This window comes from Amycolatopsis sp. NPDC059021, from assembly GCF_042739895.1.
GTDB lineage: Bacteria > Actinomycetota > Actinomycetes > Mycobacteriales > Pseudonocardiaceae > Amycolatopsis.
Map to the genome: position 1 here is coordinate 98,961 of NZ_JBHYIQ010000007.1, position 45,571 is coordinate 144,531.

General features: G+C 69.2%; 56 protein-coding genes (1 of these 56 running past the window's edge). 22 read left to right on the forward strand and 34 right to left on the reverse strand.

Annotation, left to right across the window (positions count from 1 at the left end):
* The 3 genes from ACFWX1_RS05985 to ACFWX1_RS05995 all read right to left on the reverse strand — a co-directional run.
* Nucleotides 1-1,208: the 5' portion of a class I adenylate-forming enzyme family protein gene (locus tag ACFWX1_RS05985; protein WP_378384307.1), read on the reverse strand. It extends 271 nt beyond the left edge of the window; only the first 1,208 of its 1,479 coding nucleotides appear in the window; its start codon is at nucleotides 1,206-1,208; its stop codon lies beyond the left edge, outside the window.
* 113 nt (nucleotides 1,209-1,321) lie between these two features.
* Nucleotides 1,322-2,836: an AMP-binding protein gene (locus ACFWX1_RS05990; protein WP_378384309.1), complete on the reverse strand. Its 1,515-nt coding sequence runs from the start codon at nucleotides 2,834-2,836 to the stop codon at nucleotides 1,322-1,324.
* A gap of 136 nt (nucleotides 2,837-2,972) precedes the next feature.
* Entirely contained in the window at nucleotides 2,973-3,788 is an 816-nt protein-coding gene (locus ACFWX1_RS05995) for an LLM class F420-dependent oxidoreductase (RefSeq protein WP_378384311.1), read from the reverse strand.
* 116 nt (nucleotides 3,789-3,904) lie between these two features.
* Here ACFWX1_RS05995 and ACFWX1_RS06000 point away from each other — a divergent pair, with 116 nt between their 5' ends.
* From ACFWX1_RS06000 to ACFWX1_RS06020, 5 genes are all read left to right on the forward strand, one after another.
* Nucleotides 3,905-4,819, forward strand: a complete 915-nt coding sequence (locus ACFWX1_RS06000) for an SDR family oxidoreductase (protein ID WP_378384313.1) — start codon at nucleotides 3,905-3,907, stop codon at nucleotides 4,817-4,819.
* Between the two features lie 153 nt (nucleotides 4,820-4,972).
* Nucleotides 4,973-5,446 (forward strand): pyridoxamine 5'-phosphate oxidase family protein, encoded by a 474-nt coding sequence (locus tag ACFWX1_RS06005; protein WP_378384315.1) that lies wholly within the window; start codon nucleotides 4,973-4,975, stop codon nucleotides 5,444-5,446.
* A 108-nt stretch (nucleotides 5,447-5,554) separates the two neighbouring features.
* Nucleotides 5,555-7,027 carry a flavin-containing monooxygenase gene (locus tag ACFWX1_RS06010; RefSeq protein WP_378384317.1) on the forward strand — a complete coding sequence of 491 codons (1,473 nt, stop codon included), beginning with the start codon at nucleotides 5,555-5,557 and terminating at the stop codon, nucleotides 7,025-7,027.
* The gene (locus ACFWX1_RS06015; RefSeq protein ID WP_378384319.1) at nucleotides 7,024-7,941 is read left to right on the forward strand and encodes a metal-dependent hydrolase; all 918 of its coding nucleotides are present in this window, start codon (nucleotides 7,024-7,026) and stop codon (nucleotides 7,939-7,941) included. Before ACFWX1_RS06010 ends, ACFWX1_RS06015 begins: the two co-directional genes overlap by 4 nt.
* On the forward strand, nucleotides 7,938-8,936 hold the full coding sequence (locus tag ACFWX1_RS06020) for a PDR/VanB family oxidoreductase (RefSeq protein ID WP_378384321.1): 999 nt from the start codon (nucleotides 7,938-7,940) through the stop codon (nucleotides 8,934-8,936). Before ACFWX1_RS06015 ends, ACFWX1_RS06020 begins: the two co-directional genes overlap by 4 nt.
* Nucleotides 8,937-8,958: 22 nt before the next feature.
* Here the strand turns inward: ACFWX1_RS06020 and ACFWX1_RS06025 are convergent, their stop codons facing one another.
* Nucleotides 8,959-9,243, reverse strand: a complete 285-nt coding sequence (locus ACFWX1_RS06025; RefSeq protein ID WP_378384323.1) for a YciI family protein — start codon at nucleotides 9,241-9,243, stop codon at nucleotides 8,959-8,961.
* 226 nt (nucleotides 9,244-9,469) lie between these two features.
* Here ACFWX1_RS06025 and ACFWX1_RS06030 point away from each other — a divergent pair, with 226 nt between their 5' ends.
* From ACFWX1_RS06030 to ACFWX1_RS06045, 4 genes are all read left to right on the forward strand, one after another.
* On the forward strand, nucleotides 9,470-10,045 hold the full coding sequence (locus ACFWX1_RS06030) for a SigE family RNA polymerase sigma factor (RefSeq protein ID WP_378326238.1): 576 nt from the start codon (nucleotides 9,470-9,472) through the stop codon (nucleotides 10,043-10,045).
* A 92-nt stretch (nucleotides 10,046-10,137) separates the two neighbouring features.
* A complete protein-coding gene (gene nagA / locus ACFWX1_RS06035; protein ID WP_378384477.1) occupies nucleotides 10,138-11,289 on the forward strand; it encodes an N-acetylglucosamine-6-phosphate deacetylase in 1,152 nt (383 codons plus the stop codon).
* 32 nt (nucleotides 11,290-11,321) lie between these two features.
* Complete coding sequence (locus tag ACFWX1_RS06040; RefSeq protein WP_378384325.1) at nucleotides 11,322-11,783, forward strand: hypothetical protein; 462 nt, start codon at nucleotides 11,322-11,324, stop codon at nucleotides 11,781-11,783.
* A gap of 64 nt (nucleotides 11,784-11,847) precedes the next feature.
* Complete coding sequence (locus ACFWX1_RS06045) at nucleotides 11,848-12,558, forward strand: DedA family protein (protein ID WP_378384327.1); 711 nt, start codon at nucleotides 11,848-11,850, stop codon at nucleotides 12,556-12,558.
* 31 nt (nucleotides 12,559-12,589) lie between these two features.
* Here the strand turns inward: ACFWX1_RS06045 and ACFWX1_RS06050 are convergent, their stop codons facing one another.
* Nucleotides 12,590-13,981 (reverse strand): FAD-binding oxidoreductase, encoded by a 1,392-nt coding sequence (locus ACFWX1_RS06050; RefSeq protein WP_378384329.1) that lies wholly within the window; start codon nucleotides 13,979-13,981, stop codon nucleotides 12,590-12,592.
* Between the two features lie 4 nt (nucleotides 13,982-13,985).
* The gene (locus tag ACFWX1_RS06055; RefSeq protein ID WP_378384331.1) at nucleotides 13,986-15,485 is read right to left on the reverse strand and encodes an MFS transporter; all 1,500 of its coding nucleotides are present in this window, start codon (nucleotides 15,483-15,485) and stop codon (nucleotides 13,986-13,988) included.
* A gap of 87 nt (nucleotides 15,486-15,572) precedes the next feature.
* Between ACFWX1_RS06055 and ACFWX1_RS06060 the strand changes: the two genes are divergently transcribed.
* The gene (locus ACFWX1_RS06060; protein ID WP_378384333.1) at nucleotides 15,573-16,103 is read left to right on the forward strand and encodes a TetR/AcrR family transcriptional regulator; all 531 of its coding nucleotides are present in this window, start codon (nucleotides 15,573-15,575) and stop codon (nucleotides 16,101-16,103) included.
* A 105-nt stretch (nucleotides 16,104-16,208) separates the two neighbouring features.
* On the opposite strand, the gene ACFWX1_RS06065 is transcribed toward ACFWX1_RS06060, so the two are convergent.
* Together ACFWX1_RS06065 and ACFWX1_RS06070 are read right to left on the reverse strand one after the other, a co-directional pair.
* Nucleotides 16,209-16,628, reverse strand: coding sequence for a PPOX class F420-dependent oxidoreductase (locus tag ACFWX1_RS06065; RefSeq protein ID WP_378384335.1), 420 nt, complete (start codon nucleotides 16,626-16,628; stop codon nucleotides 16,209-16,211).
* Nucleotides 16,629-16,635: 7 nt separating this feature from the next.
* The gene (locus ACFWX1_RS06070) at nucleotides 16,636-17,085 is read right to left on the reverse strand and encodes a DUF6653 family protein (protein ID WP_378384337.1); all 450 of its coding nucleotides are present in this window, start codon (nucleotides 17,083-17,085) and stop codon (nucleotides 16,636-16,638) included.
* Between the two features lie 241 nt (nucleotides 17,086-17,326).
* Between ACFWX1_RS06070 and ACFWX1_RS06075 the strand changes: the two genes are divergently transcribed.
* The 4 genes from ACFWX1_RS06075 (at nucleotide 17,327) to ACFWX1_RS06090 (ending at nucleotide 22,131) form a co-directional block, all read left to right on the forward strand.
* Nucleotides 17,327-17,836, forward strand: a complete 510-nt coding sequence (locus tag ACFWX1_RS06075; RefSeq protein ID WP_378384339.1) for a MarR family winged helix-turn-helix transcriptional regulator — start codon at nucleotides 17,327-17,329, stop codon at nucleotides 17,834-17,836.
* A 12-nt stretch (nucleotides 17,837-17,848) separates the two neighbouring features.
* On the forward strand, nucleotides 17,849-20,434 hold the full coding sequence (locus ACFWX1_RS06080) for an MFS transporter (RefSeq protein ID WP_378384341.1): 2,586 nt from the start codon (nucleotides 17,849-17,851) through the stop codon (nucleotides 20,432-20,434).
* A complete protein-coding gene (locus tag ACFWX1_RS06085) occupies nucleotides 20,431-21,252 on the forward strand; it encodes a YceI family protein (RefSeq protein ID WP_378384343.1) in 822 nt (273 codons plus the stop codon). The genes ACFWX1_RS06080 and ACFWX1_RS06085 overlap by 4 nt, the downstream gene beginning before the upstream one ends.
* Before the next feature lie 198 nt (nucleotides 21,253-21,450).
* The gene (locus tag ACFWX1_RS06090; RefSeq protein ID WP_378384345.1) at nucleotides 21,451-22,131 is read left to right on the forward strand and encodes a DedA family protein; all 681 of its coding nucleotides are present in this window, start codon (nucleotides 21,451-21,453) and stop codon (nucleotides 22,129-22,131) included.
* Nucleotides 22,132-22,140: 9 nt separating this feature from the next.
* On the opposite strand, the gene ACFWX1_RS06095 is transcribed toward ACFWX1_RS06090, so the two are convergent.
* From ACFWX1_RS06095 to ACFWX1_RS06105, 3 genes are all read right to left on the reverse strand, one after another.
* The gene (locus ACFWX1_RS06095) at nucleotides 22,141-22,554 is read right to left on the reverse strand and encodes a VOC family protein (protein WP_378326250.1); all 414 of its coding nucleotides are present in this window, start codon (nucleotides 22,552-22,554) and stop codon (nucleotides 22,141-22,143) included.
* Nucleotides 22,555-22,891: 337 nt separating this feature from the next.
* Nucleotides 22,892-23,125: a DUF397 domain-containing protein gene (locus ACFWX1_RS06100; protein WP_378384347.1), complete on the reverse strand. Its 234-nt coding sequence runs from the start codon at nucleotides 23,123-23,125 to the stop codon at nucleotides 22,892-22,894.
* Nucleotides 23,126-23,152: 27 nt separating this feature from the next.
* The gene (locus ACFWX1_RS06105) at nucleotides 23,153-24,040 is read right to left on the reverse strand and encodes a helix-turn-helix domain-containing protein (RefSeq protein ID WP_378384349.1); all 888 of its coding nucleotides are present in this window, start codon (nucleotides 24,038-24,040) and stop codon (nucleotides 23,153-23,155) included.
* A gap of 154 nt (nucleotides 24,041-24,194) precedes the next feature.
* On the opposite strand from ACFWX1_RS06105, the gene ACFWX1_RS06110 reads away from it, so the two are divergent.
* Nucleotides 24,195-24,581 (forward strand): hypothetical protein, encoded by a 387-nt coding sequence (locus ACFWX1_RS06110; protein ID WP_378384351.1) that lies wholly within the window; start codon nucleotides 24,195-24,197, stop codon nucleotides 24,579-24,581.
* 3 nt (nucleotides 24,582-24,584) lie between these two features.
* Here the strand turns inward: ACFWX1_RS06110 and ACFWX1_RS06115 are convergent, their stop codons facing one another.
* The 6 genes from ACFWX1_RS06115 to ACFWX1_RS06140 are packed head-to-tail and all read right to left on the reverse strand — an operon-like array spanning nucleotide 24,585 to nucleotide 29,671.
* Nucleotides 24,585-25,331: an SDR family oxidoreductase gene (locus ACFWX1_RS06115; protein ID WP_378384353.1), complete on the reverse strand. Its 747-nt coding sequence runs from the start codon at nucleotides 25,329-25,331 to the stop codon at nucleotides 24,585-24,587.
* Between the two features lie 39 nt (nucleotides 25,332-25,370).
* A complete protein-coding gene (locus tag ACFWX1_RS06120; protein WP_378326252.1) occupies nucleotides 25,371-26,006 on the reverse strand; it encodes a nucleoside/nucleotide kinase family protein in 636 nt (211 codons plus the stop codon).
* Nucleotides 26,003-26,863, reverse strand: a complete 861-nt coding sequence (locus ACFWX1_RS06125; RefSeq protein ID WP_378384355.1) for a PfkB family carbohydrate kinase — start codon at nucleotides 26,861-26,863, stop codon at nucleotides 26,003-26,005. Before ACFWX1_RS06125 ends, ACFWX1_RS06120 begins: the two co-directional genes overlap by 4 nt.
* On the reverse strand, nucleotides 26,863-27,675 hold the full coding sequence (locus ACFWX1_RS06130) for an ATP-binding cassette domain-containing protein (RefSeq protein WP_378384357.1): 813 nt from the start codon (nucleotides 27,673-27,675) through the stop codon (nucleotides 26,863-26,865). The genes ACFWX1_RS06125 and ACFWX1_RS06130 overlap by 1 nt, the downstream gene beginning before the upstream one ends.
* A complete protein-coding gene (locus ACFWX1_RS06135) occupies nucleotides 27,672-28,661 on the reverse strand; it encodes an ABC transporter permease (protein ID WP_378384359.1) in 990 nt (329 codons plus the stop codon). The genes ACFWX1_RS06130 and ACFWX1_RS06135 overlap by 4 nt, the downstream gene beginning before the upstream one ends.
* Complete coding sequence (locus tag ACFWX1_RS06140; protein ID WP_378384361.1) at nucleotides 28,658-29,671, reverse strand: substrate-binding domain-containing protein; 1,014 nt, start codon at nucleotides 29,669-29,671, stop codon at nucleotides 28,658-28,660. The genes ACFWX1_RS06135 and ACFWX1_RS06140 overlap by 4 nt, the downstream gene beginning before the upstream one ends.
* Nucleotides 29,672-29,792: 121 nt before the next feature.
* Between ACFWX1_RS06140 and ACFWX1_RS06145 the strand changes: the two genes are divergently transcribed.
* From ACFWX1_RS06145 to ACFWX1_RS06160, 4 genes are all read left to right on the forward strand, one after another.
* Complete coding sequence (locus ACFWX1_RS06145) at nucleotides 29,793-30,827, forward strand: LacI family DNA-binding transcriptional regulator (protein WP_378326259.1); 1,035 nt, start codon at nucleotides 29,793-29,795, stop codon at nucleotides 30,825-30,827.
* Between the two features lie 118 nt (nucleotides 30,828-30,945).
* Nucleotides 30,946-31,812 carry a LacI family DNA-binding transcriptional regulator gene (locus ACFWX1_RS06150; protein WP_378384363.1) on the forward strand — a complete coding sequence of 289 codons (867 nt, stop codon included), beginning with the start codon at nucleotides 30,946-30,948 and terminating at the stop codon, nucleotides 31,810-31,812.
* A gap of 37 nt (nucleotides 31,813-31,849) precedes the next feature.
* Nucleotides 31,850-32,716 carry an ADP-ribosylglycohydrolase family protein gene (locus tag ACFWX1_RS06155; protein WP_378384365.1) on the forward strand — a complete coding sequence of 289 codons (867 nt, stop codon included), beginning with the start codon at nucleotides 31,850-31,852 and terminating at the stop codon, nucleotides 32,714-32,716.
* Entirely contained in the window at nucleotides 32,713-33,240 is a 528-nt protein-coding gene (locus tag ACFWX1_RS06160) for a GNAT family N-acetyltransferase (protein WP_378384367.1), read from the forward strand. The genes ACFWX1_RS06155 and ACFWX1_RS06160 overlap by 4 nt, the downstream gene beginning before the upstream one ends.
* A 12-nt stretch (nucleotides 33,241-33,252) precedes the next feature.
* On the opposite strand, the gene ACFWX1_RS06165 is transcribed toward ACFWX1_RS06160, so the two are convergent.
* The 4 genes from ACFWX1_RS06165 to ACFWX1_RS06180 all read right to left on the reverse strand — a co-directional run bounded on the left by ACFWX1_RS06165 (nucleotide 33,253) and on the right by ACFWX1_RS06180 (nucleotide 35,920).
* Nucleotides 33,253-33,666 (reverse strand): VOC family protein, encoded by a 414-nt coding sequence (locus ACFWX1_RS06165; RefSeq protein ID WP_378384369.1) that lies wholly within the window; start codon nucleotides 33,664-33,666, stop codon nucleotides 33,253-33,255.
* A 77-nt stretch (nucleotides 33,667-33,743) separates the two neighbouring features.
* On the reverse strand, nucleotides 33,744-34,142 hold the full coding sequence (locus tag ACFWX1_RS06170; protein WP_378384371.1) for a helix-turn-helix domain-containing protein: 399 nt from the start codon (nucleotides 34,140-34,142) through the stop codon (nucleotides 33,744-33,746).
* A 61-nt stretch (nucleotides 34,143-34,203) separates the two neighbouring features.
* A complete protein-coding gene (locus ACFWX1_RS06175) occupies nucleotides 34,204-34,833 on the reverse strand; it encodes an SMI1/KNR4 family protein (RefSeq protein WP_378384373.1) in 630 nt (209 codons plus the stop codon).
* A gap of 70 nt (nucleotides 34,834-34,903) precedes the next feature.
* Nucleotides 34,904-35,920 carry a glycoside hydrolase family 76 protein gene (locus ACFWX1_RS06180; RefSeq protein ID WP_378384375.1) on the reverse strand — a complete coding sequence of 339 codons (1,017 nt, stop codon included), beginning with the start codon at nucleotides 35,918-35,920 and terminating at the stop codon, nucleotides 34,904-34,906.
* A gap of 74 nt (nucleotides 35,921-35,994) precedes the next feature.
* Between ACFWX1_RS06180 and ACFWX1_RS06185 the strand changes: the two genes are divergently transcribed.
* Together ACFWX1_RS06185 and ACFWX1_RS06190 are read left to right on the forward strand one after the other, a co-directional pair.
* Nucleotides 35,995-38,136: a molybdopterin-dependent oxidoreductase gene (locus tag ACFWX1_RS06185; protein ID WP_378384377.1), complete on the forward strand. Its 2,142-nt coding sequence runs from the start codon at nucleotides 35,995-35,997 to the stop codon at nucleotides 38,134-38,136.
* A gap of 192 nt (nucleotides 38,137-38,328) precedes the next feature.
* Nucleotides 38,329-38,577, forward strand: coding sequence for a hypothetical protein (locus ACFWX1_RS06190; RefSeq protein ID WP_378384379.1), 249 nt, complete (start codon nucleotides 38,329-38,331; stop codon nucleotides 38,575-38,577).
* 196 nt (nucleotides 38,578-38,773) lie between these two features.
* On the opposite strand, the gene ACFWX1_RS06195 is transcribed toward ACFWX1_RS06190, so the two are convergent.
* The 13 genes from ACFWX1_RS06195 to ACFWX1_RS06255 form a co-directional block, all read right to left on the reverse strand.
* Nucleotides 38,774-38,983: a hypothetical protein gene (locus ACFWX1_RS06195; protein ID WP_378384381.1), complete on the reverse strand. Its 210-nt coding sequence runs from the start codon at nucleotides 38,981-38,983 to the stop codon at nucleotides 38,774-38,776.
* A 192-nt stretch (nucleotides 38,984-39,175) separates the two neighbouring features.
* The gene (locus ACFWX1_RS06200) at nucleotides 39,176-39,559 is read right to left on the reverse strand and encodes a nuclear transport factor 2 family protein (protein WP_378384383.1); all 384 of its coding nucleotides are present in this window, start codon (nucleotides 39,557-39,559) and stop codon (nucleotides 39,176-39,178) included.
* 10 nt (nucleotides 39,560-39,569) lie between these two features.
* Entirely contained in the window at nucleotides 39,570-40,229 is a 660-nt protein-coding gene (locus ACFWX1_RS06205; RefSeq protein ID WP_378384385.1) for a TrmH family RNA methyltransferase, read from the reverse strand.
* Between the two features lie 40 nt (nucleotides 40,230-40,269).
* Nucleotides 40,270-40,659, reverse strand: a complete 390-nt coding sequence (locus ACFWX1_RS06210) for a DUF2784 domain-containing protein (protein ID WP_378384479.1) — start codon at nucleotides 40,657-40,659, stop codon at nucleotides 40,270-40,272.
* A 363-nt stretch (nucleotides 40,660-41,022) separates the two neighbouring features.
* On the reverse strand, nucleotides 41,023-41,598 hold the full coding sequence (amaP, locus tag ACFWX1_RS06215; RefSeq protein ID WP_378384387.1) for an alkaline shock response membrane anchor protein AmaP: 576 nt from the start codon (nucleotides 41,596-41,598) through the stop codon (nucleotides 41,023-41,025).
* Nucleotides 41,595-42,134, reverse strand: coding sequence for a DUF6286 domain-containing protein (locus tag ACFWX1_RS06220; RefSeq protein WP_378384389.1), 540 nt, complete (start codon nucleotides 42,132-42,134; stop codon nucleotides 41,595-41,597). Before ACFWX1_RS06220 ends, amaP begins: the two co-directional genes overlap by 4 nt.
* On the reverse strand, nucleotides 42,131-42,478 hold the full coding sequence (locus ACFWX1_RS06225; protein ID WP_378384391.1) for an Asp23/Gls24 family envelope stress response protein: 348 nt from the start codon (nucleotides 42,476-42,478) through the stop codon (nucleotides 42,131-42,133). The genes ACFWX1_RS06220 and ACFWX1_RS06225 overlap by 4 nt, the downstream gene beginning before the upstream one ends.
* Nucleotides 42,479-42,481: 3 nt before the next feature.
* Nucleotides 42,482-42,664, reverse strand: coding sequence for a hypothetical protein (locus ACFWX1_RS06230; RefSeq protein WP_378384393.1), 183 nt, complete (start codon nucleotides 42,662-42,664; stop codon nucleotides 42,482-42,484).
* A 1-nt stretch (nucleotide 42,665) separates the two neighbouring features.
* Nucleotides 42,666-43,148 carry an Asp23/Gls24 family envelope stress response protein gene (locus tag ACFWX1_RS06235; protein WP_378384395.1) on the reverse strand — a complete coding sequence of 161 codons (483 nt, stop codon included), beginning with the start codon at nucleotides 43,146-43,148 and terminating at the stop codon, nucleotides 42,666-42,668.
* An 81-nt stretch (nucleotides 43,149-43,229) separates the two neighbouring features.
* Nucleotides 43,230-43,562: a hypothetical protein gene (locus tag ACFWX1_RS06240; RefSeq protein ID WP_378384397.1), complete on the reverse strand. Its 333-nt coding sequence runs from the start codon at nucleotides 43,560-43,562 to the stop codon at nucleotides 43,230-43,232.
* The gene (locus tag ACFWX1_RS06245; protein ID WP_378384399.1) at nucleotides 43,562-43,960 is read right to left on the reverse strand and encodes an Asp23/Gls24 family envelope stress response protein; all 399 of its coding nucleotides are present in this window, start codon (nucleotides 43,958-43,960) and stop codon (nucleotides 43,562-43,564) included. The genes ACFWX1_RS06240 and ACFWX1_RS06245 overlap by 1 nt, the downstream gene beginning before the upstream one ends.
* Entirely contained in the window at nucleotides 43,957-44,550 is a 594-nt protein-coding gene (locus tag ACFWX1_RS06250) for an Asp23/Gls24 family envelope stress response protein (RefSeq protein WP_378384401.1), read from the reverse strand. The genes ACFWX1_RS06245 and ACFWX1_RS06250 overlap by 4 nt, the downstream gene beginning before the upstream one ends.
* Complete coding sequence (locus tag ACFWX1_RS06255; RefSeq protein ID WP_378326281.1) at nucleotides 44,541-45,107, reverse strand: RNA polymerase sigma factor; 567 nt, start codon at nucleotides 45,105-45,107, stop codon at nucleotides 44,541-44,543. Before ACFWX1_RS06255 ends, ACFWX1_RS06250 begins: the two co-directional genes overlap by 10 nt.
* Nucleotides 45,108-45,271: 164 nt before the next feature.
* On the opposite strand from ACFWX1_RS06255, the gene ACFWX1_RS06260 reads away from it, so the two are divergent.
* Nucleotides 45,272-45,466 carry a CsbD family protein gene (locus ACFWX1_RS06260; protein WP_378384403.1) on the forward strand — a complete coding sequence of 65 codons (195 nt, stop codon included), beginning with the start codon at nucleotides 45,272-45,274 and terminating at the stop codon, nucleotides 45,464-45,466.
* Nucleotides 45,467-45,571: the final 105 nt, after the last annotated feature.

The following is a 45,571-nucleotide window of genomic DNA, read 5'->3' on the forward strand; positions in this document are numbered from 1 at the left end:
TACGCGTGCCCGCCGACCACGATGATCATGTCCTTGATCCGCCCGCTCAGATGCAGATAGCCCTCCTCGTCCAGGAAGCCGACGTCGCCGGTGTGCACCCAGCCGTCGCGGAACACCTGGGCGGTCAGCTCGGGATTGCGCCAGTAGTGCGTCGCGCTGGACGCGGACTTCACGCAGACCTCGCCGCGCTCACCGGCGGGGAGATCCCGGTCCCGCTCGTCCCGGATCGCCACCTCGATACCGGGCAGGGGTCGTCCCGCGGTTTCGAGCAGCTCGGGCCGTTGGTGTTCCTCCGGGCTCAACAGCGCGATGCCGCCCGCCTCGTTGGTCCCGTAGGCCTGGGCCAGCACCGGCCCGAACCGCTGCATCGCGGTCTTGATCCGCTCCGGTGAGGCGGGGCAACCGCCGTAGTTGATCTGCCGCAGGCTGGACAGGTCGTGCTCGTCGATCGCCGGGTGGTCCATCAGCGCGTAGAGCAGCGGTGGCAGCACGATCAGGTCGGTGGCCCGATACCGCTCGATCGCCTCGAGCACCTTGCCCGCGTCGAACCGGGAGAGCAGCACGAGCCGACCACCGGCCAGGATGATCGCGTCGGCGCTCTGCCCGGCGATGTGCGCGAGCGTGGTGCAGACGAGCTGGACGGTGTCGGGGCTGATGTAGGTGCTCATGAACTCGACGATTCCGGCGTGCGTGCGGAAACTCCACGGGATCCCCTTGGGGTGCCCGGTGGTGCCGCCGGTGTGCCGGATGCAGAACACGTCCTCCTCGCCGACCGGATGCGGCGCCACCGGTGTCGCGTCCGCGCCTGAGGCGAGCAGGTCGTCGAACGTGAGCTCCATCGCCGGGTGCTCGCCGAGTTCCTTGGCGCGGACGGCGAGATCCGGGTCGACGAGCAGCACATCAGTGTCCACATCGGACACAATGGCGGTCTGGACCGACGGCGCGATCCCCTCGTACAGGTTGACGACGCGGGCGCCGAGCAGGCTGACGGCGTACCGCGCGGCGAGCATTTCGACCCGGTTGGCGGACAACGTCGTCACGGTCGAGCCCGGTCCGACGCCGTGCGCGGCCAGCCCGCGCGCCATCCGGTGGACGAGCGCGGCCAGCTCGCCCCGGCGCACCTCGGTGCCGTCGGGCCGGACACACACCACGGTGTCCGGCTCGACGGCGAGGGCGGCGAGGATCGAGGCGACGTAGTTACCGGTCATGGGTTCCTCCCTGGTTCAAGATCACGAACCAGGGTGGACCTTCAAGTAAACTTGAACTCAAGGAATTCGCCGCCATACGACGGAAAATTCCGCCAAGGCCGCCCGAAAGGACGTTATCCCGCTTTCGCGCGCAGGAGTTTCAGGTCGGGTTTGCCCGCGTCGGTGAGCGGGATCTCCTCGACCACGTGGACCTCGTGGGGCGCGTACATCGCCCCCAGCCGCTCGGTGACGAACTCGCGCAGCTCACCGAGTTCGGCGGTTTGCCCCGGTTTGGGCACGATCGCCGCGTGGACCCGTTCCGTGCGGTCCGCGTCGGCGACGCCGTACACCGCCACCGCGCCGACCGCGGGATGGCCGAGGAGGACCTCCTCCAGTTCCACCGGGTACACGTGCCCGCCGACCACGATGATGATGTCCTTGATCCGCCCGGCCAGGTGCAGATAGCCCTCCTCGTCGAAGAAGCCCACGTCGCCGGTGTGCACCCAGCCGTCCCGCCACACCCGCGCGGTGGCCTCGGGATCGCGCCAGTACCCGAGCCCGCCCAGCGGTGACCGGACGCAGATCTCGCCGGGCTCGCCGGCCGGCAGATCACGGCCTTCCGGGTCGCGGATGGCGATCGTGGTGGCCGGATGCGGTTTTCCCACGGTGGCGAGCAATTCGGGGCGGGCGTGTTCCTCGGGGCCGAGGAAGGCGATGCCCCCGGCCTCGGTGGCGCCGTACACCTGCAGGAGAACCGGGCCGAACCTGTCGACGGCTTCGGCGAGCCGACCGGGGGAAGCCGGGCATCCGCCGTAGCCGATCTGCCGAAGACTGGACAGGTCGTGCTTGTCGACCGCCGGGTGGTCCATCAGCGCGTAGAGGTGCGGTGGCAGCACGAGGAGATCGGTGACGCGGTACCGCTCGACCGCCGCCAGCACGGCGGCCGCGTCGAACCCTTGCCGCAGCACGAGTTCACCGCCACTGACGAAGACGGCGTCGACGATGGAGCCCGCCATGTGCCCGAGCGGCGTGAAGACCAGCTGGACCTTGCCGGACTCGGGCGACACCGACCTCGCGAAGTCGACCAGCGCCAGCGGGGACCGGAACGGCAGCACGATTCCCTTGGGATGTCCCGTGGTCCCGCCGGTGTGGCGGATACTGAAGATGTCATCCGGGGAGACCGGATACGGCTCCAGCACGGTGGAGGCCGCCGCCTCGGCGAGAGCGAGCAGATCGGCACCTGGCGAACCGGGCCCGAAGCCGAGCACCGCCTTGACCGGCGCCGTCGCCAGGATTTCGGTGACGGTGGCGGACAACGCGGGATCGGCCACGAGCAGGTCGGTGTCCACATCGGACACTATGACGGCCTGGGTCGCCGCGGCGATGCCCTCGTAGAGCGACACGACACGGGCGCCGAGCAGCCCGGCGGCGTAGCGCGCGGCGAGGACTTCGGCGCGATTCGGCGACAACAGCGTGACGGTGGCGCCCGGACGGACACCGTGCTCGGCGAACACGCGGGCGAAGCGGTAGATCAGCACGGCGAATTCACCACGCGTGAAAGTTTCGCCGCCGTCCTGACGGCTGACCACGCGATCCGGATCGGTGGCGAGCGCGGCGAGGATCGGTTCGACGTAGTTGTCGGTGGACAAGATCGCAGCCTCCCAGTCTGGTCCTGCCCACCAGTCTGCTCTGGCCGCGTCCCCCGCCGCCAAACCGTTTCCCGTCAAGGTCCGTGGGGGCCTCCTCAAGGGACGCAGACTCCCTCGAGGAGGCCCCCACGGAACGTCAGAGCAGGACTTCGGCCAGGGCGCGGTAGCCCGGCAGCGGGTCCTCGCCGAGCACCTGGACCGTCACGTGGTCGGCGCCCGCGTCGAGGTGCGCGCGGATTCCGGCGGCGATCGTCCCGGCGTCGCCGTGCAGGGCGAGCGCGTCGACCAGCCGGTCGCTGCCCTCCCCGGCGAGATCCTCGTCGGTGAAGCCGAGCTTGCGCAGATTGGCGGTGTAGTTGGCGAGGCCGAGGTAGAACTTCACGGTCGCACGCCCGATTTCACGGCCCTTGACCGGATCGGTCTCCAGCACGACCTTGTGTTCCGGCGCCAGCAGCGGACCTTCGCCGAGGATTTCCCGCGCCTGCCGGGTGTGTTCCGGCGTCGTCAGGTACGGGTGCGCGCCCGCGGAACGATCTCCGGCCAGCTTGACCACCTTCGGGCCGAGTGCCGCCAATGCCCGCGCCTCGACCGGGACGCCGCCCTTGTCCAGCACGTCGAGATAGTCGACCAGCGCGGCGTAGGGCTTGGTGAACTCCTGCGTGTGCTCGCGGTGTCCCGCGCCGATGCCGAGCAGGAAGCGGTCCGGGTGCTTGGCGGCGATCCGCCGATAGGACGCCGAGACCGTTTCGGCGTCGTCCTTCCAGATGTTGACGATGCCGGTCGCCAGCACGATCCGTTCGGTCGCGTCGAGCAGCCGTTCGACCGCTTCCAGGTCTCCCGAGGGGGACGCGCCGACCCAGAGCGCGCCGTAACCCAGTTTCTCCAGTTCGACGGCGAGTTCGGGAGTGAACTCGTGCCGCCAGATGCCGATCCTGCCCAGTTCGATACCCATGCTCGTGGCCAACACCGGAGAAGCCGGTTTTCTGCCCGGGTCGGCTAACTTACTTTCTAGTAGCTTACTCGGGGTAGGTTGCGGTACGGTGCCGCCACAGGAACCGAGGAGGCATCGTGGCCAATCCCTTTTCGCTGCTCACCGGCCCGAAAAAGGTCGAAGGCAAGGTCGTCCTGATCACCGGGGCCGCCCGCGGCATCGGCGCCGGACTCGCGGAACGGCTCGCCGCGCGCGGGGCGAAGGTCGCGCTCGTCGGGCTCGAAGCCGCCGAACAGCAGAAGGTCGCCGACCGGATCGGGCCCCACGCGCACTCGTGGGAAGCCGACGTCACCGACTGGGCCGCGCTGGAGAAGGCCACCGCCGGGGTCGTCGAGCGCTTCGGCGGGATCGACATCGTCATCGCCAACGCCGGGATCGCGACCGCGGGCTTCGTACGCTCGGTGGACCCGGCCGCGTTCGAGAAGGTCATCGAAGTCGACCTGCTCGGCGTCTGGCGCACCTTCCGCGTCACACTGCCGCACGTCGTCGAGCGTCGTGGCTACCTGCTCGCGATCTCCTCGCTGGCCGCGATCACCCACGCGCCGGGCATGGCGAACTACGCCGCCGCGAAGGCCGGCGTCGAGGCGTTCTCGAACAGCCTCCGCGCCGAGGTCGCGCATCTCGGCGTCAAGGTCGGCGTCGCGCATCCGACGTGGATCCGCACCGACCTCGTCGAAAGCGCCGACGCGCATCCGGTGTTCGGCAAGCTCCGCGCGAGTATGCCCGGCCTGATCGGCAAGACGTATCCGCTGAACGTGGCGCTCGACGACCTCGAAGCGGGCATCCTCCGGCGCGCCAGGACGATCCACGTGCCGCGCTGGGTCGGCGGGCTCAAGCTGCTCCGCGCGTTCCTGCCGCCGATCATCGAGATCGGCTCGCGCAGCCGCGTCCCGGCCGCGGACAAGGCCGCACTGGAAGACGTCAAGGCGCGCGGGGCGTACGAAGCATCCGTCACCGGGCACGGCGGCCGGGCGGCGACGAAACGGTCTTGATCTCGACAGCAGGCCACCCGCGGGGCACAGTTGACCACCTGACAACAGTCCCCGTGAGCTGAAGGGGACTTTCCTCCGATGCGATGCGACGAAGGCGCCCTTCGCCGCATGTAATGCGACGAAAGTCCCCTTCAGCCAGCCTTGGAGGTGCACGTGTCGCGTCGCGATCAGATCAGGATGACCGAAGACGAGGTCCGCGACTACCTCGCCGGACAGAAGGTCATCAACGTCGCCAGCATCGGCCCCAACGGCCGCCCGCACCTGGCGCCGCTGTGGTACTACCCGCACGAAAACGGCGTCGCGACCTGGACCTATCGCACGTCGCAGAAGGCGAAGAACCTCTACCGCCTGCCACAGGCGACCGTGCTCGTCGAGGACGGCGACTCCTACGAGCGGCTGCGCGGGGTCTCGTTCGAGGCGGACGTCGAGATCGTCGAGGACACCGCCGAGGTCACCCAAATGGGTATCGCGTTGATGCAGCGCTACGCCGGCGCGAAGCCCGGCGACCCCGTTCCGGACGAGCTGGCGACGTTCATCGGCGGCCAGGCCCCGAAGCGGATCGGCCTGATCCTGCGACCGACCAAGACCGCGAGCTGGGACCACACGAAGCTCGGCGGCACGTACTGACTTTGGAGGTACTGACGAGTAGGGAGTACTTGGAAGTAACTGTTACTTGAGGTAACGTCATAGACGGAGCACCTGGCACGTAAAAGCGTCGCAGCGGAGGCCGTCAAGATGACCGAACGCTTCAAGGTCGTGATCGTTGGCACCGGGTTTTCCGGGCTCGGCCAGGCGATCCAGCTCGAAAAGGCCGGTATCCGGGACTACGTGATCCTGGAGAAGGCCGACGAGGTGGGTGGCACCTGGCGCGACAACTCGTACCCGGGCTGCGCCTGCGACGTGCAGTCGCACATGTACTCCTTCTCGTACGAGCAGAACCCGGACTGGTCGCGGTCGTTCTCGCCGCAGCCGGAGATCTTCGACTACCTCAAGGGCGTCGCGGACAAGTACCGGCTGCGCGAGAAGATCCGCTTCGGCATCGAGATCACCGGGGCACACTGGGACGACGGTGAGCGCCGCTGGACCGTGGAGACCAAGACCGGTCAGGAGTTCTCCGCGCAGTTCCTCGTCTCCGGCGTCGGCGGTCTGCACATCCCGCAGATCCCGAAGCTGCCGGGGATCGAGAAGTTCAAGGGCCAGAAGTGGCATTCCGCGCAGTGGAACCACGAGTACGACCTGAAGGGCAAGAAGGTCGCCGTCGTCGGCACCGGCGCCAGCGCCGTCCAGTTCGTGCCGCGGATCGCGCCGGACGTCGCGGAGCTGACGTTGTTCCAGCGGACGCCGCCGTGGATCATGCCCAAGCCCGACCACGCGATGCCCGGCTGGGCGAAGACGCTGTTCCGGCGCGTGCCGGGCACGCAGCGCGCGTACCGCAACGCGCTCTACTGGCTGCTCGAAGCGCGGGCGATCGGCTTCAACGGCCATCCCGCGATCATGAAGGCTGGCGAGCTGATCGCGCGGCGGCACATCGCCAAGGGCGTCAAGGATCGCGCGCTGCGCCGCAAGGTCACCCCGGACTACACCATGGGCTGCAAGCGAGTCCTGATCTCCAACGACTACTACCCGGCGCTCAACCGGTCCAATGTGGACGTCGTGACGAGCGGGGTGCGCGAGGTCAAGGCCAACAGCGTCGTCGACGGCGCCGGTGTCGAGCACGAGGTCGACGCGATCATCTACGGCACCGGCTTCCACGTCACCGACGCGCTGGAATACCTGGACATCACCGGTGTCGAGGGCAGGAGTCTCGCCAAGACCTGGGCCACCAACGGACTGGAGACCCACAAGGGCATCACGGTCTCCGGCTTCCCGAACCTGTTCTTCCTGCTCGGCCCGAACACCGCGCTGGGCCACAACTCCGTGGTGTTCATGATCGAATCGCAGTCCCGGTACGTCGTCGACGCGATCAAGCTCGCCGACTCGCGCGACGCCGCGGCGCTGAACGTCCGGCCCAGCGTGCAGGACCAGTTCCAGGCCGAGATCCAGGACAAGCTCGTCAAGGGCGTCTGGACCCAGGGTGGCTGCAAGAGCTGGTACCTGGACGCGAAGGGCGTCAACCGCACGATCTGGCCCGGGTTCACCTGGCGCTACTGGCTGGAGACCCGCAAGGTCGACCCGAGCGACTACGAGCTTTCCGGACGGGCTCGGTGACCACCGCGGCAGCGTCCAATGCCGCCTCCGCGGGAGGAAATACGTCGGCGGAGGACCACGAGCAGATCGTCCTGCACGCGCGCGACGTCAAGTTCGACTGGGCGTCGCTGCCGATGCACTGGATTCCCGGCGAGCCCCAGGCGACCCACACGATCAACGTGCTGCACATCGCGCTACCCGAGGGCGAGCGCTGGTTCGTCGAGGTGTTCAAGCAGGCCGTGCCGCTGATCCGCGACGAGCGGCTCAAGGAGGACGTCCTCGGCTTCATCGGCCAGGAGGCGATGCACGCCGAGGCACACGACGGCGCGGCGGCGCACCTCGAAGCCGCCGGATTGCACGTACGGCCGTACATCGCGCAGATGGAATGGCTGTTCCGCAAGCTGCTCGGCGATCGTGACCTGACCGGCAAGGCCGCCGAGGAATGGCTTGTCGAGCGGCTCGGCGTCATCGCCGCGATCGAGCACTACACCGCGTTCCTCGGCCAGTGGGTCCTGGACGCGAAGGCGCTGGACGAGGCAGGCGCGGACCCGACGATGCTGGACCTGCTGCGCTGGCACGGCGCCGAAGAGGTCGAACACCGGTCCGTCGCCTACGACCTGTTCCGCCATCTCGACCAGCGCTACACGCGCCGCGTACGCAGCATGGCCGTGGTGACCCCGGCACTGGCGTGGATTTTCGTGCGGGGCACCAGGTTCCTGATGCGCAACGACCCGACGTCGCCGGGCAAGGCGAGTTTCCGCGCCTACCGCAAGGCGGCCAAGAAGGGCCTGTTGCCCACCGGAAGGCAGTTGCTGCGGGAAATCCGGCCGTACTTCCGCCGGAGCTACCACCCGACCGAAACGGGCAACACCGAACAGGCCGTGGCCTATCTGGCGAGTTCGCCGGCCGCGCAGGCGGCCGACGCGCCGAAGTGAGCCTCCCGCAACGGCTCGACGGCCGGCCGGGCACCGACCGCGCACTGTCCCTTTTGGCCGGTGCGGCCGCGGTGTACCGGCGGCTCAGCGAGTTCAGCGGACGCCGTCGCGCCCCGGTCCGCGCCGTGGACCGGAACCTGACGCTGCGGGTCGACGCCGTGCACGCCGAGGCCGACGAAGTCGTGAGCCTGCGGCTGGTCCCGCCTGCGGGCGGACTGCTTCCCGCGTGGCGGCCGGGTGCGCACATCGACCTCGTGCTGCCTTCCGGCGCGATGCGGCAGTACTCGCTGTGCGGGGATCCCGACGACCGCACGGCCTATCGGATCGCGGTGCGCCGGATCGGCACCGCGTCGTCCGAGGCGCACACGCTGTGCGCGGGCGCGAAGGTGACCGTGCGCGGACCACGGAACGCCTTCCCGTTCGTGACCGCGCCGCACTATCTGTTCGTCGCGGGCGGGATCGGCATCACGCCGATCCTGCCGATGGTGCGCCGGGCCGACGCGCTCGGCGCCGACTGGCGGCTTGTCTACACAGGACGCTCCCGCGCGTCGATGCCCTTCCTCGACGAGCTGGCCGTCTACGACGAGGAGCGCGTCTGGATCCGGCCGGACACCGAGTACGGCATCCCCGCCTCGGGCGCGGAACTGCTTGAAGGGGTACGAGACGGGGCGTCGGTGTACTGCTGCGGGCCGGTGCCGATGATCACCGGCGTCCGGGTGGACCTGGCGATGACCGGCGCCTCGGCGGTGTACTTCGAGCGGTTCTCGACGCCGCCGATCGTGGGCGGGAAACCGTTCCGGGTCGAGCTCCGCCGGTCCGGCCTGCTGCTGGACGTGCCCGCGGATCGGTCCACACTGGACGTTGTACGGGACGTTATGCCCGATGTGCCCTATTCGTGCCGCCAAGGCTTCTGCGGAACCTGCGCGGTTCCGGCCGTCGGCGGCGGCTCGGTGCGGATCTGCGTCGATCGCGGCGACGCCGCGCTGGAGCTGTAGCCCAGCACGATTTTCCAGACTTTCAGGACTCTTCGGGCAGCCAGGCGCCGATGACCGGCTTGAACTCCCGCACCGTGCGCTCGGCCACCACCCCTTCGAGGTGATACGGGTCCTGGTTGATCAGCTCCGTGAGGGACGTCTCGTCTTCGGCCTGGTAGAGCGTGATGCCGCCGGTGCCGTCGCCGAGCGGGCCCGCGACCGCGACCCGGCCCTGTTCGGCGAGCCCCTGCAGGAACTCCCGGTGCCGCGGCCGTACCTCCGCCAGCTTCTCCTGCACGTAGCGGATCTCGACGAGGTACCAGGCCATGAGAATCTCCCGGGTCGGGCGGCAGTGACGCTGGTGACGTTACCGGGGCACGGGAGGGCAATCTCAGCATCCGATCGGTGGCGGGGCCCGGCCGACCCGATAGGCTGGTCGTGCGCCGGGAGCTGTGCGAACGCTGTGAAACCGCAGCGGCACGCCGAGCCAGCACGGCGTGCCAGAGAAGGTGCCGGAATCGCGGCACGGCCGGGGTCGAGACAGGCAGGGGTTCATGCTCGAAGGCAATGCGGAGCGCAGTGTCGAGGCGACCCTCGGCCATCTGCGTGTCCTGGACGGGCCGGCGCCACCGCCGCAGCCGGCCGCGCCGCTGACTCTCGAAGACCTCTACCGCCAGCATCGGATGCGGCTGGTCCGCCTCGCGATCCTGCTCGTGGACGAGCCGGCGACCGCCGAGGACGTCGTCCAGGAGGCCTTCACCGGGCTCCACCGCAACTGGGGCCGGTTGCGGGACGCGGCGGCCGCCGTCGGCTACCTGCGCACCGCGGTGGTCAACGGGTCACGAAGTGTGTTGCGGCGCAGGAAAACCGCACGCGAATACGTTCCGCCACACGCGGTGAACGCGCGCTCGGCCGAAAGCCTGGCGATGCTCTCGAGCGAGCACCAGGCCGTCGTCAGCGCGCTGTCGAAGCTGCCGCCCCGCCAGCGTGAGGTGCTGGTGCTGCGCTACTACGGTGGTCTAAGCGAAGCCGAGATCTCCGAAGCCGCCGGGATTTCCAAAGGTACGGTTAAATCGACCGCCAGCCGGGCGCTGGAAGCACTGCAAAAGGCGATGCAGGCCCCACACTGAGCCCGGTTGGACCACACCGATCACTGAGTTGCGGCACCATGCTTGGTCCAGACCAATATATGCTGGGGCGCGTGAGAGGCGCCGGAGATTTCGTGATCACGGGCGGCCGCGTTGCCGCCCCGGACCGTGTACTCGACGACGGCTGGCTGGCCGTCTCCGACGGGCGGATCGCCGGTGTGGGTTCCGGGACCCCGCCGGAGGGCCCCGCCGTCGACGTCGCCGGGGCGCTGGTCGTCCCCGGCTTCATTGACACGCACTGTCACGGTGGGGGCGGTGCGTCCTTCAGCACCCTCACCCCGGACGAGGTGCACACCGCCGTGCAGGCACACCGGCGGCACGGGACGACGACCATGCTCGCCAGCCTGGTCTCCGACCACGTCGACATCCTGCGTGAGCAGATCGCCGTGCTGCGTGAGCTGGTCGAGCAGGGCGACGTCGCCGGCATTCACCTGGAGGGGCCGTTCATCTCCAAGGCCCGCTGCGGTGCGCACGATCCGATGGCGCTGCTGGAGCCGGACACCGGGACCGTGGACAAGCTGCTGCGTGCCGGTCAGGGCGCGATCCGGATGGTGACGCTGGCACCCGAGCTGCACGGCGGCATCAAGGCCGTCCGCCAGCTCGCCGAGTCCGGGGTGATCGCCGCGATCGGGCACACCGACGGCGTCGAGGAGCAGCTGCTGCCCGCCATCGAGGCCGGGGCCACGGTCGCGACGCACCTGTTCAACGGCATGCGCCCGCTGCACCACCGCGAGCCAGGCCCGGTCGGGGTGCTGCTCGACGACGAGCGCATCACCATCGAGCTGATCTGCGACCTCGTGCACCTGCATCCGACCGTGGTGCACCTCGCGGCCTCCCACGCCGGGCGCGACCGGACCGTGCTGATCACCGACGCGATGTCGGCCACGGACGCCGCCGACGGCCGCTACACCCTCGGCAGGCTGGAGGTCGACGTCCACGACGGCGTCGCGACGCTGGCCGACAACGGTTCGCTGGCGGGCAGCACGCTCACCATGGACAACGCCTTCCGGAACCTGGTGCTCGGCGCGAAGCTGCACATCCTCGACGCCGTCCGCGCGACCTCCGAACGGCCGGCCGAGCTGCTCGGCATCGCGAACCGGACCGGCTCGCTGCGGACCGGGTTCGCCGCCGACGTCGTCGTGCTCGACGACGACCTGCGACCGCTGAAGGTGCTGCGCCGGGGCGAGTGGGTCGCGGAGGTCGGCCGGGCTACCTTGAGTACGTAAGGACCCGTGCCCGACCCTGGGAGACGCGCAGGATGACCGAGCCGAAGGACCCGGAGCGGCTGCTGGCCGACGCCCTGCGCGCCCAGGCGGTGTTCGCGCCGCAGGTCGACCACACGCCCGTCGCCGAGCAGAGCACCGAGCAAAGCGCCGTGACGGGGTCGGCCGCGTTCGTCGCGCCTTCCTCCACCGAAGGGGAGTTACCGCCGCGCTACGGGCTGTTGTCCGGCGCGGGCGCGGACTCCTTGGAGCGTGCGGCGCTGGAGCTGGGCGATCCACCCCAGCCCACCCCGCCCCCGCCGGCGAGCACTACCCAGTCGGGCCCCACTCAGCCGGTCCTCGCGCAGCCGATCCCCGCCCCCGTGCCCGAGGCCGAAACGGTCCGCGCCCCGCAGGCCACGACGGGCGCGCCGCTGCCGGTGCACTGGATCCTGCTGCTGGCGCTGCTGCTGGGACTGGCGGCCGGTTCGGTGATCGGCTTGCTGACGCTCGTTTGACGCGGCTCTTACCTGCGGTTCCTCCCTGTGAAAGCACTCAGGGTCACCCTGTACCGTTTTCGGTGTGATTCTCGCCCAGAGCACAGTGACGACCATGTCCCTCCTGCCGTCGTGGCTGGACCCGCAGCACCTCCTGCACGGGCTGGCGACGCCGGTGATCGCCGTGCTCTGCCTGATCATCTTCATCGAGAGCAGCATCTTCCCGGTGCTGCCCGGTGACTCGCTGCTGTTCACCGCGGGCCTGTTCATCGCGAACGGCACGCTCGACGCGTCGCTGTGGCTGGTGTGCGTCCTGGTGACGGTGGCGGCGCTGCTGGGCAACGTCGTCGGCTACTACATCGGGCACTTCGTGGGGCCGAAGCTGTTCAACCGGCCGGATTCCAAGATCTTCAAGCAGGAGTACGTGGACAAGACCCACGCGTTCCTGGAGAAACACGGCCCGAAGGCCGTGGTGCTGGCGCGGTTCGTCCCGTTCGTGCGGACGTTCATCACCTGGATCGCCGGGATCGGCAAGATGGACCCGAAGCGCTACTTCACCTACACGGTCATCGGCGGCATCCTGTGGGCCGCGGGCATCACCGTGCTGGGCTCGCTGCTGGGCAACATCCCCTTCATCGCGAACAACGTCGACGCGATCTTCATCGTGATCGTGCTCGTCTCCGTGGTCCCGATCGCCCTCGAGTACCTCAAGGCCCGCCGCGAGAAGAAGGGCGCCGCCGCGGCTGCCGCGGCGGACCCCGAGATCACCCAGCAGATCCCGCGTATCCGCGACTGACCCAGCCGGGCTCCCGGGTCCCGCCTGCGCGTCAGGCCAGGGAGAACATCGAGCCCGGGTTGAAGAGGTTGTCCGGGTCCAGGGCCTGTTTGATCTGCCGATGCACGCGCAGGCCCACCGGCCCGATCTCCCTGGCGAGCCACTCGCGCTTGATCTTGCCGATGCCGTGCTCGCCGGTGACCGTGCCGCCCAGCGACAGCCCCACGTCGAGGATCGCGTCGAACGCCTTGTGCGCGCGGGCGAACTCGTCCGGGTCGTCGGGCTGGTAGACGATCGTGGGATGCATGTTCCCGTCGCCGGCGTGCCCGACGACGGCGATCCGCAGCCCGACCTCCTCGCTGATCCGCTCGCAGCCGCTGATCAGCTCCGCGATCCGCGTTCGCGGGACGCAGACGTCATCGGTCAGCCACACGCCGTACGTCTCCAACGCGGTCAGCACCACGCGACGCGCCTGGAGCAGCATCTTGCCTTCTTCGAGGTCTTCGGTGGCGTACGCGAGGTCGGCACCGCAGTCGTTGCAGATCTGTTCCAGCACGGCCAGCTCGCGGCGCGCCACCTCGCCCCCGGCGTCGGACTGGGCGAGCAGCAGCGCCCGGCAGTCCGACCCGGCGCCGAGATCGGTGTTCAGGTACGTCTCGGACGCCTTGATCGACGAGGCGTCCATGATCTCCAGCAGTGACGGGACCAGTCCCTCACGCACCACCCGCGCGACGGCCTCGCCCGCGGCCTCGGTGGTGTTGAACCCGGCGACGAGTGTCGCGGGCGCCTGCGGGAGCGGCTTGAGCGCGACGGTCGCCTGCGTGATCACGCCGAGCGTGCCCTCGCTGCCGACGAACAGCCGCGCCAGGTCGTACCCCGCGACGCCCTTCACCGTGCGCCTGCCGGTCTTGAGCAGCGAGCCGTCCGCCAGCACGACCTCCAGCCCCAGCACGGAGTCGGTGGTCACGCCGTATTTCACGCAGCACAGCCCGCCCGCGTTGGTGGACAGGTTGCCGCCGATCGTGCACCAGTCGTAGCTCGACGGGTCGGGCGGGTAGAACAGCCCGTGCTGCTGGACCGCGTTACGCAGGTCCAGGTTCACCACGCCCGGCTGCACGACCGCGAGCCGGTTGCCCTCGTCGATCTCGACGATCTTGTCCAGCTTCGTCAGCACCAGCACGACACAGCCGTCGACGGCGTTCGCGGCGCCGGAAAGCCCGCTTCCGGCGCCGCGCGGCACGATCGGCACCTTCGCCTCGGCGCAGGCCCGGACGGTGGCCTGCACGCCCTCGACGTCCGAGGGGAGGACCACCGCGACGGGCTTGCCGGACGGCGCGAGCGGCATCATGTCCCGCGAGTAGCCGGCAAGCACGTCGACGTCGGTGAGGACCGCGTCCTTGCCGACCTGATCACGGAGCCGGGCGATGAGGGCGTCGTTGCTCATGCCCTCATCGTAAGCCCGATTCTGTCCGCACAGCGGAATTACTTTTCCGATTTAGCAGAATCAGCGCCTGAACACCCGTATAGACCAACACGGCCGTGGCAGCCAGCGCGGTGATGTTCAGCCCGTTCACGAACGTCTCCTTCGCAGCGCCCAGCAACGCGCCCGCCTGGTCGGCGGGGAGGTGCTGAGCCGTCGCGACCGCGCCACCGAGCGTCTCGCGCGCGGCTTCAGGTGTGCCCGCCGGCAGTCCGCCGCGATACACCGCCGTCGCGACGCTGCCGAGGATCGCCGTGCCGAGCGCACCACCGAGCTCGAAGCCCATCTCGGAGATCGCCGACGCCGCACCGGCGCGCTCCGCCGGGGCCGCGCTGATGATCATGTCGTTCGTCAGGGTGTCGGCCAAGGCGACACCACCGCCGACCACGACGAAGCCGATCACCACCGCCGCCAGACCGGACTCCACCCCGGCCGCGGCGAGCACGACGCAGCCGATCGCGGCGACGACCAGGCCACCGGAGACCAGCACCGGCACCCGGAACCGCTTGGCGAACCACACCGCGGCCATCGCGCCGAGGACGCTGGCCGCACTCGACGGCAGCACCCACAGCGCCGCCTCCAGCGGCGATTTGCCGAGCACGAGCTGCAGGTACTGCGGCACCAGGAACAGCAGCCCGGACAACGCGAACACGGCGAGCAGGTTCGTCACCACGGATCCGGTGAACCGCGGGTTCGCGAACAGCTCGAGATCGATCATCGGGGATTCGAGAGCACGCTGACGGCGTACGAACAGCACCCCGAACCCGATACCGACGACGATCGCCAGCACCGCGACGACCGAGAAGCCCTCGGTCGCGAGGATCTTGATGCCGTAGACCACCGGCAGCACCGTGGCCAGCGACAGGACAGCGGACAGCGGGTCGAACCTGCCCGGGTTCGGATCACGGGCTTCCGGAAGCAGGAACGGGCCCGCGATCAGCAGCAGCACCATCACCGGCACGTTGATCAGGAAGACCGAGCCCCACCAGAAGTGGCCGAGCAGCCAGCCACCGACGACCGGGCCGAGCGCCATCCCGCCGGAGAACGCGGAACTCCACACCGCGATCGCGATCCGGCGCTCCCGGTCATCGGTGAAGATGCCGCGCAGCAACGACAACGTCGAGGGCATCAGGGTCGCGCCACCGACGCCGAGCAGCGCGCGGGCCAGGATGAGCATCAGCGGGGACGTCGAGAAGGCGGCGAGCACCGAGGCGACACCGAACGCGACCGCACCCATGAGCAGCAGTTTCCGCCGCCCGATGCGGTCACCGAGGGTGCCCATGAACACGAGCAGCCCGGCCAGCACGAACGAGTAGATGTCGATGATCCACAACTGTTCGGCGCCGCTCGGCGCGAGGTCCTCGCTCAGGTACGGCAGCGCGAAGCCGAGGACCGTCATGTCCACGCTGATCAGCAGTGTCGGGAGGGCCAGCACCGCCAGTGCCCACCAACGCTTGCGCCCCACCATGGCGCACTCATCCTTTCTTGCACCGTCCAGACGGTGCAGTTTCGCAGGTGTCTCGACACTATACCGTCCAGACGGTACAGTCAAACCATGCCGAAGCCCTCCGCCCGTGAACGCATCCTCGACGCCTATGAACAAGTGGTGATCGACCAAGGTCCCGGAGTCGCCACGTTGGAGGGGGTCGCGGCGCGGGCGGGCGTTTCGAAGGGCGGCCTGCTGTATCACTTCGGCTCGAAGGACGCGCTGGTCGACGGGCTACTGGAGCGACTGGTCAGGCTCAACGACGAGGATCTGGAGCAGGCGCGGCGGTCGCCGGAGGGAGTGGTGCGCTACTACCTGCGCTCGACCATCACGGACGTGGCCGAGAACGTGCCGCTGAACCGGGCGATGACGGCCGCCATCCTGCTGCTGTCCACCGAACCGCGGGTGGCGGAGACCCTGCGGCGGTGCACGACAGCCGTACGCGAGGTCATGGTGGCCGAGGTGGACGACCCGGTGACGGCCGAACTCGTGGTGCTGGTCGGTGACGGCCTGTGGCTGCGTGCCGCGATGGAGGGCAAGGAGAGCCCGATCCTCGGCCAGGTCGACACCCTCATCAGCCGGATCGAAGCGCAGATCTGACCGGCTCCGGCCGCGACGACCGCGATGTCTCGAACGCTCCGTTCGAGACGGTGAACGTCCTCAACGCGTCGTTCGCGACACCGCCGAGACGACGCTTTCGCGACGTCAGCGCACCTGGCCGTAGACGTGGGTGACGCGCAGCGTCAGCAGGACCCGCTGGTCGGTGACCATGGCCTCGCGGTACTCGTCCCAGTCGGGGTGCTCGCCCGCGACCTTGCGGTACAGCGCGATCAGGCCCTCGACTGTCGCGTCGTCCTTGGCCGCGGCGGGCGGCGTGAGTTCGGCGGTGGCCTCCGCGACGGCGAAGCTCCAGCCGTCGTCGCTGCTCACGTGGTAGGTGGCACGGGGATCGCGGCGCAGGTTCTTCGTCTTGGCGCGGGTCTCGGTGATCGAGATCTGGATGGTCCTGGTCTCGGGGTCGTAGTGATGCGTGACCGTGGACAGCTGGGGACGGCCGTCACGCTTGATCGTGGCCAGCACCCCGCGCTTGGCAGAGCCGAGGAAGTCGTAAAGGGCGTCGCTCATAACGACATCAAGCCACTTCGGCGGCGTCGTTGTTCCCGGTGCCGTGGTTTTCGTCGTAGTAGGCGGCCATCTGGCGCCAGTAGAACATCAGCAGAGCCATCTCCGCGACGGTCGCGACAACGGTGAGCCCCAGCCGGCGTCGCCGCGCCGCCACCACGGCGAGCACGCCGAGCGCCATCCCCGCCGCGTTGCTCGCCATCGCGGCGTCACGCGGGCGTCGGACGACCCACAGTTCTTCGCCGAGCATCGCGCGCGTGGCGAACGCCTTGTCGTCACGCGGCTCCGGGAAGACGACGGGGTTCGCGGCCAGCCACGCGGCGACGAGCGCACCCTGCCGCCAGTCACGGTTCCAGATCGGGACGAGCACGAGCGGGGTGCTCAGCCAGCGAGTCCAGGCACTCCACGGGTTGGAATGCCTGCGGAACACCCAGCGCCGTACCTGAGCCACCTTCACCACGAGCCCCCCTTTCACCCGGACGGATCACGAGCGAGCCTACGCGCGAAACCCGCGTCCAGGTTTTCCACAAGGGATGAATAGGACGATCGGACACGAATAATCTGCTTGCATGTGGCAACTAAAGTGGCTTGTGACACACCGCAGTCGATACCGCTTGCGGTTTCGTCCGTCTAGGAACACTCTTGCTCTAGGCAACTAGTTGCAGTGGCCAAACAACGGCCGGGACCGCGGGGAAGACACCATGCCATCGAACAACGGCACCACCAGGCCCAAGTCCGAGCTGGACGTCGCCGATCAGCTCGGCCATGAGCTCGTGCGCCTCGTCCGCCTGATCAACAAGGCGAAGAGTCAGGTGTCCAAGCAGGGACCGGACGGGATCGAGCGGGCCGCCTACGCGATCCTCTTCGCGCTCATCCACGAAGGCCCCCAGCGGACCAGCAAGCTCGCCGAGATGATGCACGCCGAGATCTCGACGGTCAGCAGGCAGAGCAGTTCGCTGGTCCAGCACGGTCTCGTCGAGCGGCAGGCGGACCCGGAGGACGGCAGGGCCTGCCTGCTCGCGCCGACCGCGGAGGGACTGCGCGTGTTCGAAGAGAACCGCAAGCAGCGTAACCAGTGGCTTGCCGAGGTACTCGCGGATTGGCCCGAAGAGGACCGCCAGAGCCTCAACAAACTGTTCAACCGGCTCAACTCGGGGATCGAAAAGAGCCTTCCACACATCGCCGACTCCGAACCGGCGACACAGGGCTAGGGGGCCCGAAGCATGACAGCGACTACTGAGAAACCACCACAAAGCGCGTCACACGAAGAAGCGCCGAGACTGACTCACCGCCAGATCGTCACGATCCTGAGCGGCCTGATGTGCGGCATGTTCCTCGCCGCGCTCGACCAGACGATCGTGGGTACCTCGATCGTCAAGATCGCCAACGACCTGCACGGCTTCGACCTGCAGGCGTGGGCGACCACGGCGTACCTGATCACCTCGACGATCGTCACGCCGATCTACGGCAAGCTGTCCGACATCTACGGCCGCAAGCCGTTCTACCTGGCCGCGATCGGCATCTTCGTGGTCGGCTCCGCGGCGTCGACGTTCTCGACGTCGATGTACGAGCTGGCCGCGTTCCGCGCGGTGCAGGGTCTCGGCGCCGGTGGTCTGATGTCGCTGGCGATGACCATCCTCGGTGACATCGTGCCGCCGCGTGAGCGGGCGAAGTACCAGGGCTACATCCTGGCCGTGTTCGGCCTGTCGACCGTGCTCGGCCCGGTGCTGGGCGGTTTCTTCGCCGGCATCGACAACCTCGCGGGCCTGCACGGCTGGCGCTGGGTCTTCCTGATCAACGTGCCGATCGGCGTCATCGCGCTGTTCGTCGTCGCCAAGGTCCTGAACGTGCCGCACAAGCGCCACGACCACAAGATCGACTGGTGGGGCGCGCTGACGCTGGTCGTCGCCGTCGTGCCGTTCCTGATCGTCGCCGAGCAGGGCCAGAAGTGGGGCTGGGGCGACCAGAAGGCGATCCTCTGCTACGTCATCGGCGGTGTCGGCGTGATCGCCTTCATCCTGGTGGAGCGGCTGATGAAGGACGCCGCGCTGATCCCGCTGCGGCTGTTCAAGAACTCGACGTTCACCGTGGCGATCATCGGCGGTGTCATCGTCGGTGTGGCGATGTTCGGCGCGATCACCATGATCCCGCAGTTCATGCAGGTCGTGCAGGGCTACACGCCGACCGAGTCCGGGCTGCTGATGCTGCCGCTGATGGCGGGCATCATGTTCAGCTCGGTCGTGTCCGGCAAGATCACCGGTACGACCGGGCGCTACAAGGTCTTCCCGATCGTCGGCACGATCCTGATCGCCGGGGGCGCGTTCCTCTTCGCGCAGGTCAAGTACGACTCGGCGCTCTGGCACCCGCTGGTCGCCGCGGCCATCATCGGCCTCGGGCTCGGCCAGTGCATGCAGACGCTGATCATCGCGGTGCAGAACGCGGGCCCGCGCAGCGACATGGGCGTGTCGACCGCGGCGGCGACGTTCTTCCGGCAGATCGGTGGTACCGCGGGTGTCGCGGTGTTCCTGACGATTCTGTTCAACGTCCTGCCGGGCAACATCACCAAGGCGTTCGGCGGGCGCATGCCCGCCGGGGGCGGCGGAAACCTCGCCGACCTGCAGAGCAACACCAGCGGTATCCAGAGCCTCCCCCCGGAGATCAGGACGCCGGTGCTGATCGGGTTCACCGAGTCGATCACCACGGTGTTCTACGTCGCCGGCGGCGTGGCGCTGCTGGCCACCCTGGTGCTGCTGTTCATGAAGGAGATCCCGCTGGTCGGTGGTCCTTCGGCGGCGGCAGCCGCCGTGGAAGGCGGCGAAGCGCTGCTGGACATGGACGACGAGCCGACCGAGATCGTCGAGCCGGTCACGAGCCCGGTCGCCGAGCCACCGCGGGAACCCGTGCTGGTCGGCGCCGGAAAGCACGCGCTGAACGGCAACGGCAAGGGTGACTACAAGGCCGTGTCGGGAGCGCTGCCGATGCCGATCTCGGCGTCCGCGGGCTCCGACCTCCCCGTGGGTGCCGGTGGTCCGCCGATCACCGGGCACGTCCGGCGGCAGGACGGCACCCACGTCAGCGGTGCCGCGCTGACCCTGATCGACCAGCGCGGGCACCAGGTCGCGCGGGCGACCGGGAACGCCGACGGCAGCTACTCGGTCCCGACCACCGGTCCCGGCACGTACGTGCTGATCGTGGCGGCGAACGGGCACCAGCCGCAGGCTTCGAGCGTCGTCGTCAGCGGTGGCCCGGCGAAGCTGGACGTCACGCTGACCGGCTCGGGCGAACTGACGGGTGTGGTCCGGGCAGCCGGTCGCGGGACGCCGCTGGCGAACGCGACCGTGACGCTGACCGACGAACGCGGCGAGGTCAACGGCGCGTCGATCACCGGCGAGGACGGGATCTACTCGTTCGCCGGTGTCGGGGCGGGGCGGTACACGCTGGTCGCGGCCGGTCCGCAGTACCGGCCGGTGGCGGTGACGCTGACCGTGCCGGACAGCGGGGTGCTGCGCCACGACGTCGAGCTGACCGGGGCCGTGCTGCTCACCGGCATCGCGCGAACCGACGGCGACCGCATCGTGCCGGACGCGCGGATCACCGTCCTCGACGAAAGCGGCAACGTCGCGGCGGTGGCGCGGACGGACGCCGAGGGGCACTACGTCGTAAGTGATCTGCCCGCCGGTGCCTACACCGTGGTGGCGAGCGGTTATCCGCCCGCCACGAGCCGGGTCGAGCTGTCGGACGGCGAAGCGGCCCACGACGTCCGTCTCGGCTACGACCAGGCGCTCGACGAGTTGGTCGACCGGTCGTGAGCGGGCTGCGAGCGTCGATCCGGACGGCCGAGGGCTGGGCGGTGGAGCACGCGGTGCTGACCGTGACCGACCCGGCCGGCCGTCAGGTCGCGCGGGAGGAGACGGACGCGAAGGGGGCGGTGGCGGTCGAGTCGCTGCCCCCTGGCAGCTACACCGTCGTCGTCACGGCGGCCGGGTACGGGCCGGTCGCGCGGACCGCGCTGGTCGGTTCGGACGGCTCGGGGGCGCTCGGCGACGTCGTGCTGGCCCCGCTCGCGGACGCGGTCGAGCTGCCGCCCGCCGGGCCGTGGACGATCGACCCGATGCACTCGTCGGTCGTGGTGACCGCGCGGCATCTGGGCATCGCGAGCATCAAGGCGCGGTTCCCGGAGGTGAGCGGCCGGATCGACGTCGGCCGTCCGGCGGAGCGGTCTTCGGTGTACGCCGAGATCGGGGCGTCGAGCATCGACACGGGGATCAAGATGCGCGACGACCACCTGCGCTCGGCGGAGTTCCTCGACGTCGACGCGTACCCGGTGATCACGTTCACGAGCACCGGGCTACGCCAGCGCGGCGCGGACTCGTGGACGTTGTCGGGCGAGCTGACGCTGCACGGGGAAAAGCGGCAGATCGAGCTGGACCTGACCTACGGCGGCTACGGGCCGGATCCGTGGGGCGGGGTACGGGCGGCGTTCCACGCGGAAACGCAACTGCACCGCAACGAGTTCGCGATCAACTACAACGCCATGGTGCGGGCCGGGGTCGCGGCGATCGGGACGACGGTGAAGGTCGAGCTGGACATCGAGGCCGTCCAGGGCGAGTCGCTGCCGCAGTTCTGAATTTTCTTCACAGCACGGGGGTGTTGCCGAAGTCCGTGAAGGCCTCCTTCACAGCGTTGAGCGCTGTGAAGGAGGCCTTCACGGAGCTGCGGGCCCTGATCATGACCCGGAAGGACGCGGCGGCCGTTGACCTGCGGTTTTTCCGGGTTTTCGCACGTGGCGCCCACGTACGCAACCTTCGCCACGTAGGCTCAGGAGGTGAGCGTGGTGAGCATCGAGGCCGCGGGCATGGGTGTCGGCTGGCTCGACACCGCCGGCCCGCTGCTCGTATGGGTGATCGTGCTGAGCTTCGTCTTCGTCGAATGCGCACTGATCATCGGCCTTTTCCTGCCCGGAGACTCGCTGCTCTTCGGCGCCGGCGTGGTGCTCGCCCAGCACGGCTCCGACGCCAACGCGTGGCTGCTATCCGGCGCGGCGCTGATCGTCGCCGTCTTCGGCAACCAGGTCGGGTACTACATCGGCCGCGGCACCGGGACCAAGCTGATCGCGCGACGTGGCGGCAAGGTGCTCAACAAGGAAAACCTCGAGCGCGCGCAACGGTTCCTCGACCGGCGTGGCTTCTTCGCGATCGTCGCCGCGCGCTGGATCCCGTGGATCCGCACGCTCGCCCCGCTCATCGCGGGCACCGCGCGGATGGATCCGCGCCGCTTCATGTTCGCCACCGCGCTCGGCGGCCTGCTCTGGGTGCCGACGCTCGTGCTGCTCGGCTACTACGGCGCCGGCCTGCTCGACGCCCTGCCCTGGCTCAAGACTGCGGCGCTGTGGGCCAGTATCGCGTTCTTCGTGCTCGGCACGGGGTACGGCTTCCTGCGGTACCGGCGCGAAATGCGCCGCCCCGTCGAGGTCACCGCGAACGACGACTCGAACGCCCGCGCCTGACCCCAGGCGTCAGAGCGCCGGGTCGGCCCAGACCTCGAGCTGAATCCCGTCCGGGTCACGGAAGACGATCACCATCGCTCCTTCGAGCGTCCGCGAGGGCGCCGCCGGGGTGTACTGCACGCCGAATTCGGCGAGGCGTGCTTCCCATTCGGCGAGTTCCGCGACCGACGAGACCTTGAACGCCACATGGTCCAGACCAGTGTGGCATTCGTCGAAAAGACGTCTCCCGGTGTCCGCGTGCTGGACGAGCATCACCGCGAACTCGTCACCCGGTGAGCGCAGAACCACCTTGCGCAGCCCGGTTTCCGGATCCTCGCGACGCGTGTGTTCCTCGAGGTCGAGCACCCGCACGTACCAGGGCACGCTGCGGTCCACATCGGTCACGGTGAGCGCCAGATGGTGCACAGACGTGAGCTTGGGCATGACTTCGTGGCCGTCCTTTCGCACATCCCCCGGCGGCGCACTCCGTGGCATATCAAAGCGTTCGCACGATCACGGAGGTCACGGACCCCGTGACACACCGTCCCCCCGGCCCGTGCTAGAAGAAGATCTTGTTCCGCCGAGGCTCCATCAGCCTCGCACAGCGAACGCGCGGCCAAACCCGGGTTGACCGAGTTCCCCCACGAATCGTGATCTCACCGTCGCCGAGCTTCCCAGCCCGTGGACCCGCTTGATGCCGTTAAGGCCACCTTACGGGCATCTGACGCCCGTAAGGTGGCCTTAACGGCACGTGTCCGCCTCCGTCGGAGGTCGGTGACCGTCACATGGTGTCGAGGTCGTCGAATTCGCCCGCCTTGCAGCCCTTGACCCACGCGGCGATCTCGGCGCGGGTGAAGGCCACGGCACCTGCCTCGGGGTGCTTGCTGTTGCGCAGCGCGATCGTGCCATCGGACAGTGCGGCAACCTCGACACAGTTGGCACTGCCTTTGTCACCGCTGCCGGAGAAGCTGCTCTTACGCCACTCGGCACCAGCCAAGAGATCGTTGTCGATCATCTCGCGTCGCCCTCCTTCATCAGGGGGTCATTGGTAGCCCTTCACGGCTTCCATGATCAGGCCCACCGAGTCGCGTTGGGAGAGCGCGCGCTCGGTGAGAATGCCCCACTTGAGGGTACAAGTCCGCACGTCGTCGCGGTTTTCGAGATAGGCGGCCCCGCTGGGGTACTCGACGTAGCCGAAGTCGGGGATGGGCTCGGGCAAAGTCAGAATGGAGAAGGGACCATCCAGCGCAGGACTCGCACCAGCCGCCTTGGGGAGGACCTGGAGCGTGATGTGGTCGGCGGCTGCTTCGTCGAGCAAACGCCGGAGCTGATTGCGCATCACGGCGGGCGTGCCGACCGGTCGTTCGAGGGTCGCCTCCTCCAGAATCACGTGATACTGAAGCGGGTTCGTCCTGGTGAGCACCTGTTGACGGGCCAGGCGACCGATGACCCGGCGTTCCACCACCTCGGCGGTGAGCCCGGGATTCATGCCGTTGATCAGAGCGCGGGTGAACTCGGCGGTTTGCAGTAGTCCGGGAACGAGCATCGTCTCGAACTGGCGCAGCGCGACCAGCGCGGCTTCGACATTGAGAAAGTCGTGGAAGTGCTCGGGCAGGTCCTTGCGGATCGCGCGCCAGTAGCCACGCTCGTGCGCGGTGGCGGCGAGATCGAGCAGCCACGTGCGCAGGTTCGCGTCGGCGACCTGGTACAGATCGAGAAGCTGTTCGACCTCGCGGGTCCGCACGCCCTGTTCACGGGTCTCGACCCGGCTCAGCTTCGAGCGGGACCACTTGCCGATTCCGGCGGCACGCAACTGCTCCACGGCTTGTTCGATGGTCAGCCCGGCTTGCTCGCGCACCTGCCGCAGCGTCTCGGTGAGCTGCCACCGCCGCACGGTCGCGTTGACCACATCGCCGCTGTCCTGGCTCATCACTTACCCCTCCCGGCGCAGAACGGACCGCCCGTCGGGCGTGGGTACACCGAACGGGGGTAAAAGTGGATTCCCACTAGCAATACTGGGAATCCACTTCCATGGTTGATCGTACACGCCGTAGCCGAGCAAGCACGACACGTAGGAGGCAAACATGCTAATCACAGCCGGAGACGCGCGATCAGCAGAGGTCGGCCAAGGCTCGCCGCTGGACGACCTCGTACCCGATCCCCGTGGCATGGAACCGGTCTGCGACGAGGACGAGTTCGCCGAGATCCTGGCGGAAATGGTGGCCGACGAGGCGCCCCGGCTGTTCGCCGTGGTGCAGGTGTACGGCGAACGGGTCGACGCCCGGATCGCCGCGTGGGGCATGGCATTCCACGATCACGCCGAGGTCGTCCCGGTGCGGCGCGGGCCCCGGATGAACCTGCTGGCGCCGGAAAACGCGCTGCGCATGTTCAAGTTCGGCAGCCACGTCCAGGCTCGTCTCGTGTGGTTCGACCCCGACGCGGCCACGCCCGTCGAGGACCAGATCGCCTGAAGGTCAGCGGGCCCCGCCGACCTCCAGCACGGCCCCCGCGGTGAACGACGCACCGGGCGAGAGCAGCCACAACACCGCCTCGGCGATCTCCCCGGGGTGCCCGGCGCGGCCCATCGGGATCGCCGGGACGAACCGCTCGATGCGGTCGGGCATCCCCGCCGCCTCGTGCAGGCCGGTCCGTACCAGGCCGGGCGCGACCGCGTTGACCCGCACGCCTTCGCCCGCGACCTCCTGCGCCAGCCCGAAGGTGAACGTGTCGACCGCCGCCTTCGACGCCGCGTAGTGCACCCACTCCCCGGCCGAACCCGTGCGGGCCGCCGTCGAGCTGATGTTCACGATCGCGCCGCCGCCCCCGCCGTAACGAATCGACAGCCGCCGCACCGCCTCACGCGCGCACAGGAACACGCCGGTCACGTTGACGTCGAACACGCGCCGCACGGTCGCGACGTCCTGTTCGTCGACGCGGCCGGGCGTGTTCCCGGTGATGCCGGCGTTGTTGACCAGCCCGGCCAGCGGTCCCAGCCGCGCCGCGGCGTCGAACAACGCGCGGACGTCGTCCTCGTCGGTGACGTCCGCGCGTACGGCAAGCGCTTTCCGGCCCAGCTCACGCACCCGCGCGGCCACCTTCTCGGCGGGCGCCGCGTCGCCCGAGTAGTCGACCACCACGTCGTAGCCCTGTTCGGCGGCGAGCAGACAGACGGCCGCGCCGATACCCCGGCTTCCGCCGGTCACGATGAGAACCCCAGTCATGGAGTCATCCAACCAGGACACGGCACGGGCACAACCCTGTTACAGCGCGAAGTTGACCAGCGGGAGGTTCTCCAGCACGAGGTCGGCGCGATCACGGGTCTGCGCGATGAGGTCGGCGTTGCGCTGGTCCGAGCCCAGCGCCCTGGCGCGCGCCTCGACCAGCGAACGGCCGTACCGGCGGTGCCGCGACACGAGCCGCTCGATCCGCTCCGGCTCGTCCGGCGCGAGGAACCACGATTCGGTCAGCAGCGGTTCGACGCCGCTCCACGGATCGTCCTGCAGCAGCAGGTAGTTGCCCTCGGTGATCACCAGTTGCACACCGGGTGGCACCGCGACGGCACCGGCGATCGGCTCCTCGATCTCTCGCCGGAATTCCGGCGCGTACACGGTCTCGCGGCCTTCGGCGAGGCGACGGATGAGGTGCACGTACCCGGCGGCGTCGAACGTGTCGGGCGCGCCCTTGCGTTCGGTCCGGCCGAGCCGCTGCAACTCGACCTGGGCGAGGTGGAAGCCGTCCATCCCGACGACCGCCGCGCGCGTGCCCAGCGCGTTCGCGATCGTCCACGCCAGCGTCGTCTTGCCGGACGCGGGCGCGCCGACGATACCCAGCACGCAGCGTTTGCCCGGCTGGGCCATCCGCTCGGCCCTGGCCAGCAGGTCGTCCATCCCCGTCATCGTTGTCCCTCTCCCATCTTCGCGACCTCGGCCGTCCACGACCTCGGTCCCACATGCCGCACCCGTTCGGCGGCCACCTCGTTGGCGAACCCGATCCGGCCCGCCATGTCCCCGCCGCGCGCGACCGCGTAGGCCAGCGCGCCGTGCCAGACGTCGCCCGCACCCAGTGTGTCCCGCGCGGTCACCGCCGGAACGGGCACCTCGCCGGATTTTCCGCCCGCCGACCAGCGCACCGGCTCCGGCCCGGCCGTGGTGATCACCGTGGCGACGCCACGCTCGTGCAGGCCGGGCTCCGGGGCACGGAAGTGTGCCGAGCACGCGGCGATGTCGACCAGCGGCAGGAGTTCGTCGAGCACCGGCTTCCAGCTGCCCGCGTCCAGCACCACCGGAACACCGTGCCCGCGCGCCCAGTTCGCCACCTCGAGCGCGAGCTCCGGATGGTGGCCGTCGACGAGCAGCGCGTCCGGTGGCGGCAGGAAATCCAGGCTGGGCAAGGAAAACTCCGCCGGCGGATCGGCGGCGTTGCGCGAGACCACGGTCCGTTCCCCGTCGTGGTCGCGGACCGTGACGGCGCTGACCGCGGGTGGTTCGGCGCGTTCCGGTGCGAGATCGACGACCTGTACGCCCTGTGCGTCGAGGTCGGCCCGCGCGAGTGCTGCCAGCGGGTGTCCACCGAGGACGGTCAGCAACGTCGCCTCGCCACCGAGCGCGGCCACGGTCACCGCGGCGTTCGTCGCGGGCCCCCCGGCCGCGACGGCCACCGCGAGCGACTGCACCTTTTCGCCCGGTGACGGGATTTCGGCGACTCGCTGCACAACGTCCACAGTGCACAGTCCCGCCAGCAGCACTCGCGTCATCAGTCGAGTCCCGCGTGGACAGCCGCCGCGACTTCCTCGACCTCGCCGTTCTCGCCGATCTTCAACGCACCGGTGAGCAGGCCGACGACCTGGTTCATCGTGTGCGTCTTCGGCGAGACCACCGCGACGCGCTTGCCGAGCCGGTGCACGTGGATGCGGTCGGCGATCTCGAAAACGTGCGGCATGTTGTGGCTGATCAGCACGACCGGCAGGCCACGCTCACGGATCCGGTCGATCAGCGCGAGCACCTTGCCGGATTCGGCGACGCCGAGCGCGGCGGTGGGCTCGTCCATGATCACGGCCTTGGTGCCGAACGCGGCCGCGCGAGCGACCGCGACACCCTGGCGTTGCCCACCGGACAACGTCTCCACCGGCTGCGTGATGGACTTGACGTTGATGCCCAGTTCGTCGAGCACGCGCTGCGCCTCGGCCCGCATCGTCGTCGTGTCGAGCTTGCGGAACAGCCCGCCGAACACGCCGCTACGGCGTTTTTCCCTGCCGAGGAACATGTTCGACGCGATGTCCAGCGCGGGCGCGACCGCGAGATCCTGGTACACCGTCTCGATCCCGTAGTGCCGAGCGTCCAAAGGGGACTTGAAGTGCACGGTCTTTCCGTCCACTTTGATCTCCCCGGCGTCCGGGATCACCGCCCCGGAAAGGGCTTTGATGAGACTGGACTTCCCGGCGCCGTTGTCGCCGACCACGGCGAGCACCTCGCCGGGGTAGAGATCGAAGTCGGCGCCGTCGATCGCGGTGACCCGGCCGTAGCGCTTGATCAGCCCGCGTGCGGAGAGCGTGGGTTCGGGACTCATACCTGCTGCCTCCTCGCGAAACGATCCACGGCCACAGCGGCGATCAGCAACGCACCGGTGGCGACGTCCTGATAGAGCGCGTCGACACCCAGCTGCGTCAGCCCGGACCGCAGCACCGCGACGACAAGCGCGCCCATCATCGTGCCCAGCACCGAACCACGGCCGCCGAAAAGGCTTGCGCCACCGAGGACGACGGCGGTGATGGAGTCGAGGTTGCCGAGCTGGAACGCGTTCGGGTCGGCGTTCGGCACCCGGCCGAGCGCCTGCCACGCCGCGATCCCGAAGATCACCCCGGCCACGACGTACACCGAGAGGATCGTCCGCTTGACCTTGATCCCGGACAGCCGCGCGGATTCCGGCGCGTTGCCGACGGCGTAGACGTGCTTGCCCCACGAGGTTTTCGTGAGCGCGTACCAGAGTCCGAGGTACATCAGCAGCGCGAGCGTCATGCCGTAGGTGATCGGGATGCCGCCGAAGAGGTACCGGCGGGTGCCGAGCCACTTCAGCAGACCGTCGGTCACCGGCACCGCCTGCCCGCCGGCGAACAGCTTCGCCGCGGCGGTCAGCACGGTCAGCAGGCCGAGCGTGACGATGAACGGCGGCAGCTTGATCCGGGTGACCAGCGAACCGGTGACCGTCCCGATCACCACCGTCGCGACGATGCCCAGCAGCAGCGCCCAGATCCCGGCGGCCCCGCCACCGGCCAGCTTCGCCATGATCAACGTGCCGAGCACCATCGCCGCGGCGTTGGCGAGGTCGATCCCGGCGGTCAGGATGATCAGCGTCTGGCCGAGCGCGAGTGTCCCGACGACCAGGGACTGTTGCACCACAAGGGAAAGGTTGTCGAGGTCGAGGAAGGTGTCGGTGGACACCGAGAACACCACGACCGCGACGACGAGCGCCAGCGCCGGTCCGACGGCGGGGGCGCGGAGGAAGAACTCACCGATGCTCGCGCGGTCCTGTGCGCGTGCGGTAGCCGTGGTCATTTGGCCCCCCAGCAGTTCTGCAGGCCCCAGGCGGTGTCCTTGCTGTCCACCCCGGCCACGGGCTTGTCGGTGATCACCACGGATCCGGTGTTGATGAACCCGCTCGGCTTCTTGCCGGTCTTGGCGTATTCGACGGCCGCGAGCACACCCTGTTCGGCCATCTTCTTCGGGAACTGCATGACGGTCGCGGCGTACTGGCCGTCCTTGACGTTGTGGACGCCCTCGCAGCCGCCGTCGATCGAGCCCATGACGACCTTGCTGACGAGCCCGCGTGCCTGCAGCGCGGCGTAGGTGCCACGGCCCATCGGCTCGTTCATCGTGTACACGGAGTTGATGTCGGTGGTGCGCTGCAACAGGTTCTCCACGCCCTGCTGTGCCATGCTCTGGTCACCGTTCGCCGCGACCTTGCCCTTGATCTCGGGCGCGGCGTCGGTCAGCCCGATGCCCTTCAGGAACCCGCCGTGCCGCTGCGTGTCCACGGTGCTGCCCGCGGTGCCGTCGACCATGAAGAACTTCGGCGCCTGACCGCCGAGCGCGGCCTTGACGTAGGCGCCCTGCTGTCGGCCCGCCTCGAAGTTGTCGGTGGCGAAGGTGGCGTCGACGGCGCTCGCGGGTTCGGTCGCGGTGTCCAGCGCGATGACGAGGATGCCGGACTTGCGGGCCCTGTCGATGGCGTCGAGCACGCCGGTGGACGAGCTCGGTGTGATCAGGATCGTGTTCGCGCCCTGCTGCATCAGGTTCTCGATGGCGCGGACCTGGCCGTCGTTGTCGCCGTCGAACTGGCCCGCGAGCGCGCTGAAGTCGGCGCCGTTCGCGTCCGCGGCGGCCTTCGCGGCGGCGCGGAGCTCGACGAAGTAGGGGTTGGTGTCGGTCTTGGTGACCAGGCCGACCTTGGCCTTCCCGCCCCCACCCGCGTGCGAACCGCCACCCCAGTGGCGTTCGACGGTGCAGCCGGTGGTGGTTACAGCAAGGAGGGCCAGCGCGAGGACTACGAGACTGCGCTGTCTCATGTTTTTTGCTCACCTTCATCATCGAGGCTTGCCGATGGACGGGAAGGTAGACAGACTCACTGCCAGGGCGCAAGCGTTTGCGCAAACGCTTGCGAGTGATCTGTAATTCCGAAGGGTGGACATGCCGCAGCCGAAGTCGTCACGGCCGACCCAGCGCGACATCGCCGAGCTGGCGGGCGTCTCGATCACGACGGTATCGCACGTGGTGAACGGCACCCGCGCGGTCGCCGAGGAGACCAAAGCAGCGGTGCTGCGGGCGATCGAAACGACCGGCTACACCGGCGACGCGATCGCGCGCTCGCTGGTCACCGGCGGCACGCGGTCGATCGGGATCGCGATCTCCCTGCTGGCGAACCCGTACTTCGCGATGCTCATGCAGGCCATCGAGCGCGAGGCCGCGGCCGCCGGATACACCGTGCTGCTCGCCGACACGCACGACACCGTCGACACCGAGCGCGAAACCGTGCGCACGCTGCGTTCCCGCCGCGTCGATGGACTGCTGATCACCCCGGCGCCCGGCGACGGCTCCGTGATCGGCGAACTCGTCTCGCTCGACGTGCCGACCGTGCTGATCGACCGCCTCGCCACCCGAGGCGACGTCGATCAGGTCGGCGTCGAGAACATCCAGTCGACGTCGGCGCTGACCGCGCACCTGGCGACGCTCGGGCACCGGCGGATCGGCATGATCAGCGGCGCGCCCGGACTGAGCACGAGCGAGGAGCGGACCCTCGGCTACCGGCTCGGCCTCGGCCGGTCGGGACTGACCTGGGCCCCGGAACTGGTGGTGTGCGGGCAGTCCTCGCGGGCGGGCGGCGCGCTCGCGCTGAACACGTTGCTCGCGCTGCCCGAGCCGCCGACGGCGCTGGTCGTGGCGAACGACAGCATGATGGTCGGCGTGCTGCACGAAGCACGGCGGCGCGGCTTGCGGATCGGGCGCGATCTCCCCGTGGTCGGCTACGACGACGTCGAATGGGCCGATCTGGTCGATCCGCCGCTGACGACGATGGCGCAGCCGATCGAGGACATCGGGCGGCAGGCGGTGCGCCTGCTGCTCGGCAGGATCAACGATCCGACGCGGAAAGCACAGACCGTGCGGCTGCCGCCGACGCTGCGGCACCGCGAGTCCTGCGGCTGCCCAGGCGTATCCACTCCGTGACGAGCACACCACCGGGTCACTCACACCGGTGATTCTCTGAGACGTTTACGAGCGGTGTCACGCGTGTCGCGGCCGCTGGCGACTACCTTCACCTGAACACATGTGAGGGCCAGAGGACATGACCGCACTTTCGCCGGAACTCCCGCTCTGGGAGCCTCCGGTAACCCACCGTTTCGGTGTCGCGATGGGGATGCACGCGAGCCCCTACTCGGGTGAGTTGCTGCGCTCGATCAGGGTCGCCGCCGCGCAGGCGGGGTGCGAGGTCACGCTCGCGGACACCGGCGACAGCGTCAGCGAGGAAGCCGCGGTCATCCGCGCGCTGCGCGCCGACCGGGTCGACGGCGTCCTGCTGGTGCCGGCGGCCGGGGACGACGCGGTGATCAACGGACTCGTGCGGATGGGCGTGCCCACCGTGCTGGTGGACCGGATCGCCGGCCGCAACGACGTCGACCAGGTGGGCTCGGAGAACATCCAGGCGGTGTCCGCGCTGGTCCGGCACCTCGCGCAGCGCCGGCACCGCAAGATCGGCCTGATCTCCGGCGACGAAGGCCTGACCACCAGCGAGGAACGCGCGCTCGGCTACCGGCTCGGGCTCGGCCGCTCGGGACTGCGCTGGACGTCCTCACTGGTCGCATGTGGACAGTCGACGCCCGGCGGTGCCGCGCGGGCGACGGCGAAACTGCTCGACGCGTGGCCGTCGCCGACAGCGCTGGTCGTGGCGAGCGAATCGATGCTGATCGGGGTGCAGTACGAGGCGCATCGGCGCGGCATCCGCATCGGCTCGGAACTCGCCGTCGTCGGCTACGGCGACATGGACTGGGCGCGGCAGGTGACCCCCGGTGTAACGACCATGGCGCAGCCGATCGCGGAAATCGGGCGCAAGGCCGTGCAGCTGCTGCTGTCGCGGCTCACCGATCCGGAACGCCGTCCCGAGGCCGTCCGGCTGGCGCCGCGGTTCGAGCACCGCGCGTCCTGCGGCTGCTGAAAGCGTTTGCGCCCCACCGGCCGCTAGGGTGGCCGGCATGAGTGCCGACCTGGCGTACGCCAGTCTGACCGGGCTCGCGGTGGGGGACGCCTTCGGCGCGCAGATCCTGATGCCCGGCGACCACCCGAGCATCCTCGAACGCCGGCTGCCCGCCGCGCCGTGGCAGTGGACCGACGACACCTTGATGGCGTGTTCGCTGGTCAGCGTCCTGGCCCGCCACGGGCACGTCGACCAGGACACGCTCGCCGCGGACTTCGCCGCCCACTACGACGCCGACCGCGGTTACGGCTCGGGTGTTTCGCGCCTGCTCAACCAGATCCGCGCGGGTCAGCCGTGGCAGCAACCGGCCGCCGCGGCGTTCGGCGGCAAGGGTTCCTGGGGCAACGGCGCGGCGATGCGGGTCGCCCCGCTGGGCGCGTGGTTCTGCCACGACCTGCCGCAGGTACTGCGTCAGGCCGAGCTTTCGGCGGTGGTCACCCACTCGCATCTCGACGGCGTCGCCGTCGCGGCCGCCGCGGCGCTGACCGCCTCGGGACTGCGGGGGCCCGCTGTCCTGGAGCAGGTCGTCCCGCTGGTGCCACCCGGTGAGGCCCGGACACGGCTGGGCAGGGCGCTGAAGCTCGCCGACGCCGATCCACGGGACGCGGCGGACGAGCTCGGCATCGGCCGCGAGGTCGCCGCGCACGACACCGTGCCATTGGCCCTGTGGATCGCTTGCACCGCACCGAGTTACGTCGATGCACTGTGGACAGTCGCGCGGCTCGCGGAGGACGTCGACACGGTCGGCGCGATCGTCGGCGGGGTGCTCGGCGCCGCGCGCGCCGAGATTCCGGGCGAGTGGCTCGCCGCGTGCGAACCGTTGCCCGCCTGGCTTCCCGGAAATTCCGGCAGACTGGGAGCATGATCAGTCTCGCCCACACCGCCGACCTCGACGCCGCCACCCAGATCGCCGCACGCACCTTGCTCGACGCCGCGTTCGACGGCGATTTCACCGACGAGGACTGGGAACACGGGCTCGGTGGCATGCATGCCCTGTTCTGGGAGGACGACGAACTGATCGGGCACGCCTCGGTGGTGCAGCGCCGGTTGCTGCACAACGGACGCGCATTGCGTACCGGGTACGTCGAGGCCGTCGCGGTCCGGGCGGATCGGCGCGGGCGGGGTCACGGCGCGGCGCTGATGTCCACTGTGGAGCGTCTGATCCGGGGCGGCTACGAAATCGGCGCACTGTCTTCGTCGTCGGACGCGCTGGACTTCTACGGAGCGCGCGGCTGGGAACTGTGGCGCGGGCCGACCTCGGTGTTCGGCCCGGCGGGCCTGGTCCGGACCGAGGAGGACGACGGCGGCGTGTTCGTGCTGCCGGTGAGCGCCGACCTCGATCCGGACGCACCGCTGGCCTGCGACTGGCGCGACGGCGACGTCTGGTGACTCAGGCTCGACTCAGGCTGCCGGGGCTTCGCGGATGCGCAGCGCGTTGCCGAACGGATCGCGGATGGCCATGTCCGTGCCGTAGGACTGCACCGTCGGCTCCTGCGTGATCTCCACGCCCTTCTCGACGAGTTCGGCGTGCGTCTTGTGGATGTCGTCCGTGGTGAAGCCGAGCCAGCCACCGGTCGCGCCCTTGGTGACCAGTTCCCGGATGCGTTCGGCGGTCGCCTCGTCGTGCGCCGGCGGCCCCGGCCGCTCCAGCAGGATCTCGCGGGCGGGTGTCCCCGGTACGCAGATGGTGAGCCAGCGCATGAAGCCGAGGTCGACGTCGGTGTGCACCTCGAAGCCGAGTTTGCCGACGTAGAAGTCGAGCGCCTCGTCCTGGTCGAGCACGAAGATCGAGGAGAGCGTGATCGCGTTCATCATGCCGCGAAGGTTAACCAGCCGCTGCCGCCGATGGCTTATCCAAAACGACCGCGCTTGATCCGGCTGGGCCCGGCGAGTCAGCCGCGCGGCCGCGTCCAGGCCATCGCGAAGCACGTCGGCACCGGTGCCGCCGGGGCAGCGCCGCGGGCCCGGTAGGCCGTCGGGGATTCGCCGACGATGTCGTGGAACGTGCGGCTGAACGTGCCGAGGCTGCCGAATCCGACGTCGACGCAGATCTCGGTGACACTGCGATCGGTCCGGCGCAGCAACGCCATCGCGCGCTCGACGCGACGGCGTTGCAGGTAGCGGTGCGGGGTTTCGCCGAACGTCGCGCGGAAGGTCCTGGTGAAGTGCGAAGGCGAGAGGTGGGTGAGCCGGGCCAGCGCGGCGACGTCCAGCGGCTCGGCGTACGCGCGATCCATCGCGTCGCGGGCGCGCAGCATGCGCCGGTTCATTTCCTCGACGACCTTACTCATCCTCCACACAGTGTAGCGGCGACGTCTCCCTCCTCGTTACTCCAATTCCGGAGCACTGCCGCTATTCACCAGCGGCGCGCGAGCGCTTCTCGTCTTCCCACAGGCTTGTCACCATTGTCGCGAAGTCGGCATGAGGTTCAGGATCATCCCCGTCGCCGGGCCACCACTCGTACGCGGTCCACTCACCATTGTCCGCGACGCTGTCGGCGTGCAGGAAGAGGTAGTGACCACTGCCCCCGTCGTCGTTCGAAATCAAGACAGAGCGCTTGAGTACTTCGATCCAGTCGTCGTAGGCTCCGGAGTCCGACCAGGCTTCCATAAGCCTGGGTTCCAGGTCCGCGAACCACCCGATCTCGGTGAGATCAAGCAGGTCCACGGCGTAGGAGATCGTATGCCAGCCATTGCTGACCAGGAGAAAATTCCGGTAGCTCGGCGGAAGCCGGATTCCCAGCCTCTGCTCGGCGGCGGCAATCGCGTCCTCGGTCGCCGGTTCGTAGCCCAGCCACCGGTTGGCCCGCTCGGTTTCGCTGGCGAAAAGGTCGTCTCGCCCCTCCTCCGCCATCTCACGCAGAAACGGGGATTCCAGGAACTCGGAGCTGTAACTCTGCAGAAATTCACGCCAGTCGGCGGGAGCCAAGGGTGGCGGCGGAACGTTCACGCGAAACTCCTTCTGCGATGCGTAGATGGTCACGACGCTCACAGGAGGCATTCCACGCGTCAAGCTTCTTGACCCCTTTGGACAACATTCCTGCCCAGTTCTCTCACGCCAGGGAAGCAGCGGCTTCCAGCAGCATCCACGCACCGACCTGCACCGAAAGATCCCGTTCGGGGGCCTCGGGCGGGAGTGGCAGCGAAGGCGCGGGGCGGGACCAATCGGCACTGAACAGCGGTCCGCCGGGGGCTTCGACAGCGCCGGACCAACACGCCTCCGCCGAGGTGAGGACGAGTTCGCGAGCGGTCGCAGCGATCTCGGCGTCCGGCAAACGCCGCGCGGCGAGCGCGAGATAGCGCGCGAGGATCGCGCCGAACAGGCCGCCGTCACCGCCGTTCTGGCCACGCAGCACACCGCCGGGCGCACAATGTTCCGCCACCGCACGCACCGTGCGCGCCGCATTGTCCACTTCGGACAATTCGACGCACGCACCGAGGTAAACTCCTTGGCAGTACGTGTAAATATTCTTCTCCAGCTCGCCGGTGTCGAGCCGGAGGCCGTCCCAGACGAGACCGGTTTCCGGGTCGACGAGAGTGGTGGTCAACCAAGTGGTCAGCGCGGCGGCGTATTCGGTCTCGCCACCGCGAGCATGGAAGATCGCGGCGGGCCCATTCGCCGGAGCGTTCTTGAAGCGATCACCGCGGCGCCACCAGATCCCGCCGCCGGATTCGTCGGTCCAGCCTTCGTGCAGTCGCGCGCCGATGGCGTCGATCGCGCCGTCGAAGCCGTCGATCCCGAGCGCGCGAACCCGTTGCAGCGCAAGGCCGAGCCAGGCGATGTCGTCGTAGTAGTCGTTGATCCAGCGGCCGAAGTTGCGCAGCAGTACCGACTTCGCGAACCGCTCGATCCTTTTCGCCCGCTCTGCCGACGGCGCGCGCAGCTGCGCGTCGACGAGCGAGTCCAGCAGATGCGCCTGCCACCAGTAGTTCCAGTGCCAGTGCAGGCGCTGCCCCGGATCCGGCGGCCAGCCGCTGCGGCCGAGCAGGGTGCCCGGCACCGCCCACACCCGGCGGAGGTGTCGCTCGTGTACCGCCCGCTCGGCCGCGGCGGCCCGTTCCGCATGCATGAGGACATCCTTCCTTGCCGTGCGACATACCGCTCGGTATGTTCGAGGTCCCGACACTGGCTCGCGAGGTGCCCATGACCACGGCCTATGTGACCTGTCCGCTGTGCGAAGCGACCTGCGGCCTGGAGGTGACGCTCGATTCCGGACAGGTCACCCGTGTCCAGGGCGACGCCGCGGACGTCTTCTCGAAGGGCTACATCTGCCCGAAGGGTGCCTCGCTCGGCGCACTGCACCACGATCCCGATCGGCTGACGAAACCGCTGGTCAAGCGGGACGGCGAGTTCGCAGAGGTCAGCTGGGACGAGGCGTTCGAGGAGATCGGCCGGCGGCTGCCGCCCCTGATCGAGCAGTACGGCCGCGACGCCGTCGCGGTGTACGCGGGCAACCCGGGCGCCCACAACCTCGCGCTGATCCTCTACGGCCGGGTGCTCTACAAAGCGTTGGGTACCAAGAACTTCTACAGCGCGACCTCGGTGGACCAGCTCCCGAAGCACTTCTCGTCCGGCTATCTCTTCGGTGATCCGCTCGCCATTCCGGTGCCCGACCTCGACCGCACTCGGCACCTGCTGGTGCTCGGCGCGAACCCGCTGGTGTCGAACGGCAGCCTGATGACCGCGCCGGACACCCGCGGCAAACTCCGCGCGATCCAGCGACGCGGCGGCAAGATCGTCGTCGTCGACCCACGCCGGACACGGACCGCGAGGCTCGCCGACGAACATCACCCGATCGTGCCCGGAACCGACGCGCTGTTGCTGTTCGCGCTGGTCAACGTCCTGTTCGCGGAGAACCGCGTCGCACTCGGACGCCTCGAAGAGCACGTGGCCGGGATCGACGAGGTCCGCGAGCTGGCCCGGCCGTTCACGCCCGAGGCCGTCGCCTCACACACCGGCATCGCCGCCGACACGATCCGGCGGATGGCACTCGACCTCGCGGACGCCGAGAGCGCCGCCGTGTACGGCCGGATCGGGACCACGACGCAGGCGTTCGGAACAGTCGCGAGCTGGCTGGTGGACGTGCTGAACGTGCTCACCGGCAACCTCGACCGCGGGGGTGGCGCGATGTTCCCGCTGGCCGCGGCCGGGCCGAGCGGCCGGTCACGGGCGTTCACCACCGGCCGCTGGGCGAGCCGGGTGCGCGGCTATCCCGAGGTGTTCGGCGAACTGCCGGTCGCCACGCTCGCCGACGAGATCGAGACGCCGGGCGAGGGCCAGGTCAGCGCGCTGATCACGATCAGCGGGAACCCGTGTGTCAGCACGCCGAACGCGGGACGCCTGTCCCAGGCGCTGGGGCAGCTGGACTTCATGGTGTCACTGGACATCTACCTCAACGAGACCTCACGCCAGGCCGACGTCATCCTTCCCGGACCGTCCCCTTTGGAGCGTCCGCACTACGACCTCGCGCTCTACCAGCTCGCGGTGCGCAACGTGGCGAACTGGACCCCGGCGGCGCTGGACACGGACGTGCCGCAGGAGTGGCAGACCGCGCTGCGGCTGACCGGGATCGTCACCGGCCAGGGCCCGCACGCCGACATCGCGGCGCTGGACGAGTTCGTGGCCGCCGAAGCCGCGCGGCGCAACGGTGTCGACGTGGGCCTCGCCGCGGGCCGAGTCGGGCCGGAGCGGCTGGTCGACCTGATGCTGCGTGCCGGGCCGTACGACCTGACGCTGGCGGATCTCGAAGCGGCACCGCACGGTGTCGACCTCGGCCCGCTCCGGCCACGGATCCCGGCCGTCCTGCGCACCGCGAGCGGGCGGATCGAGCTGGCGCCGCCGGTGATCACCGGGGACGTCGCGCGGCTGCGGGCCTCGCTGTCCTCTGCGCCGCTGGATGGTCTGGTGCTGATCGGGCGGCGGCAGCTCAGCTCGAACAACTCGTGGATGCACAACCTCGCGCCGCTGGTCCGCGGGGCCAACCGGTGCACCGTGCAGGTGCACCCGGCCGACGCGACTCGGCTCGGGCTGACCGACGGCGGCCTCGCGTCGGTGACGTCGCGGGCCGGGAAGCTCGAAGTGCCTGTCGAGGTGACGGACGAGGTACGCCAAGGCGTCGTGAGCATCCCGCACGGCTGGGGACACGACGTCGACGGCGTGCGGACGCGGGTGGCGCGGGCGCATCCCGGAGTGAACTCGAACCTCGTCGCCGATGAGCAGCTGACCGATGCGCTCTCCGGGACGGCAGTGCTGAACGGAATCCCGGTCGAGGTCGCCCCGGCCTGACCTATCAACCGTATTTCGCTGGCCGAAAAGCTCGACTCACTCGTTAGGGTGACCTATTCGGTCAACTCCCGTTAGCCGAACAGGCAACGGTGATTCGGCGTGAGCCGACATGGGTGATGATCTTGCATGGACGGGCCGAAAGGTGCTCGTCCAGACAGTTGCCAGCAGAATTCCGGTTTAGGGAGCGCCACCATGAAAATGGCGAAAACGGGTAAGTTCAGGGCCGCTTTGGTGATCGGTGCGGCCGCGGTCGGTATTTCCCTGCTGGGCGCCGGTAGCGCGTCCGCGGTGGAGGTGCCGGTCGCGGGGCCGTACCCCAACCTCGACGCGTGCGTCCATGCCTTGCGCGCGTTGCCGCCGATCAAGGGTGAGCAGGGCAGGGAGTGCGACACCGGCAAGGACGGCAAATGGTACGTGCTCTCGGACCTCCCGACGAAGTGAGCTCCGCCGCCGCATGCCGTTAAGGCCACCTTACGGGCGTCCGGTGCCCGCAAGGTGGCCTTAACGGCATTTCGCTGGTCGAGGCCCGTGACCGCCTCGGTTTTGTATCCACCGGCGGCGACTACCAACGGCCCCTCGTCGGCGAAGGCACGCCCGGGTTTCCGGTCATGGTCGCCCGGCCTGCCAGACGTCGTCTTCAGTTCTTGTACGAGATGTCCAGGAAGATTTTCCCGTCCTTGACAATGCACTCAAGGCCGTCGACATTGGGGTCGGACGGGAAGTTCATCAGCGCTTGGTGACACTCATCATTGTTGGCATACGGGCCCCGGTACTCCTCGTGGCTGGCAAACGCAGTGCCGGCGGTGAGCAGAGAAGCACCGACACCGGTGACGGCGATAGCCGCCACAGTCGCGAGTTTCCGCATTTTCACGGGTAATCCCTCCGTGGCTCGAATCATGCTGACAAGTACCAGCAAAACGCCACCGAGGTACCGTCGCCACGGGCGTGCACGTTCGGTGCGACAGGACTGCCCCTTGTACTCCGGCAGTTGGTGATTTCCTCATCAGCCACCGGATGAAGTGAGTTGCCGACCTGAGCCTCAGGACTCGGTCGCGCCCGCCGGGTTCGCGTCGGCACCGAGGTAGGTGCCGTAGCCCTCGGCCACGAGCGGGCCGTCGAAGAGCAGCACCTCGTTGACGAGGCCGCCCTTCTGGTTGCGGTAGTTGATCACCAGGCTGTCGACCCCGAGGTAGCTGCCCAGGACCTCGAACCGCAGGTCGGGGATGCGCCGCAGGCCCTCCGCCCAGTAGGCACGCAGGGCTTCCTTGCCGCGGATGACGCCGTCGCCGCCGAGCAGCTGAGCCGCCACCGGCGAGCGGAACGTCACGTCGTCGGCGAAGTGCGTCATCAGGGCGTCGAGGTCGTGGGCGTTCCACGCGGTCACCCAGCCGTCGACGAACTTACGCGCCGTTTCATGATCCATACGGCGATTATCACCAAGCAGCGGACAGATCGGCGTGCTCCCGGACCCAGGCGTGCATCACAATCCCGGCGGCGACCCCGGCGTTGATCGAGCGGGTCGTCCCGAACTGGGCGATCGACACCACCAGTGATGCCGCGGACTGAGCTTCCTCCGACAGTCCCGGCCCCTCCTGGCCGAACAACAGCACACAGGCACGCGGCAGCTCCGCGGTCTCGATCGGCTGCGCGCCCGGAGTGTTGTCGACGGCGACGATCGCCAGGTTCGAGTCCGCGGCGAAGGCCACCAGGCCGTCGACGCCGTCGTGGTGACGTAGGTGCTGGTAGCGGTCGGTCACCATGGCGCCGCGGCGGTTCCAGCGGCGACGGCCGACGATGTGTACCTCGGCCGCGGCGAAGGCGTTCGCCGTCCGGACCACGGTGCCGATGTTGTGATCGTGCTGGAAGTTCTCGATGGCGACGTGGAACGGGTGCCGCCGGCTGTCCACATCGGACACGATGGCCTCGCGCCGCCAGTAGCGGTAGGCGTCGACGACGTTGCGGCGGTCACCGTTCGCGAGCAGCTCGGGGTCGTACCGGTCGTCGGCGGGCCACTCACCCGGCCACGGTCCGACACCGACCTCCTCCTGGCTCACCCATTCGGTGGGCCCGGCTTCGGGCGCCTGCCCCGTCATCGCCTTGTCCGTCATCGCGCTGTCACGCGACGATTGTCGCTCAGTGGTGGACGACCGAATGCGCCGGTGCCCCGTGGTGGTCGCGATGACGCCAGCGCTGGTAGGCGACGGTGTAGGAGAAGATCACCAGCGCGAGCGCGAGGACGACGACCACCGGCAGCGCCGCACGCGGGATCACCGTGTCGTACAGGTAGTAGGCGTTGAAGCCGCCGGGCAGGTCACCGAGGCCCTGCTCGTGCCGGAAGTAGTTCTCCAGCGCCGTGAGCGGGCAGGGAATCGGCGTCACGTTGACCAGGACACCCCAGATGGCGAAGAAGACGTGGACGAAGACGACCTTCGGCCAGCGCCAGGCGAGAAATCCGCCCAGCCCGATGAACAGCAGGGCCAGAATATGCACCAACACGGTCAAGTCGGCAAGAAATCTCACCAGCACCGCCCCATTCCCCACATCCCTCTACCAGCGACTTTACTCTCACCTCACAGGAGAAAGCCGACAAAAGGATCTCGGAGCTGTGATATTCGACCTACTGACGCAACCTGTTCACTCTCCGGGTGACGGCGGCGTCACTCCAGGTGGGAACTCCTCGGGGCGCCGACGGCCCGGATACGGGGTCGGCTCCTCGTGCGGGTACTGCCGGGGCGCGCCGGGCGGTGGCTTCCGATGCGGGTACGGCGGCTGGTGACCGGGCCGCTCGGGTGGCTCAGGCGGCTTGCCCGGTTCCGGGATCTCCACGCCTCCGACGGTACGCCCCGAGCACGCCGGAAGACCGCGCGTCCGCCACGGGCGAACGGCTCAGAGCGCCCTGGCGCTGGTCGTTTTCGTGGTGAAGCGGAGTTCGAGGCGCACCGGGAGCGTCTCCACCTCCAGCGCCTGGCGCAGCCGAGCGACGGCGTGCGACGCGATCCGGTGCCGCAACGCGGTGATGTCGACGTCCTGCTCGGCGGTGACCAGCAGGTACAGCTCGGGCTCGTCCCGCGACCCGGACACCCACGCCGACGCCGACTTCACGCCCTCGTACCCCTCGATGTCGGTGGCGACCGGGGCGTTGGCAGCCGACGAGTCCATCGTGGTGGTCCCGTCCTCGGGACTTTCCTCCAGTCGCCAGCCGACGGATTTCGGCGTCCGGAACGCCTGCGCGGCCAGCCAGCGCAGGCACAGCAGCCCGACGACGACCGCGACGGCGACCGTCACCCAGAAGACCCAGACCGGCGGCGCCGCGGTGCCCGGAACCAGCGGCGACGCGGGATCGAGCACGCGCAGCCAGCCGAAGTACGTCGCGACGGCGAACCCGCCGCCCGCGAGCAGCACGAGCCCGGTCAGCGCGAGCACCGTCCGATTCAGCCCGGCAGGGCGATTGACACGGCTCATCGGACACCTCGCGTGGTCACGGCCCGTACCCGTACGCGGACCTCCGGCGGATTCTCCGGCCCGATCTCCTCGATCCGGCGGGCGAGCGTGACGCGGACCGCGTCGGCGAGCCCGTCGGTGTTGTCGCGGCTGGTCCGCACGTGGGCGACGACCTTCTTGCGCCCCAAGCGGATCCGGGCGGCGGTGACGCCGTCCACCGAGTTCGCCGCGCCCCGCAAGGAAACGAGCACGCCGCGGCGGGTGATGCCGGAGTCGAACCCGGCCTCCTCGGTCAGCGGCACGACGGTCGGACGCCCCGGCACCACGGCCAGCACCAGCAGCACGAGCCCGGCCAGTACGGCCACCCCGCCCCAGACGAGCACGGGCAGCGTGTGCCAGGTCGTCGCGTGGACACGCTCGGCGATCGCGTCGTAGGAAAGGAACGGCCGCTCACCGACGAGCCGCTGCACCAGCGCGACGACGATCAGCACGCACGCGGCGAGCAGCACCAGTGCGAGCAGTGACGCGGGCAGCCCGCGCCGCGGACGGCGGATCACAGCACCCTCCTCGTCGTCACGGGTTCGTTCGGCAGCGCGGGCACGGTGATGTCGACCCGGCGCACGGTCAGCCCCGTCAGTTCGGCGGTCCGGGCCGACACATGCGCGCGGGCCTGTTCGGTGGTCCGGCCGACCGGCGCCGGATAGCGCACCGGCAGCCGAACGTCCAAAGTGGCCGATTCCGCATCGATCCTTGCGCCGACCTGGACGTCCTCACCGACCCCGTCGACCTCGCCCGCCGCCCGCGCGGCGATGCGGCGGACGGCGCGCTCGGCCAGTGTGGTGCGTCCCCGGTCCTCCGGGGCGATGTCCGCGGGCCCGGCGGGCACAGCGGCGGCGGTCATGGCCTACCTCCGATCCCGGACGGACCCGACGAGCGAGGAAAGGTCGAGCTTGCCGTCGAGCCAGCGCCCGGCCAGCAGACCCAGCGCGCCGAGCACCAGCACGATGACGAAGGCGCCGAATCCGCCGAACGCGGCGGCGAACCCGAGCGCCAGCCCGGTGAACAACCCGATCGACGTCGCACTCATGTCACTTCACCCTGTCGCTGGCAGGTTCCTCATCGTCGTCGCCCGGGATGTAGACGTCGTTGACGTTGATGTTGACCTCGACGACCTCCAGACCGGTCATCTGCTCGATCGCGGTGATCACGTTGCGCCGCACCGAACGCGCGAGATCCGCGATGCTCACGCCGTACTCGACGACGATCTGCAGATCCACCGCGGCCTGCTTCTCGCCGACCTCGACCGAGACGCCCTGGCCGACGCTGGCGGACGCGCCGGGGATCCGGTCGCGGATCGCGCCGAACGCGCGGGCCGCACCGCCACCGACGTCGTGCACGCCGGACACCTCACGCGTGGCGAGGCCGGCGATCTTCTGCACGACGACGTCGGCGATCGACGTGGTGCCCTGCTTGGTGACCAGCCCGTCGTCCTTGGTGGTGACCAGGGTGCCGGTCGAGTTCCTGCTGGAGGTGCCTTCAGCGGTCTTCTTGCCGGTAGCCGTGTCGGTCATGCCGTCCTCCCTGCGTTCTGGTGGGGCACAAGGGTTTGTGTCCCCTTCACCTGTATCGACACGATCGCGAAGCGTTCGTCACTACCCGATCGTGTGACCTGGATCGCTTTGTCCTCCGGAAAACGCGGCGCCGTCGATGTCGGTCACGACGAGCCGCAGCGTCGCCTTCTCCCATTCCGTCCCCGCGAGCAGCGGGCGCACCGCTTCGGTCGCCCGCGCCAGCAACGGCGGCAGCGGCAGCCGGGTGGCGATCAGCCGGATCTCCACGAGTTCGGCGGTCAGTTCGACGGCGAACCCGTCCCAGTCCCATGGCAGCCACGTGGTGGCTTCCTCCGCGATGGGCGTCGCCGGGCGAAGACCGGGGATCGCCTTGACCGCGCCGACGAGTTTCTCGGTGACTTCGGCCGCCGACATCACCACTGCTCCGGCTCGATGTCCAAAATGGACACGGACACTTCGCCGACCGTCAGGCCGGTCTGCTCGGCCACCATCCGGACGACGCCGCGCTGCACGGCCTGCGCGACCGCGGCGGCCTGATCGACCGCCGAGGTGACGAGGTCGACGGACACGTTCAGCGTCCCGTCGTCGGCGTGACGCACGCGAACGCCGTCGGAAGGGGCCGGATCGAGGCCCTTCCAGCGTTGCCGGGCGGCCCGCGTCCACGCGGTGACCAGGCCGCGCAGGCCGGGTTCGAGCCGCACCACGCCGGGCGTCTCGATCGCGGCCCGCGCGGCGACGCTCGCGATCACCGGATCGGCGATCACGAACTCCGCTCTCGGCCGGGGCAGGTCGGTCAGGTCGGACACGGTCATCGATCGTCCCCCGCGGTTTCCTCGTACACGTCGACCATCACCAGATCGAGTTTCGCCAGCACCAGGCCGACTCTCGCGGCCGCGGCGGCGGTGACCCGCTCACGCACCCGCGACAACGCCTCGCCGCCCGCCGCGTTCCGCAGGCTCACCGCGAGGGTGAGTTCGACCTCGACGACGCTCTCGCCGTTTGGTCCTTCACCGACGGCGCGGACCCGGCAGCGGCGGGCCCGGACGCCGCCGACCGAGTCCGCGGCGTACCGCAGCACGACCGCGACGGCCTGCTCACTCACCTCGACCGGTCCCAGCTCCGTCGCCGGCAGGGTCAGCATCTGGCCGCGCCGGACCTCGGCGCGGACCGCGGACATGATCCGGCCGACCAGATCGGGCGGCGTGGCTTCCGGCTCGGCGATCAGCTCCTGCGTCGCCTCGCGCAGCGCCAGCAGGCTTTCGCGGGCGACCCGGCAGTGCGGGCAGGACAGCTCGTGCTCGTCGGCGAGGCCGGCGCCGACGACGTCCATGCGCTCCCAGACCCGCTCCAGCTCCCGGCCGCACGGCAGTTCGTACTCCTCGGTCGTGTTGTTCACCGCCATGGCTTCATCACCTCGGCCAACTGGGCTCGCGCCCGCGCTATCCGACCGCGGACCGCCACCGCGTTCGCGCCGACGATCTCGGCGATCTCGTCGTAGGACCGGCCGTGCACCTCGCGCAGCAGCCAGCACGCCCGCTGGGGCGGGGTCAGCCGCTGCAGGGCCTCGTTGAGCGCTGCCAGCTGGCTCGACACCTGGGCCGCGTGCTCGGGCCGGGTCTCCGCCCGTGGCGACTCGGCCGTGTCCAGGTCGACGTCGGCGCGCGGGCGGCGCGCCCTGATCACGTTGAGACAGCGGTTGGTCGTGGTCCGGTAGAGCCAGCCGACGAACGCCGCGTCGTCGTTGAGCTGCGCGAGCCTGCGCCACGCCGTGAGGAAGACGTCCTGAACGACGTCCTCGGCGTCGGCGCGGTCCGCGAGCATCCGCGACGCGAGCTTGAACATCGGACCCTGGTAACGCAGCACGAGCTGCTCGTACGCCCGGACGTCGCCGTCACGGGCGCGGCCCACCAGGGTCGCGTCGTCGAGCGGCGTGCCGGGCTCCGCACTGGTCGTGGTCACGGCACCTCCTCGGGAAGGAGGACACCCGGGAGCGGAGAACGTCACGGGTGGATTGTGGGTGATCATCGCCACCCCGGCGAATCCGTGCCGTTCCACTGGGTGACGGTGTCGTACCGGTGAGCGCATCCGCGAGGGGTGCGACCGAGGAGCATCGGAGGTGCCTGATGTCGTTGGGCGACAAGATCAGCAACAAGGCGGACGACCTCGGCGGGAAGGCCAAGGAGGCCGCGGGGAACGTCACCGGGGACGAGCAGCTGCAGGCCGAGGGCAAGACGGACCAGGCGAAGGCCGGGCTGAAGGACGCCGCCGAGAAGGTCAAGGACGCCGTCGGCGACGCCGTGAACAAGATCCGCAAGTGAGCTGAAGGGGGGGGGGGGGGTGGGGCTCTGGGGATGGGTGTCAAGCGCGCGGGGCGTGGGGGGGGTGAGGGAGGAGACGAGCGCGAGCGGGGGCGGGGGGGCTCG

Coding starts and splice junctions, on each gene's coding strand:
- ACFWX1_RS05995 (WP_378384311.1), bottom strand. CDS start 3,788: ATGGGTATCGAACTGGGCAGGATCGGCATCTGGCGGCACGAGTTCACT.
- ACFWX1_RS06010 (WP_378384317.1), top strand. CDS start 5,555: ATGACCGAACGCTTCAAGGTCGTGATCGTTGGCACCGGGTTTTCCGGG.
- ACFWX1_RS06025 (WP_378384323.1), bottom strand. CDS start 9,243: ATGGCCTGGTACCTCGTCGAGATCCGCTACGTGCAGGAGAAGCTGGCG.
- ACFWX1_RS06030 (WP_378326238.1), top strand. CDS start 9,470: ATGCTCGAAGGCAATGCGGAGCGCAGTGTCGAGGCGACCCTCGGCCAT.
- ACFWX1_RS06040 (WP_378384325.1), top strand. CDS start 11,322: ATGACCGAGCCGAAGGACCCGGAGCGGCTGCTGGCCGACGCCCTGCGC.
- ACFWX1_RS06050 (WP_378384329.1), bottom strand. CDS start 13,981: ATGAGCAACGACGCCCTCATCGCCCGGCTCCGTGATCAGGTCGGCAAG.
- ACFWX1_RS06055 (WP_378384331.1), bottom strand. CDS start 15,485: ATGGTGGGGCGCAAGCGTTGGTGGGCACTGGCGGTGCTGGCCCTCCCG.
- ACFWX1_RS06060 (WP_378384333.1), top strand. CDS start 15,573: ATGCCGAAGCCCTCCGCCCGTGAACGCATCCTCGACGCCTATGAACAA.
- ACFWX1_RS06065 (WP_378384335.1), bottom strand. CDS start 16,628: ATGAGCGACGCCCTTTACGACTTCCTCGGCTCTGCCAAGCGCGGGGTG.
- ACFWX1_RS06075 (WP_378384339.1), top strand. CDS start 17,327: ATGCCATCGAACAACGGCACCACCAGGCCCAAGTCCGAGCTGGACGTC.
- ACFWX1_RS06080 (WP_378384341.1), top strand. CDS start 17,849: ATGACAGCGACTACTGAGAAACCACCACAAAGCGCGTCACACGAAGAA.
- ACFWX1_RS06095 (WP_378326250.1), bottom strand. CDS start 22,554: ATGCCCAAGCTCACGTCTGTGCACCATCTGGCGCTCACCGTGACCGAT.
- ACFWX1_RS06100 (WP_378384347.1), bottom strand. CDS start 23,125: ATGATCGACAACGATCTCTTGGCTGGTGCCGAGTGGCGTAAGAGCAGC.
- ACFWX1_RS06105 (WP_378384349.1), bottom strand. CDS start 24,040: ATGAGCCAGGACAGCGGCGATGTGGTCAACGCGACCGTGCGGCGGTGG.
- ACFWX1_RS06110 (WP_378384351.1), top strand. CDS start 24,195: ATGCTAATCACAGCCGGAGACGCGCGATCAGCAGAGGTCGGCCAAGGC.
- ACFWX1_RS06115 (WP_378384353.1), bottom strand. CDS start 25,331: ATGACTGGGGTTCTCATCGTGACCGGCGGAAGCCGGGGTATCGGCGCG.
- ACFWX1_RS06120 (WP_378326252.1), bottom strand. CDS start 26,006: ATGACGGGGATGGACGACCTGCTGGCCAGGGCCGAGCGGATGGCCCAG.
- ACFWX1_RS06125 (WP_378384355.1), bottom strand. CDS start 26,863: ATGACGCGAGTGCTGCTGGCGGGACTGTGCACTGTGGACGTTGTGCAG.
- ACFWX1_RS06130 (WP_378384357.1), bottom strand. CDS start 27,675: ATGAGTCCCGAACCCACGCTCTCCGCACGCGGGCTGATCAAGCGCTAC.
- ACFWX1_RS06135 (WP_378384359.1), bottom strand. CDS start 28,661: ATGACCACGGCTACCGCACGCGCACAGGACCGCGCGAGCATCGGTGAG.
- ACFWX1_RS06140 (WP_378384361.1), bottom strand. CDS start 29,671: ATGAGACAGCGCAGTCTCGTAGTCCTCGCGCTGGCCCTCCTTGCTGTA.
- ACFWX1_RS06145 (WP_378326259.1), top strand. CDS start 29,793: ATGCCGCAGCCGAAGTCGTCACGGCCGACCCAGCGCGACATCGCCGAG.
- ACFWX1_RS06150 (WP_378384363.1), top strand. CDS start 30,946: ATGACCGCACTTTCGCCGGAACTCCCGCTCTGGGAGCCTCCGGTAACC.
- ACFWX1_RS06155 (WP_378384365.1), top strand. CDS start 31,850: ATGAGTGCCGACCTGGCGTACGCCAGTCTGACCGGGCTCGCGGTGGGG.
- ACFWX1_RS06160 (WP_378384367.1), top strand. CDS start 32,713: ATGATCAGTCTCGCCCACACCGCCGACCTCGACGCCGCCACCCAGATC.
- ACFWX1_RS06165 (WP_378384369.1), bottom strand. CDS start 33,666: ATGATGAACGCGATCACGCTCTCCTCGATCTTCGTGCTCGACCAGGAC.
- ACFWX1_RS06170 (WP_378384371.1), bottom strand. CDS start 34,142: ATGAGTAAGGTCGTCGAGGAAATGAACCGGCGCATGCTGCGCGCCCGC.
- ACFWX1_RS06180 (WP_378384375.1), bottom strand. CDS start 35,920: ATGCATGCGGAACGGGCCGCCGCGGCCGAGCGGGCGGTACACGAGCGA.
- ACFWX1_RS06185 (WP_378384377.1), top strand. CDS start 35,995: ATGACCACGGCCTATGTGACCTGTCCGCTGTGCGAAGCGACCTGCGGC.
- ACFWX1_RS06190 (WP_378384379.1), top strand. CDS start 38,329: ATGAAAATGGCGAAAACGGGTAAGTTCAGGGCCGCTTTGGTGATCGGT.
- ACFWX1_RS06200 (WP_378384383.1), bottom strand. CDS start 39,559: ATGGATCATGAAACGGCGCGTAAGTTCGTCGACGGCTGGGTGACCGCG.
- ACFWX1_RS06205 (WP_378384385.1), bottom strand. CDS start 40,229: ATGACGGGGCAGGCGCCCGAAGCCGGGCCCACCGAATGGGTGAGCCAG.
- amaP (WP_378384387.1), bottom strand. CDS start 41,598: ATGAGCCGTGTCAATCGCCCTGCCGGGCTGAATCGGACGGTGCTCGCG.
- ACFWX1_RS06225 (WP_378384391.1), bottom strand. CDS start 42,478: ATGACCGCCGCCGCTGTGCCCGCCGGGCCCGCGGACATCGCCCCGGAG.
- ACFWX1_RS06230 (WP_378384393.1), bottom strand. CDS start 42,664: ATGAGTGCGACGTCGATCGGGTTGTTCACCGGGCTGGCGCTCGGGTTC.
- ACFWX1_RS06235 (WP_378384395.1), bottom strand. CDS start 43,148: ATGACCGACACGGCTACCGGCAAGAAGACCGCTGAAGGCACCTCCAGC.
- ACFWX1_RS06240 (WP_378384397.1), bottom strand. CDS start 43,562: ATGTCGGCGGCCGAAGTCACCGAGAAACTCGTCGGCGCGGTCAAGGCG.
- ACFWX1_RS06245 (WP_378384399.1), bottom strand. CDS start 43,960: ATGACCGTGTCCGACCTGACCGACCTGCCCCGGCCGAGAGCGGAGTTC.
- ACFWX1_RS06250 (WP_378384401.1), bottom strand. CDS start 44,550: ATGGCGGTGAACAACACGACCGAGGAGTACGAACTGCCGTGCGGCCGG.
- ACFWX1_RS06260 (WP_378384403.1), top strand. CDS start 45,272: ATGTCGTTGGGCGACAAGATCAGCAACAAGGCGGACGACCTCGGCGGG.